55 protein-coding genes, 1 pseudogene and 1 riboswitch (1 of these 57 cut by a window edge) are annotated in these 56,083 nt (G+C 63.8%); of the genes and pseudogenes, 20 read left to right on the forward strand and 36 right to left on the reverse strand.

The annotated features are described in order from the left end of the window. Positions 1-128: pseudogene (locus tag D3242_RS34210) on the forward strand (esterase); the annotation flags it as partial. A gap of 39 nt (positions 129-167) precedes the next feature. On the opposite strand, the gene D3242_RS32050 reads toward D3242_RS34210, so the two are convergent. The 5 genes from D3242_RS32050 to D3242_RS32070 form a co-directional block, all read right to left on the reverse strand. Further along, a complete protein-coding gene (locus D3242_RS32050) occupies positions 168-1,826 on the reverse strand; it encodes an FAD-binding dehydrogenase (RefSeq protein WP_064985151.1) in 1,659 nt (552 codons plus the stop codon). Between the two features lie 84 nt (positions 1,827-1,910). Next, positions 1,911-2,897 (reverse strand): Gfo/Idh/MocA family protein, encoded by a 987-nt coding sequence (locus D3242_RS32055; RefSeq protein ID WP_064985150.1) that lies wholly within the window; start codon positions 2,895-2,897, stop codon positions 1,911-1,913. A gap of 81 nt (positions 2,898-2,978) precedes the next feature. Next, positions 2,979-3,554 carry a YceI family protein gene (locus D3242_RS32060; RefSeq protein WP_064985148.1) on the reverse strand — a complete coding sequence of 192 codons (576 nt, stop codon included), beginning with the start codon at positions 3,552-3,554 and terminating at the stop codon, positions 2,979-2,981. Positions 3,555-3,623: 69 nt separating this feature from the next. Beyond that, on the reverse strand, positions 3,624-4,193 hold the full coding sequence (locus tag D3242_RS32065; protein WP_019862652.1) for a cytochrome b: 570 nt from the start codon (positions 4,191-4,193) through the stop codon (positions 3,624-3,626). Between the two features lie 71 nt (positions 4,194-4,264). Next, positions 4,265-5,155: a LysR family transcriptional regulator gene (locus tag D3242_RS32070; protein WP_019862653.1), complete on the reverse strand. Its 891-nt coding sequence runs from the start codon at positions 5,153-5,155 to the stop codon at positions 4,265-4,267. Positions 5,156-5,336: 181 nt separating this feature from the next. Between D3242_RS32070 and D3242_RS32075 the strand changes: the two genes are divergently transcribed. Continuing rightward, the gene (locus D3242_RS32075) at positions 5,337-6,332 is read left to right on the forward strand and encodes an aldo/keto reductase (RefSeq protein ID WP_064985146.1); all 996 of its coding nucleotides are present in this window, start codon (positions 5,337-5,339) and stop codon (positions 6,330-6,332) included. Positions 6,333-6,590: 258 nt separating this feature from the next. On the opposite strand, the gene D3242_RS32080 is transcribed toward D3242_RS32075, so the two are convergent. The 7 genes from D3242_RS32080 to D3242_RS32110 form a co-directional block, all read right to left on the reverse strand. Then, positions 6,591-7,193, reverse strand: a complete 603-nt coding sequence (locus D3242_RS32080; protein WP_064985145.1) for a nucleotidyltransferase family protein — start codon at positions 7,191-7,193, stop codon at positions 6,591-6,593. Positions 7,194-7,287: 94 nt separating this feature from the next. Next, on the reverse strand, positions 7,288-9,696 hold the full coding sequence (pheT, locus tag D3242_RS32085; protein ID WP_064985143.1) for a phenylalanine--tRNA ligase subunit beta: 2,409 nt from the start codon (positions 9,694-9,696) through the stop codon (positions 7,288-7,290). Next, positions 9,693-10,115, reverse strand: a complete 423-nt coding sequence (locus D3242_RS32090) for a GFA family protein (RefSeq protein ID WP_038651485.1) — start codon at positions 10,113-10,115, stop codon at positions 9,693-9,695. Before D3242_RS32090 ends, pheT begins: the two co-directional genes overlap by 4 nt. Next, a complete protein-coding gene (gene pheS / locus D3242_RS32095; protein ID WP_019862658.1) occupies positions 10,112-11,209 on the reverse strand; it encodes a phenylalanine--tRNA ligase subunit alpha in 1,098 nt (365 codons plus the stop codon). The genes D3242_RS32090 and pheS overlap by 4 nt, the downstream gene beginning before the upstream one ends. 146 nt (positions 11,210-11,355) lie before the next feature. Further along, complete coding sequence (gene rplT / locus D3242_RS32100; RefSeq protein WP_006201247.1) at positions 11,356-11,757, reverse strand: 50S ribosomal protein L20; 402 nt, start codon at positions 11,755-11,757, stop codon at positions 11,356-11,358. A gap of 87 nt (positions 11,758-11,844) precedes the next feature. Next, positions 11,845-12,048 (reverse strand): 50S ribosomal protein L35, encoded by a 204-nt coding sequence (gene rpmI / locus D3242_RS32105; RefSeq protein WP_006201248.1) that lies wholly within the window; start codon positions 12,046-12,048, stop codon positions 11,845-11,847. A gap of 182 nt (positions 12,049-12,230) precedes the next feature. After that, the gene (locus tag D3242_RS32110) at positions 12,231-12,857 is read right to left on the reverse strand and encodes a methyltransferase family protein (RefSeq protein WP_019862659.1); all 627 of its coding nucleotides are present in this window, start codon (positions 12,855-12,857) and stop codon (positions 12,231-12,233) included. Between the two features lie 68 nt (positions 12,858-12,925). On the opposite strand from D3242_RS32110, the gene D3242_RS34320 reads away from it, so the two are divergent. Beyond that, positions 12,926-13,051, forward strand: a complete 126-nt coding sequence (locus tag D3242_RS34320) for a hypothetical protein (RefSeq protein WP_262928143.1) — start codon at positions 12,926-12,928, stop codon at positions 13,049-13,051. Positions 13,052-13,077: 26 nt separating this feature from the next. Here the strand turns inward: D3242_RS34320 and infC are convergent, their stop codons facing one another. Beyond that, the gene (gene infC / locus D3242_RS32115) at positions 13,078-13,614 is read right to left on the reverse strand and encodes a translation initiation factor IF-3 (protein ID WP_010912915.1); all 537 of its coding nucleotides are present in this window, start codon (positions 13,612-13,614) and stop codon (positions 13,078-13,080) included. A 220-nt stretch (positions 13,615-13,834) separates the two neighbouring features. Here infC and D3242_RS32120 point away from each other — a divergent pair, with 220 nt between their 5' ends. From D3242_RS32120 to D3242_RS32135, 4 genes are all read left to right on the forward strand, one after another. Beyond that, on the forward strand, positions 13,835-14,605 hold the full coding sequence (locus D3242_RS32120) for an alpha/beta hydrolase (protein ID WP_064985141.1): 771 nt from the start codon (positions 13,835-13,837) through the stop codon (positions 14,603-14,605). Positions 14,606-14,607: 2 nt separating this feature from the next. Beyond that, on the forward strand, positions 14,608-15,750 hold the full coding sequence (locus tag D3242_RS32125; protein WP_081296163.1) for a benzoate/H(+) symporter BenE family transporter: 1,143 nt from the start codon (positions 14,608-14,610) through the stop codon (positions 15,748-15,750). A 117-nt stretch (positions 15,751-15,867) separates the two neighbouring features. Further along, positions 15,868-16,350, forward strand: coding sequence for a DUF2852 domain-containing protein (locus tag D3242_RS32130; protein WP_027047647.1), 483 nt, complete (start codon positions 15,868-15,870; stop codon positions 16,348-16,350). Positions 16,351-16,448: 98 nt separating this feature from the next. Next, entirely contained in the window at positions 16,449-17,207 is a 759-nt protein-coding gene (locus D3242_RS32135) for a M48 family metallopeptidase (protein ID WP_019862665.1), read from the forward strand. Here D3242_RS32135 and D3242_RS32140 read toward each other — a convergent pair whose 3' ends face one another. Continuing rightward, positions 17,208-17,426, reverse strand: coding sequence for a hypothetical protein (locus D3242_RS32140; RefSeq protein ID WP_027047648.1), 219 nt, complete (start codon positions 17,424-17,426; stop codon positions 17,208-17,210). Positions 17,427-17,546: 120 nt separating this feature from the next. On the opposite strand from D3242_RS32140, the gene D3242_RS32145 reads away from it, so the two are divergent. The 6 genes from D3242_RS32145 (at position 17,547) to D3242_RS32170 (ending at position 23,343) form a co-directional block, all read left to right on the forward strand. After that, positions 17,547-18,206, forward strand: coding sequence for a phosphoribosylanthranilate isomerase (locus D3242_RS32145; protein ID WP_064985140.1), 660 nt, complete (start codon positions 17,547-17,549; stop codon positions 18,204-18,206). Between the two features lie 87 nt (positions 18,207-18,293). After that, a complete protein-coding gene (gene trpB / locus D3242_RS32150) occupies positions 18,294-19,514 on the forward strand; it encodes a tryptophan synthase subunit beta (protein ID WP_019862668.1) in 1,221 nt (406 codons plus the stop codon). A gap of 63 nt (positions 19,515-19,577) precedes the next feature. Then, positions 19,578-20,417 (forward strand): tryptophan synthase subunit alpha, encoded by an 840-nt coding sequence (gene trpA, locus D3242_RS32155; protein WP_019862669.1) that lies wholly within the window; start codon positions 19,578-19,580, stop codon positions 20,415-20,417. 48 nt (positions 20,418-20,465) lie between these two features. Then, positions 20,466-21,392: an acetyl-CoA carboxylase, carboxyltransferase subunit beta gene (accD, locus tag D3242_RS32160; RefSeq protein WP_010912925.1), complete on the forward strand. Its 927-nt coding sequence runs from the start codon at positions 20,466-20,468 to the stop codon at positions 21,390-21,392. A 178-nt stretch (positions 21,393-21,570) separates the two neighbouring features. Beyond that, positions 21,571-22,896 (forward strand): bifunctional folylpolyglutamate synthase/dihydrofolate synthase, encoded by a 1,326-nt coding sequence (locus D3242_RS32165; protein WP_064985138.1) that lies wholly within the window; start codon positions 21,571-21,573, stop codon positions 22,894-22,896. A 27-nt stretch (positions 22,897-22,923) separates the two neighbouring features. Continuing rightward, the gene (locus tag D3242_RS32170) at positions 22,924-23,343 is read left to right on the forward strand and encodes a VOC family protein (protein ID WP_038651495.1); all 420 of its coding nucleotides are present in this window, start codon (positions 22,924-22,926) and stop codon (positions 23,341-23,343) included. 11 nt (positions 23,344-23,354) lie between these two features. Here D3242_RS32170 and D3242_RS32175 read toward each other — a convergent pair whose 3' ends face one another. The 15 genes from D3242_RS32175 to D3242_RS32250 form a co-directional block, all read right to left on the reverse strand. Next, a complete protein-coding gene (locus D3242_RS32175) occupies positions 23,355-23,768 on the reverse strand; it encodes a type II toxin-antitoxin system VapC family toxin (RefSeq protein ID WP_064985136.1) in 414 nt (137 codons plus the stop codon). Next, entirely contained in the window at positions 23,765-24,013 is a 249-nt protein-coding gene (locus D3242_RS32180; RefSeq protein WP_019862675.1) for a type II toxin-antitoxin system VapB family antitoxin, read from the reverse strand. Before D3242_RS32180 ends, D3242_RS32175 begins: the two co-directional genes overlap by 4 nt. A 95-nt stretch (positions 24,014-24,108) precedes the next feature. Continuing rightward, on the reverse strand, positions 24,109-24,390 hold the full coding sequence (locus tag D3242_RS32185; RefSeq protein ID WP_019862676.1) for a cupin domain-containing protein: 282 nt from the start codon (positions 24,388-24,390) through the stop codon (positions 24,109-24,111). 265 nt (positions 24,391-24,655) lie between these two features. Then, complete coding sequence (gene trxA / locus D3242_RS32190) at positions 24,656-24,979, reverse strand: thioredoxin (protein ID WP_010912931.1); 324 nt, start codon at positions 24,977-24,979, stop codon at positions 24,656-24,658. 77 nt (positions 24,980-25,056) lie between these two features. Beyond that, positions 25,057-28,569: a double-strand break repair helicase AddA gene (addA, locus tag D3242_RS32195; RefSeq protein ID WP_064985133.1), complete on the reverse strand. Its 3,513-nt coding sequence runs from the start codon at positions 28,567-28,569 to the stop codon at positions 25,057-25,059. Beyond that, the gene (gene addB / locus D3242_RS32200; RefSeq protein ID WP_064985131.1) at positions 28,566-31,700 is read right to left on the reverse strand and encodes a double-strand break repair protein AddB; all 3,135 of its coding nucleotides are present in this window, start codon (positions 31,698-31,700) and stop codon (positions 28,566-28,568) included. Before addB ends, addA begins: the two co-directional genes overlap by 4 nt. Further along, on the reverse strand, positions 31,697-32,422 hold the full coding sequence (locus D3242_RS32205; protein WP_223217823.1) for a nucleotidyltransferase family protein: 726 nt from the start codon (positions 32,420-32,422) through the stop codon (positions 31,697-31,699). Before D3242_RS32205 ends, addB begins: the two co-directional genes overlap by 4 nt. Beyond that, positions 32,419-33,930, reverse strand: coding sequence for a tRNA (adenosine(37)-N6)-threonylcarbamoyltransferase complex ATPase subunit type 1 TsaE (gene tsaE, locus D3242_RS32210; protein WP_064985128.1), 1,512 nt, complete (start codon positions 33,928-33,930; stop codon positions 32,419-32,421). The genes D3242_RS32205 and tsaE overlap by 4 nt, the downstream gene beginning before the upstream one ends. 8 nt (positions 33,931-33,938) lie before the next feature. Next, positions 33,939-36,494, reverse strand: a complete 2,556-nt coding sequence (locus tag D3242_RS32215; protein WP_064985127.1) for a sensor histidine kinase — start codon at positions 36,492-36,494, stop codon at positions 33,939-33,941. Between the two features lie 199 nt (positions 36,495-36,693). After that, a complete protein-coding gene (gene ahcY, locus D3242_RS32220) occupies positions 36,694-38,094 on the reverse strand; it encodes an adenosylhomocysteinase (protein WP_064985125.1) in 1,401 nt (466 codons plus the stop codon). Between the two features lie 181 nt (positions 38,095-38,275). Then, the gene (locus tag D3242_RS32225; protein ID WP_010912938.1) at positions 38,276-38,572 is read right to left on the reverse strand and encodes an HPr family phosphocarrier protein; all 297 of its coding nucleotides are present in this window, start codon (positions 38,570-38,572) and stop codon (positions 38,276-38,278) included. After that, positions 38,569-38,970 carry a PTS sugar transporter subunit IIA gene (locus D3242_RS32230; protein WP_064985123.1) on the reverse strand — a complete coding sequence of 134 codons (402 nt, stop codon included), beginning with the start codon at positions 38,968-38,970 and terminating at the stop codon, positions 38,569-38,571. The genes D3242_RS32225 and D3242_RS32230 overlap by 4 nt, the downstream gene beginning before the upstream one ends. Before the next feature lie 164 nt (positions 38,971-39,134). Next, on the reverse strand, positions 39,135-39,596 hold the full coding sequence (locus D3242_RS32240; RefSeq protein WP_019862685.1) for an HPr kinase/phosphorylase: 462 nt from the start codon (positions 39,594-39,596) through the stop codon (positions 39,135-39,137). A gap of 90 nt (positions 39,597-39,686) precedes the next feature. Continuing rightward, on the reverse strand, positions 39,687-41,471 hold the full coding sequence (locus D3242_RS32245; RefSeq protein WP_019862686.1) for a sensor histidine kinase: 1,785 nt from the start codon (positions 41,469-41,471) through the stop codon (positions 39,687-39,689). A 99-nt stretch (positions 41,472-41,570) separates the two neighbouring features. Next, entirely contained in the window at positions 41,571-42,272 is a 702-nt protein-coding gene (locus D3242_RS32250) for a response regulator transcription factor (RefSeq protein WP_010912942.1), read from the reverse strand. Between the two features lie 343 nt (positions 42,273-42,615). Here D3242_RS32250 and D3242_RS32255 point away from each other — a divergent pair, with 343 nt between their 5' ends. The 4 genes from D3242_RS32255 to D3242_RS32270 all read left to right on the forward strand — a co-directional run bounded on the left by D3242_RS32255 (position 42,616) and on the right by D3242_RS32270 (position 46,173). After that, positions 42,616-44,226 carry a phosphoenolpyruvate carboxykinase gene (locus tag D3242_RS32255; protein WP_064985122.1) on the forward strand — a complete coding sequence of 537 codons (1,611 nt, stop codon included), beginning with the start codon at positions 42,616-42,618 and terminating at the stop codon, positions 44,224-44,226. A 98-nt stretch (positions 44,227-44,324) separates the two neighbouring features. Beyond that, entirely contained in the window at positions 44,325-44,762 is a 438-nt protein-coding gene (arfB, locus tag D3242_RS32260; RefSeq protein WP_038651522.1) for an alternative ribosome rescue aminoacyl-tRNA hydrolase ArfB, read from the forward strand. 89 nt (positions 44,763-44,851) lie between these two features. Then, the gene (lysM, locus tag D3242_RS32265) at positions 44,852-45,316 is read left to right on the forward strand and encodes a peptidoglycan-binding protein LysM (RefSeq protein ID WP_019862690.1); all 465 of its coding nucleotides are present in this window, start codon (positions 44,852-44,854) and stop codon (positions 45,314-45,316) included. A 227-nt stretch (positions 45,317-45,543) separates the two neighbouring features. Then, positions 45,544-46,173, forward strand: coding sequence for an alpha-ketoglutarate-dependent dioxygenase AlkB family protein (locus D3242_RS32270; RefSeq protein ID WP_064985391.1), 630 nt, complete (start codon positions 45,544-45,546; stop codon positions 46,171-46,173). Positions 46,174-46,248: 75 nt separating this feature from the next. Here D3242_RS32270 and D3242_RS32275 read toward each other — a convergent pair whose 3' ends face one another. Together D3242_RS32275 and D3242_RS32280 are read right to left on the reverse strand one after the other, a co-directional pair. Further along, a complete protein-coding gene (locus tag D3242_RS32275; RefSeq protein WP_081296179.1) occupies positions 46,249-47,346 on the reverse strand; it encodes an FAD-binding oxidoreductase in 1,098 nt (365 codons plus the stop codon). Between the two features lie 20 nt (positions 47,347-47,366). Next, positions 47,367-48,614 carry an aromatic ring-hydroxylating oxygenase subunit alpha gene (locus D3242_RS32280; RefSeq protein WP_019862693.1) on the reverse strand — a complete coding sequence of 416 codons (1,248 nt, stop codon included), beginning with the start codon at positions 48,612-48,614 and terminating at the stop codon, positions 47,367-47,369. A gap of 114 nt (positions 48,615-48,728) precedes the next feature. After that, a riboswitch (cobalamin riboswitch) is annotated at positions 48,729-48,929 on the reverse strand. Between the two features lie 496 nt (positions 48,930-49,425). Here D3242_RS32280 and D3242_RS32285 point away from each other — a divergent pair. The 3 genes from D3242_RS32285 (at position 49,426) to D3242_RS32295 (ending at position 50,203) form a co-directional block, all read left to right on the forward strand. Beyond that, on the forward strand, positions 49,426-49,623 hold the full coding sequence (locus tag D3242_RS32285; RefSeq protein ID WP_019862694.1) for a DUF680 domain-containing protein: 198 nt from the start codon (positions 49,426-49,428) through the stop codon (positions 49,621-49,623). A 72-nt stretch (positions 49,624-49,695) separates the two neighbouring features. Further along, positions 49,696-49,899, forward strand: a complete 204-nt coding sequence (locus tag D3242_RS32290) for a DUF680 domain-containing protein (RefSeq protein WP_019862695.1) — start codon at positions 49,696-49,698, stop codon at positions 49,897-49,899. A 67-nt stretch (positions 49,900-49,966) separates the two neighbouring features. Further along, a complete protein-coding gene (locus D3242_RS32295) occupies positions 49,967-50,203 on the forward strand; it encodes a DUF680 domain-containing protein (protein WP_019862696.1) in 237 nt (78 codons plus the stop codon). Positions 50,204-50,288: 85 nt separating this feature from the next. Here D3242_RS32295 and D3242_RS32300 read toward each other — a convergent pair whose 3' ends face one another. The 5 genes from D3242_RS32300 to D3242_RS32320 all read right to left on the reverse strand — a co-directional run. Then, positions 50,289-51,401 (reverse strand): ABC transporter ATP-binding protein, encoded by a 1,113-nt coding sequence (locus D3242_RS32300; RefSeq protein ID WP_019862697.1) that lies wholly within the window; start codon positions 51,399-51,401, stop codon positions 50,289-50,291. 31 nt (positions 51,402-51,432) lie between these two features. After that, entirely contained in the window at positions 51,433-53,097 is a 1,665-nt protein-coding gene (bglA, locus tag D3242_RS32305) for a beta-galactosidase BglA (protein ID WP_064985119.1), read from the reverse strand. A gap of 4 nt (positions 53,098-53,101) precedes the next feature. Further along, positions 53,102-54,256, reverse strand: coding sequence for a carbohydrate ABC transporter permease (locus tag D3242_RS32310; protein ID WP_019862700.1), 1,155 nt, complete (start codon positions 54,254-54,256; stop codon positions 53,102-53,104). Between the two features lies 1 nt (position 54,257). Next, a complete protein-coding gene (locus D3242_RS32315) occupies positions 54,258-55,271 on the reverse strand; it encodes a carbohydrate ABC transporter permease (protein WP_019862701.1) in 1,014 nt (337 codons plus the stop codon). A 177-nt stretch (positions 55,272-55,448) separates the two neighbouring features. After that, on the reverse strand, positions 55,449-56,083 hold the final stretch of the coding sequence (locus D3242_RS32320) for an ABC transporter substrate-binding protein (protein WP_019862703.1). The gene runs 721 nt beyond the window's last position; the window shows 635 of its 1,356 coding nt (coding positions 722-1,356); its start codon lies off the right edge, out of view; it ends in the stop codon at positions 55,449-55,451.

Here is a 56,083-nt window from a genome sequence, read left to right on the forward strand (position 1 = left end):
GGTTCGAGGAACCGGGTCTGGTGCACGGCTATCTCAGGGCCCGGCACACGGTCGGGCGCGCCCGCGAAAGTTTCACGCGGATCGTCGACGCGGTCGCCGCCCTTGGACGAGGCGCCTGGCTCTGGTAAGCGGTTTCCCGTCTCACCACGGGCCATGGTAACGTCGTTTCACGCCACCGAGCGTCCCGCCGCTCGGCCGGCGCTGCGGCCGGAGAAGATGCAGCCGCCAAGGAACGTGCCTTCCAGTGCGGCATAGCCGTGCACGCCGCCGCCGCCGAAGCCGGCCGCTTCGCCCACCGCATAGAGCCCGGGTACTGGTTGGCCATCGGCGTCCAGCATGCGGCTGTCGAGATCGGTCTGCAGGCCGCCCAGCGTCTTGCGGGTCAGGATGTTGAGACGCACCGCGATCAGCGGGCCGTTTGCCGGATCGAGCATCTTGTGCGGCTTGGCTGTACGGATGAGCTTGTCGCCGAGATAGGCGCGGGCGCCGCGCAGCGCGGTGATCTGCATGTCCTTGGAGAACGGATTGTCGAGTTGGCGATCGCGGGCTCGGATCTCGCGTTCCACCTGGGCGACGTCGAGCAGCGGCTCGCCGCCGGCCAGCGCGTTCATGCGCGTCACCAGATTCGAAAGGTCGGCCTCGACGATGAAATCCTCGCCCTTCTCCATGAACGCTTTCACCGGACCCGGAATGCCCGACGTCGCGCGGCCGAGCACCTGGCGCCAGCTCTTGCCGGTGAGGTCGAGATTTTGCTCGGAGCCCGACAGCGCGAACTCCTTCTGGATGATCTTTTTGGTCAGGATAAACCAGGAATAGTCGAAGCCGGTGCTCATGATGTGGCTGAGCGTGCCCAGCGTGTCGAAACCGGGATAGAGCGGCACCGGCAGGCGCTTGCCGCGCGCGTCGAGCCAGAGCGAGGACGGGCCGGGCAGGATGCGGATCGCATGGTCGGTCCAGATCGGCGCCCAGTTTCTTATGCCCTCGACATAGTGCCACATGCGGTCGCGGTTGATGATCATGCCGCCGGCCGCTTCGGTAATCGCCAGCATGCGGCCGTCGACATGGTCAGGCACGCCGGTGATCATGCGCTTGGGCGCCGTTCCCAGCCGCTTCGGCCAGTTTTCCCGCACCAGCTGGTGGTTGGCGCCGATGCCGCCGGAGGCGACGATCACCGCTTGCGCGTGAAGCTCGAAATCGCTCGATATGTCGCGCGAGCTCTTGTGGCCGCGCTCGACGGTGCTGGGTTCCAGGATGTCGCCGCGCACACCGGTCACGACAGCGCCAGTGCGCGTCAGTTCGTTGACCCGGTGGCGGAACTTGAAGCTGACCAATCCGCGCTTCTGCGCCTCGCGCACGCGCTGGACAAAGGGCTCGAGAACACCGGGGCCGGTGCCCCAGGTGATGTGGAAGCGCGGCACTGAATTGCCGTGGCCGATGGCATTGCCGCCGCCGCGCTCGGCCCAGCCGACGACGGGAAAGAATTTCAGGCCGCGCTGCAGCAGCCAGGAGCGTTTCTCGCCGGCGGCGAAACCGACATAGGCTTCCGCCCATTTGCGCGGCCAGAAATCCTCCGGCCGGTCGAAAGCGGCCGTGCCCATCCAGTCCTCGAGCGCCAGATCATGCGAATCGCGGATGCGCATGCGCCGCTGCTCGGGCGAATCGACGAGGAAGAGCCCGCCGAACGACCAGAACGCCTGTCCGCCCAGCGACTGCTCCGGCTCCTGGTCGACGATGATGATCTTCTTGCCGGCCTCGGCGAGTTCGGCGGCGGCAACCAGCCCGGCAAGGCCGCCGCCGACAATGATAACGTCCGCATCGTCAGCCATCTTTCCTCCCAGAATTAGCCGGCTAGCGCAATTCCAGGAAAAGTGTGAGGCGGTTTTCCATCCAGAATTGCGTCAAAGTAAATGTCAGACGGCCTCCCAGCCATCCTTGCCGCCGGCGCGGAAGATGGCGTCGATGACCTTCTGGTTGAGCACGGATTCCTCCAGCGTGAAGACACGCTCCTTGCCGCCCTGTGCGGCGCGCGCGAAAGTCTCGACCTCCAGCCGGTACTGCTGCGTGCCGGGAAAGCGGAACACTTGCGCTTCGGTATGGTTCTGGTTGTGCAACTCGACGCGGTGATGGTCGTAGAGCCCGGCATTGAAGGGCGAGAAGACCTCGATGAAACCCTTCTCACCGTGGAACACCATCACCTGGCGCGCCGCCATCTGCGTCGACAGATAGAAGGACAGTTCGAAATCGCCGAAATCGGCGCGGATCGAGGAGTAGATGTCGGTGCCGAATTTCTTGTCGCGCTCGATCGTTGCCTGCACACGGCTGGGCTCCTTGCCGGTCGAAAACCGCGTCGACACGGTCGGGTAGACGCCGATGTCGGGCAATGCGCCGCCGCCGAGGTCGAGCTGGTTGCGCATATTGCTGGGGTCGACATTGTAATAGGAGAACGCGCCCTGCACATGGCGCAGCCGGCCGATGGCGCCGCTGGCGATGAGGTCGCGCACCTTGATCCATTGCGGGTGGTAAATGACCATGAAGGCTTCGCAGACCAGCACCTTCTTGGCATCGCGCAGCTTGATCAGCGGCGGGATATCCTTGGCGTCCAGCGCCAGAGGCTTCTCGACCAGCACATGTTTTCCCGCCTCGATGGCCTTGGCCGTCCATTCGACATGCTGCGAGGTCGGCAGCGGGATATAGACGCCGTCAATATCCTTGGAGGCCAGCAGTTCCTCGTACGATCCGAACGCATGGCGCGCGCCGAACCGCTCGGCCAGGGCCTTGGCTTTCGACAGGTCGCGGCTGGCGATCGCCGCCAGCACGCCGTTCTCCGCCTCGACGATTGCCGGCAACAACTGCTCGCGGCCAATCTTGGCCGTCGACAACACACCCCATCGGAACATCACGCTTCTCCATGTCGGTTACATCAGGCGAGGTTTGCCCGAAATCGACGGAAAAGCCAATGACCGAGGCTGACCCCTGGCTCAGCCCCGCTTCCCCGTCAGCGTCATGTCGAAGTCGACGACGTTGGAATAGAGCGGCGTGCCGACATCCATGCCGTAGCGCGACCGCAGCACCTTGCCGGTGACATGGAATTTGATCGTGCCGCCCTTCAACCCATTGAGCTCGGCGGTGAATTTTTCCGCAAACGTCTTGCCGCGCGCCGTCAGCCTGCCGGTGACAAGGGCTGACGTGTCGCCGGTGCGGGTCACGCTGGTCGAGCGGAACTGGATTTCCGGGCTGTTGGCCGCATCGAACACCGCGTCGGAGCGCAGGAAGGCATCGATGCGGCTCTGGCCGGTGCCGACGCTTTCCGGATAGATGGTAAGGTCGACCTTCGAGCGCCCGACATCGCCATTGTCGATGCGGATCGTGCCCTTGAAGTGGGCGAAGGCGCCGTCGAAGCCGCCGCCGCCGGCCTTGCCTATGGTGAAACGGATGCTGGAGCCTGCCGGGCTGATCGTGTAGCTGCCGGCGGCGTCGCTCAATGCCACCGCCGCGGCTGCGGGCACGGCAAGGCATGCGGCAAAAGTCGCGAATCCAAGGATGCGCGCATGCATGGGATTGTTCCTTTCCTGGAGGCAACGCTTGTTCGCGTCCTCACCTCACAAACGCGCGTGCCGCCCGCTCTATTCCCCACCTGACGAAGGTGTGATCATACGCGTGAGCACGCTGTCGCGCAGCAGGAAGTGATGGCGCAGGGCGGCTGCGACATGCAGCGCGACGAGCGCGATGCCGACATAGGCGAGATACCAGTGCGCGGCCGCCCAGAAGCTTTCGGCGGCATCGGATTCGGCGAGCGGCAGATTGGGCATAACGAACAGGTTGAACGGCATGGTCGGAATTTCCAGCGTCGAAACCGAAACCAGCGCCCAGCCGGACAAGGGCAAGGTGATCTGGAAGGCATAGAGCGCCAGATGCGCAAGCGGCGCCGTACGCCGTTCGAGCGCGCCGACCGAAGCCGGCAGAGGCGGCATCGCATTGCCAAGCCGCCAGGCGATGCGCAGGATAATGAGGCCAAGCAGCAGAAAGCCCAACGATTTGTGCAACTGGATCAGCTCGAAAGCGGTGCGCTGGCTGGTCAGCCGCACCATGATGAAGCCGAGGGCGAACTGGCCGATGAAGATGATGCCGATCAGCCAGTGAAGAAGGATCGTCGCCCAGCCGTAGCGGGTCGCGGTGTTGGTGATCGACTGCATTGTGTGTGAACGACACTGGACAGAACTTTCTTCCAACGCCCCTCACCCTCCCTACAAGGTGGAAGGGTAAGCTAACCGCTCACCTTGAAGAAATCCACAAATGCCCTGAGCGCCGGGCGCATCTGCCGGCGGCTGGGGTAATAGACAAAGAACCCGTCGAAGGGTGGGCACCAGTCCTCCAGCACGCGGATCAGCCTTCCGTCGGCGAGCGGGGCATGCACATAAGGCTCAAAGACGAAGGCGAGCCCGGCGCCGTCGATCGCGGCTTGCGCGATCAGATGGTCCTCGTCGAGGATCAGCGGCCCCTGCGCGGCGATCTCCATCTCCTCGCCGTCCTTTTCGAATTCCCAGCGGTAGAGAATGCCGCTGGAGAAGCGGAAGCGGATGCAGCGATGAACGGCAAGGTCGCGCGGATGATGCGGCCTCGGCATGGCCGCGAAATAGGATGGCGCGCCGACCACCGCGCCGCGCATGTCCGGCCCAATGCGCACCGCGATCATGTCGCGCTGCAGGCTCTCGCCGAGCCGCACGCCGGCGTCGAAACCACCTTCCACCACATCGGTGAAACGATCCTCGATGAGGATCTCCAGCACGATATCGGGATAGGCCGCGGCAAAGGCGCCGAGCCGTGGCGTCAGCACCAGATGCGCCGCCGTGCGCGGCACGCTGAGCCGCAGATTCCCGGCCGGCCGGTCGCGCGCCTCGAGTGCCGTCTCCAGCGCCAGGTCGATTTCGGAAAGGGCAGGACGTAACCGCTCCAGCAATTGCGCACCCTCTTCCGTCGGCGCGACGCTGCGGGTGCTGCGCGCCAGGAGCCGCACGCCGAGCCGTGCCTCCAGACTGGACACGGCATGGCTGACCGCCGACGGTGCGATGGCCAATTCCCTGGCCGCGCCGCGAAAGCTGCCACATTGGGCGACGGTCGCCAGCACGGCCAGTTGGGAGAGATGCGCTCGGTTCATTGATCTATTTATTGGAACAGCCCGTGCAAATGAGAGACGATTATCGAACACAAAGCAAGGCGCTATCTCCTCATGCATGTCGCCCAAAAGTGCGCAGCGGTTTTGGGACAACGACATGCACAAAACAAAACTTAAAGCGCGTTGTCGACGCGCTTTAAGCATCACAACAAGGAGATGCCTGATGCAAAGCCGCAAGCTAGGAACTGAATTGAACGTTTATCCCGTCGGCCTCGGCTGCATGGGCATGAGCTTTGCCTATGGCGGTCAGCCGGAGGGCGAGGCGATCGCCACGCTGCACCGCGCCGTCGAGATCGGCGTCAACTTCTTCGACACGGCGGAAGTCTATGGCCCCTACGAGAACGAGATCCTGCTCGGCAAGGCACTGAAGTCGGTTCGCGACAAGGTGACTATCGCCACCAAGTTCGGCTTCAAGATTCTGGAGGAAGGCACCGGCCTCGACCGCATGGCCGGCGTCGACAGCCGCCCCGAGCACGTCAAGGCGGTGGCCGAGGCCTCGCTGAAGCGGTTGGGTACCGATGTCATCGACCTCTATTACCAGCACCGTGTCGACCCCAACGTGCCGATCGAGGATACGGTCGGTGCCATGGCCGAGCTGGTGCGCGAGGGCAAGGTGCGCGCGCTCGGCCTGTCGGAGGCAAGTGCGGCGACCATCCGCCGTGCGCATGCCGTGCACCCGATAGCGGCCGTGCAGAGCGAATATTCGCTGTGGACCCGTGACCCGGAAGAGGATGTGTTCGCCGTCTGCCGCGAACTCGGCATCGGCTTCGTTCCCTACAGCCCACTCGGCCGTGGCCTTTTGACCGGCACCATCGCCAGGCCCGAAACGCTTGACGATGGCGACTGGCGCCGGACCTTGCCGCGCTTCCAGGCCGAGGCCATGGAAGCCAATGCCAAGGTCATCGCCACGCTGGAAACAATGGCGGCGGAAAAGGGCGTAACCTCGGCGCAGCTGGCGCTCGCCTGGGTGCTGCACCAGGGCGATTTCATCGTACCGATCCCGGGTGCACGGAAAATCCGTCATCTGGAGCAGAACACTGCGGCGGCGGAGATCGAGCTGAGTGCAGCCGAGGTCGCGGCGATCGGCGATGCGCTGTCGCCGGACAAGGTGGTCGGCAAGCGCTACACGGAGGAGTTGCTGGCGCTTGTGAATGGGTGAGCAGCGGTCAGCGGAAGAAGGGGCGCTTCGGCGCCTCTTTTTGCAGCGTTGAAAATGGGAGACGTCGGCGGGACAGCGCCCCCCTCTGACCTGCCGGACATTTCCCCCACAAGGGGGGAGATTGGATGTCGTCTAGGCTTTCGCCAATCGCTGACGTTGAGAATGCGCAGGGCGCCGAAGCTGCTGATCTCCCCCCAAGTGGGGGAGATGCCCGGCAGAGGGGGGGCGCCTCGCACGGACATTTCTATGTCTGCACCCCTACCACGGCAGCACCTCAATCTCCGGCCAGCACTCCCGCGCCCGCTTGCCCTTCGCCTCATGCGTGCGCCGGTTATCCATCACTCGGTTTGGCGTGATGCGGAACGAAAAGACATCGTCGAGCCCGAATGGCGCCACCAGATCGAGCTGCCCGTGGGCATCGAACCGCACCCCGACCGCATGCGTCTTCGAGGCGAAATGGCTGATGGGTTCGCGGGAACTCGTATAGCGCGGGCAGGGCTGCCCAAATTTCTGCGGATACCAAAGATGCACCCGCGCCTGGTTGCGCACCTCGACCGGCAGCGCCAGCTCTTCGAAATGCCGCGCTGCCTGACGGATGACATCGTCCTCAGCCTCATAGGACAGGTCGCTGTCGTCGAAATAGAACAGGTCGACATCCTTGATGCCGTAACCTGATGGCTTGCCCGTCAAATGGTTCCAGACGCTGTTGTAAAGTGCGCCGGAGACGACCAGCCAGTCCGGCAGCTCAAGCGTGCGGGCACGTACCAGTGCTTCACGGACGAGCGAGTCCCCCGACACGATCTCGAGAAACGCCCCTCGCTGTGCTTCGAACGGCAGCCCGGAATAGCGCAGATGGTCCATCGCCCTTTGGAGGACGATTCGCCATCTGCCTGCAAGGCGTAGTTCCGGCGCAATTCCTGTAGGAAAACCGCTAGGCACTTTTCCCGAAATTGCTTCAGCCGCGCAGCACGCCGCCCGTCTGTTTGCCGACATTCTCGACGATGCGCTTGGCCAGCGCCTCGAAATCCTCGTCGGTCAGCGTCTTCTCGACCGGCTGGATCGACACTTCGATGGCGATCGATTTTTTGTCAGCGCCGAGCGACGCGCCTTCGAAAATGTCGAAGACCGAGACGGCTGTGATCAGCTTCTTGTCGGCGGCAAGTGCGGCGCGCATCAGCGTACCGGCCTCGATCGCTTTGTCGACGACGAAGGCGAAGTCGCGCTTCACCGCCTGGAAGGCCGAGAGCTCCAGCTTCGGCTTGGTCTTCGTCGGCTTGGCCTTCGGCTCCGGCACGGCGTCGACGAACACTTCGAAGCCGCAGAGTGGGCCGGAGACATCGAGCCCTTCCATCGTCTTGGGATGGAATTCGCCGAACGTGCCGAGCACGGTCTTCGGCCCGAGCTTGATCGTGCCGGACCGGCCGGGATGGTACCAGGCCGGACCGCCCGCCTCGATCTGCAGCCGTTCGACGGGCGCGCCGCAGGCCTCGAGCGCCGCAATCGCATCGGCCTTGGCATCGAACACGCCGACCGGACCGGAATTGCCGGCCCAGCTGCGGCCGGAGCCGTCGAGCTTGGCCGTGCCGCGGCGCACGCCGGCGGCCACGCGCCGCTGCTGGTCGGCGCCGTCGCCCTCATAGGTGCCCGAGACCTCGAACAGCGCGACGTCGCCAATGCCCTTGTCGGCATTGCGCTGCGCGGCGGCGATCAGCCCCGGCAGCAGCGACGGCCGCATGTCGGACATGTCGGCGGCGATCGGGTTCGCGAGCTTCAGCGCCGTCTGGCCGCCGCCGAACAACTCGGCATGCTTGGCCGGAATGAACGACCATGTGACGGCTTCCATCATGCCACGCACGGCAAGCGCGCGCTTGGCTGTGCGGGTGCGGATCTGCAGCGTGGTCAGGATCTTCGAATTGACCGCGTCATGAGCGCCGAGCGGCTGCGGGGCGATGTTGTCGACGCCGTGGATGCGCATCACTTCCTCGACCAGATCGGCCTTGCCATCGACATCGGGACGCCAGGACGGCACCGCCACATCGACGACATCGCCCGAACCCTGCGGCTTGAAGCCGAGTCGTGACAGGATGTCGAGGCTTTCCGCCTTGGGCACCTCGATGCCGGTCAGCCGCGTCACTTCCGACAGCGGAAGGGAGACGATCTTGGGCTTGTGGCCGGCATAGCCGACGACCTCGGTCTCGGCCGGCTCACCGCCGCAGAGATCGAGCACCAGCCTCGTCGCCAGCTCGACGCCGGGGACCATGAATTCAGGGTCGACGCCGCGCTCGAAGCGGTAGCGCGCATCGGTGATGATGCCGAGCGTGCGGCCGGTGCGGGCGGTGGTGATCGGATCCCAAAGCGCGGATTCGATGAGCACGTCGGTCGTGTTCTCGTCGCAGCCGGAATGCTCGCCGCCCATCACGCCGGCGATCGATTCGACGCCGTTGTTGTCCGCGATGGCGCACATGTCTGATGTCAGCGTGTATTCGCGACCGTCGAGCGCCATCACCTTCTCGCCGTCCCTGGCGCGGCGCACGACAAGGTTGCCGGCGACCTTCATGGCGTCGAACACATGCAGCGGCCGGCCGCGATCGAAGGTGACATAGTTGGTGATGTCGACCAGTGCACTGATTGGCCTGAGGCCAATGGCGATCAGCCTCTGCTGCAGCCATTTCGGTGACGGGCCGTTCTTGACGCCCTTCACCAACCGTAAGGCGAAGCCCGGGCAAAGCTCCGGCGCTTCGATCACCACCTTGACCGGCGTCTCGCCCTTGCCGGGAATCTGTTCGACCGCAGCGCTTTTCAGCGTGCCGAGCCCGCTTGCCGCCAGATCCCTGGCAATGCCGTAGACACTGGTGGCATCCGGCCGGTTCGGCGTCAGATTAATCTCGATGACCGGATCGTCGAGATGGGCGTAGGACGCAAAGCTGGTGCCGACCGGCGCGTCGGCCGGCAGGTCGATGATGCCATTGTGCTCGTCGGACAGTTCCAGCTCGCGCTCCGAACACATCATGCCGTGGCTTTCGACGCCCCGGATCTTTCCGACTGTCAGCGTCACGTCGATGCCGGGCACATAGGTGCCGGGCGCTGCGAAAGCGCCGATCAGGCCGGCGCGAGCATTCGGCGCGCCGCAGACAACCTGGACGGGGGGCTTGCCGTCGCCGGTGTCGACGGTCAGCACGCGCAGCCGGTCGGCATCGGGGTGCTGCACCGCCGTCAGCACCTTGGCGATGACGAAGGGTTTCAGGCTCGACTTGTCGTCGACATGCTCGACTTCGAGGCCGATCGACGTCAGCCGCTCGACGATCTCGTCGAGCGAGGCATCGGTCTCGAGGTGATCCTTGAGCCAGGAGAGGGTGAATTTCATGGGGCTGTTCCGTCTGGTCTTTTGACGCTTGATTTCAGATGTCTCGGCAGATCGTCGGACATATGCAGGAAGGGAAGCTGCTCGCTGACATAGGCATGCAGCGTCGGCTTGAAATCCGCCGGCGCGTCCATGGCGCCGAGCATGAAGTAGATGTCGTCTTCCAGCCGCTCGTCGACATAGGCGATGGGCGAGCCGCAGACGCCGCAAAACGAGCGCGTCACCGGGCCGTTCTCGTACATCTTCAGCGCCTTGCCGGTGAACGCCACCTTGCCGGCCAAAAAGCCGACAAAGGCCGAGACCGGCGCGCCGCTGGCCCGCCGGCAATCGCCGCAATGGCAATAGCTGACGTGATGCGGCTCGGCCGAAGCCTCGAACCGCACGGCGCCGCAGCGGCAGCCGCCGATGTGGAGCGCTGTCATGCGCTCAAGCCGCCGAACAGCGTCGGCATATCGAGCGGCCGGAAACCGTAATGCGACAGCCAGCGGACATCCGCGTCGAAGAAGGCGCGCAGATCCGGCATGCCGTATTTGAGCATGGCGATACGATCGATGCCCATGCCCCAGGCAAAACCCTGATATTCGTCCGGATCGAGCCCGCCGGCGCGCAGCACATTGGGATGCACCATGCCGCAGCCGAGAATCTCCATCCAGTCGGAGCCTTCGCCGAAACGCACTTCGCCGGGCCGCGAGCGGTCGCACTGGATGTCGACCTCGAGGCTTGGCTCGGTGAACGGGAAGAAGGACGGCCGGAAGCGCATCTTGACCGAGGGCACCTCGAAGAACGCCTTGCAGAATTCTTCCAGCACCCACTTCATATTGGCGACGTTGGCCGTCTTGTCGATCACCAGTCCCTCGACCTGATGGAACATCGGCGAGTGCGTGGCGTCGGAATCCTGCCGGTACGTCTTGCCCGGAATGACGATGCGGATCGGCGGCTTCTGCTTCTCCATGGTGCGGATCTGCACGGGCGAGGTGTGCGTGCGCAACAGCTTGCGCTCGCCCTTTTCGTCCGGCTGGAAGAAGAAGGTGTCGTGCATCTCGCGCGCCGGATGTCCCTCAGGGAAGTTCAGCGCGGTGAAATTGTAATAGTCGGTCTCGATGTCTGGACCTTCCGCGATGGCGAAGCCGAGATCGCCGAAGATCGCCGCGATCTCGTCGATGACCTGGCTGATCGGATGGATGCGGCCGCGCTCGGCCGGCGACTGCCGCACCGGCAGCGTCACGTCGACCTTCTCGGCGGCCAGACGCGCTGCGATCGCCACGTCTTTCAATTCGGCCTTGCGGGCCGTCAGCGCCTCGGTGACGCGGTTCTTGAGGCCGTTGATGACGGGCCCCTTGAGCTGGCGCTCCTCGGCGGTCATGGCGCCAAGCGTTTTCAGCATCTCGGACACGGTGCCCTTCTTGCCGAAGGCGGCGATGCGCACGGCCTCGATGGCCGGCTCGTCAGCGGCCGATGCGATATCGGCCAGCAGTGAATCTTCCAGGGCTTCAAGATTTCCAGCGGTGGCGTTCACAGTGAAGCTCTCTCGATAGGGCGACCGACACCACTTTGGTTCGTCGTCACCATTTTGGTTGCATCAGGGTCAAAAAAGAACCCGCGCCAGCCGTGCCAGCGCGGGTTCCCCAAATCAGAATTGCGAATGCTTGGGAAGCGCTGGTCTTAGGCGACAGCGCTTTCAAAAGCGTTCGGCGTGGTGTTCTTCAGATATTCGAGCGCGACCTTGGCCTTGGCCACGAGCGCGGCGAAAGCCTGCGGCTCATGGATGGCCATGTCGGACAGGATCTTGCGATCGATCTCGATTCCGGCCTTGTTCAAGCCATCGATGAAGCGGCCATAGGTCAGGCCATGCTCGTGGGTCGCGGCATTGATGCGCTGGATCCACAGCGCGCGGAACGAGCGCTTGCGGTTCTTGCGGTCGCGGTAGGCGTACTGCAGCGACTTTTCCACCGCCTGCTTGGCGATGCGGATGGTGTTCTTGCGACGGCCGTAGAAGCCCTTGGCGGCTTTCAGGACCTTCTTGTGCTTGGCGTGCGAGGTGACGCCTCTCTTTACGCGTGCCATGTCATGATCTCCTTAAAAGCAATTCCAGGTGCCTGCGGCTTTCCGTTCGGAATTGCGTAAAACTACTGCGTGTCCGGACCGAATGCCTTAGAGGCCGTTCGGCAGAAAATTCTTGATGACCTTCTTGCCATCCGGTTCAGCCAGAACCATCGTGCCGCGGGCATTTCGAATGAACTTGTTGGAACGCTTGATCATGCCGTGACGCTTGCCGGCCGCAGCCGACAGGACTTTACCCGTACCTGTGATCTTGAACCGCTTCTTGGCGGCCGACTTGGTCTTCATCTTGGGCATTTTGCTACTCCGTATTGTTGGCGCACTATCGCGCTTCTTGTTCGCTCCGGGCCGACCAAAGCCCGAAAAGCAAATGAAACCGCCACGGCATGCCCTGCCGGGCGGTTTTCTTGAACGGCGGTCCTATACGTCAAAGACGGCCTGTGCGCAACACCTGAAGCCGTGCGACGCTGTGTCCCCGCTCAGGGCAGCGTGAACCACACCGGCAGCATGCCCGACTGCTGCGCGCCGTCGATCAGTTCGAAGGCCGGCAGGGCGATCAGGAACACCAGGCCGTCGAGCAGCGTGGTCAACAGCAGGCGTGGCTTGAAGCTGCCGGTGTCGCCCTCCTGGTAGAGGGAAAGCTTCGGGAAGAAACGCGGCACCTTGTCCAGATAGGCCTGATAGGGCGCACCGAGCGCTTCCCTAAGGAATTTCTCCTCGCGCAGGATGACGATGTGGAAGGCGCCGGCGCACAGCAGTGCGAACAGGATGATGCCCGAGAACGAGCCGATTTGTGCGCCGACCCCGGCCGCGGCCACCGTCGAGAACACGTAGAGCGGGTTGCGGGTGATCGAGTAGGGGCCGCCCGTCACCACCTCGGAGGATTTGCGCCCGCCTATATAGAGCGTCGCCCAAAGGCGGCCGACGATGCCGAGGAAAATCAGGAGCACACCGAACATCTCGATTGTTTCATGCACCGGCGTGTCGGGCGGGAAGGTCGATTGACCGAACAGCAGCGCCAGAAACAGCACCACCACGAGCACGGCAAGCACCAGCCGACGCATCTGCTGGTAATTGCCCAGCCCGTATTTGAGTTCGTTGTCCAAGGGGATATCCGATCGTCGAGGAGCTATTGCATGTCGCCCAAAAGTGGGTCCGGTTTTGGGAGGACGACATGCATAAAAACAAAGCCGGCGATCGCAGCTTTAGCCGAGAAACAGGCGTCCCGCCGATCGCCGGGACGCTCTGCAAGACAATTCAGGCGGATTTGGAGCGCTGGTCACGCCTGACTTTATCGTGATCTCAGGTGTTGATATTCAGCACACCTTAGCGTGGCGCCAGAACCATCATCATCTGGCGGCCTTCGAGCTTCGGCTCCGCCTCGACCTTGGCGATGGTCGCCACTTCCTCGCGCACCTTGTTCAGAAGCTGCATGCCGAGTTCCATATGCGCCATCTCGCGGCCGCGGAAGCGCAGCGTCAGCTTGACCTTGTCGCCCTCCTCGAAGAAGCGGCGAACCGCCTTCATCTTGGTCTCGTAGTCATGGCTGTCGATGTTCGGGCGCATCTTGATCTCCTTGATCTCGATGACCTTCTGATTCTTGCGCGCCTCGGCCGCCTTCTTCTGGTTGGCGTATTTCAACTTGCCGAGATCGAGGATCTTTACGACGGGGGGCACCGCATTGGGCGATATCTCAACGAGATCGAGCCCGGCCTCTTCGGCGAGCAGCAATGCGTCGTTGATGGAAACATCGCCGCGGTTCTGGCCTTCGGCGTCGATAAGCTGGACCCGGGGAACCCGGATGTCACGGTTGGAGCGCGGCCCATCCTTGGTCGGCGCCGCTGCTTTGAAAGGTCTGCGAATGGTCGTGGTCTCCTTGGCCGTTTCGTTCAGGATTGTCAGTCTTGATGCGTGGACGCGCCAATGTGGTGAGCGCGCGGGCGGAGTCAATAGCACAGCATTGATAGAAAATCACCCTGATCACCGCCTGCACCAAACAAAGAAACAGCGCGAGCACTTTTCGCCACGCCCGTGGCTGTGCCACAAGAACCCCGAGCCAGAAGAGGGGCCTGAGGAAAAAGCCATGACCGTCACGCCCCCAACCTTTCTCGATGTCGATGGATCGCGCATCGCGGTGCGCCATAATGCGGGTTCGACGCCCGGTATCGTCTGGCTCGGCGGCTACAAGTCGGACATGCTGGGCACGAAGGCGCAGACCCTGTCGGACTGGGCGGCGAAAGAGGGTCGCGCCTTCCTGCGCCATGACTATTCCGGCCACGGCGAATCCGGCGGCGCCTTTGCCGACGGCACGATTTCGACATGGCTTTCGCAGAGCCTTGCCGTGTTCCGGAAGTTTGCCAAGGGCAATCAGATCCTGGTCGGCTCGTCGATGGGCGCCTGGATCGCGCTGCGCATGGTGCAGGAATTGCGTAAGGCGGGCGACGCAAGCGTCGGCGGCTTGGTGCTGCTGGCACCGGCGCCGGATTTTACCTCCGAGCTGGTCGAGCCCGTGCTGACCAAAGCGCAGAAGCGCGCCCTCGCTGAGAAGGGATTCTTCGCCGAGCCGTCGGACTATTCCACAGAGCCTTACATCTATACCCGCGCTTTGATCGAGGACGGGCGCGCCAACCGGGTGATGACTGGGCCGATCGACACGCATTGCCCGGTCCACATCCTGCAGGGACTGGCCGATCCGGACGTACCGTCGAGCCACGCTCTGAAGCTGGTCAGCCTGCTGCCGGCCGATGATGTCACGCTGTCGCTGATTCCCGACGGCGATCACCGCCTGTCGCGGCCGCAGGACCTCGACATGCTGGTGCGCGCGGTCGGCGACATGGCCGGGCGGGGCAAGTGACGATGCGCCTTTCCATTCCGATCTCGGCCTTCGTCGCGGCAATCGTCGGCTTTGGCGGTACGCTGGCCATCGTCATTGCCGCCGCCCACGCGGTCGGCGCCACGCAAATTCAGACGGCGAGTTGGGTGACGGCCATTTGCCTGGCCATGGCGATCGAGAGCCTGTGGCTGTCCTGGCGCACGAAAATGCCTGTCATTACCGCATGGTCGACGCCAGGCCTGGCGCTGATGGCGGCGTCGACCGGCTTTTCGATCGGCGAGGCCGTCGCCGCCTTCATCGCCACCGCCATCCTGTTGATCGCCACCGGCCTGTTCCGGCCGTTGACGCAATTGATCTCCAGGATACCGCCCTCCGTCGCTTCAGGCATGCTCGCCGGCATCGTCGTCACCTTCGCCCTCAATGCGGTCAAGACCGTTCCCGTCGACCCCTGGCTGATCCTGCCGCTGATCGCGGCCTTCTTCTTGATCCGCGTGTTCCACCCGGCGCTGTCGGTGCTGTCGGTGCTGGTCGGCGGCGGTCTCGCCGCATTTCTCACCGGCCGTGTCGGCGGCCTGCCGACACCCGAACTGTCGACGCTGACGCTGATTTCACCTGATTTCACCGCCAAGGCGATGATCGGCCTGGCGCTTCCGCTCTATCTCGTCACCATGGCCTCGCAGAACCTGTCGGGGCTGGCCGTGCTGCGCGCCGCCGGCTACCACCCGGAGCCCGGCCCGTTGATCGGCGTCACCGGCCTGTTTTCCCTGTTGTCGGCGCCATTCGGTGGCTCGACGACGAATCTGGCGGCGATTTCGGCGGCGATCTGCACCGGGCCGGACGTACATCCCGACCCCGCCGAGCGCTGGAAGACCGGCCCGTTTTATGCGGTCGCCTATCTCATCTTCGCGATTTTCGGCGCCTCGCTGGTGGCGATCTTCGCCGTCCTGCCGCAGAGCCTGATCGTGCTGGTGGCGGGCCTGGCGCTGATGGCCTCGCTGGCCAACGCGCTGGCGATCGCGCTGAAGGACGAAGGCGATCGCATGGCCGCCACCGTCACCTTTGTCGTCACCGCTTCGGGGCTGACCCTGTTCGGTGTTGGCGCGGCATTCTGGGGGCTGATCGCCGGGCTGGTCGTGCTTTTCCTCGACAGGCTCAAAAAGCGATAATCATTTCAGACCCTTGTCCGGTTTTGGCGGACATTGTCTTGAATCGCCGTTTTTGCCTTCCCATTTCGATTCCACGCAGCCGGTCTTGGCTGTCTCCAACCGAAGGAATGGGAGAAAATGAACACATCTGCATTGATCCGCCCGGCCTGGACGCCGGCAACCATCGCGTTGATGGTGATCGGCTTCATGGTGTTCTGGCCGCTCGGCTTCGCCATGCTCGCCTACATCATCTGGGGCGACCGGCTCGACGGCTTCAAGCGTGACGTCAACCGTGCGACGGACGGCATCTTCGCCGGCTGCCGCCGCGGTTCCGACAAGGCCGCGCGCTGGGGCAATGGCTCCGCCCGGACCGGCAACGTCGCTTTCGACGACTGGCGCGAAAAGGAGCTTGAGCGCCTCGCCGAGGAGCGGCGCAAGCTCGACGACATGCTGACCGAGTTCGACGACTATGCCCGCGAACTGCGTCGCGCCAAGGATCAGGACGAGTTCGATCGCTTCATGGCGAAGCGCAACAAGTCGACCGCGCCGGCAAAGACCGATCCGAGCACCGGCACGACCCCGACCAAGCGCGGCAAGGGCTCGAACCTGCTTGACGACTGAGGCTTTGCGACGAGCCAAGGTACGATGACGGCGTCGCGCGAGCGGCGCCGTTTCTTTTTTGTTCTAGTCGTTTTTCTCGAATCGCGTATCGTCCCGCCATGACCATCGGATTCTTCCGCAATCTGACGAAGCCCAAGGCCACGCCAGTCGTGGAGCGCGAATATTGCGTCGCCGGTCGCACGCTGCCGCTCAAGATCGTCGAGAGCGCCCGGGCACGGCGCCTGACGCTGCGCATCGATTCCGGCGGCCAGGGCCTGCGCATCACCGTGCCGCCCGGCCTGCGGCGTGGCGAGGTGGACAGGTTCCTCGACCGCCATCAGGATTGGCTGGAGCAGCGCCTGGCCAAGGTGCCGACGCGCCCGCAAGTGCGGCCGGGCATCAAGATCCCGATCCGGGGCGTGGCGCACCGCATCGTCCATGAACCGTCGAAGCGCGGCACCGTGACGGTATCGCGTGACGAGCGCGGCCCGCTGCTGATCGTGCATGGTGACCGTGTGCACCTGCCGCGCCGCATCGCCGACTTCTTGAAGCGCGAGGCCAAGAAGGAGATCGAGAAGCTGGTGGTCAAACACACCGAGGCGCTCGGCAAGCGCGCCAAGGCGATCCGCTACAAGGACACCTCCAGCCGCTGGGGCTCCTGCACCTCGGAAGGCAATCTCTCCTTCTCCTGGCGCATCATGATGGCGCCGCAGCCTGTGATAAACTACCTCGTGGCGCACGAGGTCGCGCATCTCAAGGAGATGAACCACGGCCCGAAATTCTGGAAATTGTGCGAAAAACTCTGCCCCGACACCGACCGCTGCAAGGACTGGCTGAAGCGCAACGGCGGTGCGCTGCAGGCGATCGTGTTCGAGTAGTCAGTCGTCATTCGCGGCGTTGAGTTCCTCCGGCCGCAGCCCCTCATCGCCATGATGCGGCCACGGTAGGAAATTCCGGTCGAATTCATCGCTGCCGAAATAGTCGAGCGCGCGATGCGCCTCGGCGCCGTTGAAGGCGGCCTTGTCCATCAGATGGGCGATGACTTCGCGCGCCTGCGCGATCTTCTGCTTCAGTTCGGCAACCGTTCTGTCGGCCATGATCGTTCTCCCGCCCGGCATGCTGATAATCCCGTCATCAATAGGTAGCGCCTTTGGCCTTGCCGGCAAACAGTATGCTTTTTCTCGACTCTGGCTCGATTTCATGCCAATTCCCGCGCCATGGCGCTCGACATCAAAATCTGCGGCTTGAAGACCGACCAGGCAATGGCCGCGGCGCTCGCCGGCGGTGCCAGCCATGTCGGCTTTATTTTCTTCGCGAAGAGCCCTCGCTATGTCGAGCCGGCTGAAGCCGGCCGCCTGCGCGAAGCCGCGCGCGGCAAGGCCTTGGCGGTTGCTGTCGCGGTCGACGCCAGCGACGCCTTCCTGGACGCAATCGTCACGGCCATGCAGCCCGACAAGTTGCAGTTGCACGGCTCCGAACACCCCGAACGGGTGGCTGAACTGAAAGCTCGCTATGGCTTGCCGGTGATGAAGGCGTTGCCACTCAGCGAGGCGGCCGATCTCGACCGGATCAAGCCATTCATCGGCGTCGCCGACCGCTTCCTGTTCGACGCCAAGCCGCCAAAGGGCTCCGAGTTGCCGGGCGGCAATGGCGTGGCCTTCGACTGGCGCATCCTCGCCGGCCTTGACGCCGGCGTCGATTACATGCTTTCCGGTGGGCTCAACGCCGCCAACATCGGCGATGCCCTTCGGCTTGCGAACCCGCCCGGAATAGACATTTCCTCAGGCGTCGAAAGCGCGCCGGGCGTCAAGGACCCGGCGTTGATTGAACAGTTTTTCCGGGCCGTCAGGGCAGCGCGCGACAACCGCGCCGCCTGACCGGCTCAAACCTGAGCATGCCCCGGAAAAGTGGTAACCGGTTTTCCGACAAGGACATGCTCCCACATCGAGACCAGGAGATCGGCGATGGACCAGCCGGCGACACCCAATTCCTTCCGCACCGGACCCGACGAGCAGGGCATGTTCGGCATTTTCGGCGGCCGCTTCGTCGCCGAAACGCTGATGCCGCTGATCCTCGACCTGGAGCGGCACTGGAACGAGGTCAAGAACGATCCGGATTTCAGGGCTGAGCTCACCGATCTTTCGACCCACTATGCCGGGCGCCCGTCGAAGCTCTATTTCGCCGAGGGTCTTACGAAGCATCTCGGCGGCGCAAAAGTCTATTTCAAGCGCGAGGACCTGAACCACACCGGGTCGCACAAGATCAACAACTGCCTCGGCCAGATCCTGCTGGCCAAGCGCATGGGCAAGAAGCGCATCATCGCCGAGACCGGTGCCGGCCAGCATGGCGTGGCGTCCGCCACCGTCGCCGCCCGCTTCGGCTATCCCTGCGTCGTCTATATGGGCGCCACCGACGTCGCCCGGCAGAGCCCGAACGTGTTCCGCATGAAGCTGCTCGGCGCCGAAGTGCGGCCGGTCACCGCCGGCCACGGCACGCTGAAGGATGCCATGAACGAAGCCCTTCGTGATTGGGTCACCAATGTCGACGACACCTATTACCTGATCGGCACCGCCGCCGGCCCGCATCCCTATCCGGAACTGGTGCGCGACTTCCAGTCGGTAATCGGCACCGAGGCGCGCGCGCAGATCCTCGAACGGGAAGGCCGGCTGCCCGACACCATCATCGCCGCCGTCGGCGGCGGCTCGAATGCCATCGGCCTGTTCCATCCCTTCCTCGACGACAAGGATGTGCGCATCATCGGCATCGAAGCAGGCGGACGTGGTCTCGACGGCATCGAGCATTGCGCCTCGATGAATGCCGGCTCGCCCGGCGTGCTGCATGGCAACCGCACCTATCTCCTGCAGAACGCCGACGGCCAGATCATGGACGGCCATTCGATCTCGGCCGGTCTCGACTATCCCGGCGTCGGCCCGGAACATTCCTGGCTGCGCGATACCGGCCGCGTCGAATATGTGCCGATCCTCGATGACGAGGCGCTGGAAGCCTTCAAGCTGACGACGCGCGTCGAAGGCATCATCCCGGCGCTGGAATCGGCGCACGCGATCGCGCACGCGGTGCAGATCGTGCCTGCCATGGACAAGGACCAGATCGTCATCGTCAACCTGTCTGGCCGTGGCGACAAGGACGTGCACACGGTGGCCTCGATGCTGGGCATGGAGATCTAGGCCCTTTGAACAAGTTTCTACTTGGGAGTTGATTATGAGCAAAATTCGTCCAAAGGGCCACACATGACGACCCGCATCGACCGCCGCATGGCGAAGCTCAAGACCGAAGGCCGCCCGGCACTCGTCACCTATTTCATGGGCGGCGACCCCGACTACGACACCTCACTTTCGATTATGAAGGCGCTGCCCGGCGCCGGCTCCGACATCATCGAGCTCGGCATGCCGTTTTCCGACCCGATGGCCGACGGTCCGGCGATCCAGGCGGCGGGCCTGCGGGCGCTGAAAGGCGGCCAGACGCTGGTCAAGACGCTGAAGATGGCGTCCGAGTTCCGCGCCGGCGACAATGAAACGCCGATCGTGCTGATGGGCTACTACAACCCGATCTACATCTATGGCGTCGATCGCTTCCTGAAAGACGCGCTGGCCAGCGGCATCGACGGGCTGATCGTCGTCGACCTGCCGCCGGAAATGGACGAGGAACTCTGCATTCCGGCGCTGAAGGCCGGCATCAACTTCATCCGCCTGGCGACGCCGACCACCGACGACAAGCGCCTGCCGAAAGTGCTGCAGAACACCTCCGGCTTCGTCTACTACGTCTCGATGACCGGCATCACCGGTTCGGCGCTGGCCGACACCGGCAAGGTGGCCGCCGCCGTCACGCGCATCAAGGGCCACACAGACCTGCCGGTCTGCGTCGGCTTCGGCGTCAAGACCGCCGAACAGGCGCGTGTCATCGGCGCCAATGCCGATGGCGTCGTCGTTGGCACGGCGATCGTCAATGCGGTCGCCAATGTGCTGGGGCCGAAGGGCGAAAAGACCGCCGACCCGGCCGAGGCCGTCGCCACGCTGGTCAGCGGCCTGGCGCAAGGCGTGCGCTCGGCCCGCCTTGCTGCCGCCGAATAGTTTTCCTACGTCTTTAGCCAACTCTTCGTCAGGACAGGAGCCGAAGCGATGAACTGGATCACCAATTACGTTCGCCCGAAGATCAATTCGATGCTCGGCCGGCGCACCGACATGCCCGAGAATCTCTGGATCAAGGATCCCGAGACCGGCGAAATGGTGTTCCACAAGGATCTGGAATCCAATCAGTTCGTCATCCCGTCTTCCGGCCATCACATGAAGATCTCGGCCAAGGAGCGGCTGAAATACTTCCTCGATGACGGCAGGTACGAGCAGCTCGAAAACCCCAAGGTTGTGCTGGATCCGCTGAAGTTCCGCGACGAGAAGCGCTACACCGACCGGCTGAAGGACGCCAAGGCCAAGACCGGGCTGGAAGACGCCATCGTCAACGCGCTGGGCACCATCGAGGGCCTGCCGGTGGTGGTGACGGTGCAGGATTTCGCCTTCATGGGCGGCTCGCTCGGCATGGCGGCGGGCGACGCCATCGTGCACGCTTTCGAAGTTGCGCTGCAGCGCAAGCGGCCGCTGATCCTGTTCGCCGCTTCTGGCGGCGCCCGCATGCAGGAAGGTATTTTGTCCCTTATGCAATTGCCGCGCACCACGGTCGGCGTCGACAGGCTGAAGGAAGCCGGCCTTCCCTATATCGTCGTGCTGACCAACCCGACCACCGGCGGCGTCACCGCCTCCTATGCCATGCTGGGCGACGTGCATATCGCCGAACCGGGCGCGCTGATTGGCTTTGCCGGGCCGCGCGTCATTGAACAGACGATCCGGGAGAAACTGCCGGACGGCTTCCAGCGCTCCGAATATCTGATGGAGCACGGCATGGTCGACATGGTGGTGTCGCGGCTGGAGATGCGCCAAACGATAGCGCGGCTGTTGAAGATGCTGCTCAAGATGCCAGGCGAGCAGAAGCCGCTGGAGCCGGAAATCCTGCCGCCCGCGGTGGTTGCCGCCGAAGCCAGGCCGCAGGCCTGACACGACACTGTGCATGTCGCCCAAAAGTGACCTCGGTTTTGGGAAACGACATGCATAACGCGGCTTTGGCCGCCGCGAACAGCGATTGCGCCATGTCCATGGCGCGCTGTAGCCTTTTGATTGCCATGGCCATTCCGGGATTGATTCTGGTGCTTGGGCCATGCGTCGGGATTTTGTCATGACAACGCTTGCCGCCGACCGCGAAATCGAAGCCCTGATGGCGCTTCACCCGAAAGGCTTCGACCTTTCGCTCGACCGCATCACGCGGCTCTTGGAGCGGCTTGGCAGTCCGCAGGATCTGCTGCCGCCGGTCATCCACATCGCCGGCACCAACGGCAAGGGTTCCTGCGCCGCCTTTTCTCGCGCGCTGCTTGAAGCCGCCGGCCACCTTGTCCATGTCCACACTTCGCCGCATCTGGTGAACTGGGCCGAGCGCTACCGGCTGGCCGCCGAAGGCGGCGGCAAACTCGTCGACGATGAGACCTTCGCCGAGGCCATTGCCCGCGTCGCCAAGGCCAATGACGGCCAGAAGATCACCGTCTTCGAGATCCTCACCGCCGTCACCTTCATCCTGTTTTCCGAACATCCGGCCGAAGCCGCCATCATCGAGGTCGGCCTCGGTGGCCGCTTCGACGCCACCAATGTTGTCGCCCGGCCCGCCGTGACGGTGATCATGCCGGTGTCGATGGACCATGAAGCCTATCTCGGCGACCGGGTCGAACTGATCGCTGCCGAAAAGGCCGGCATCATGAAGCGCGGCTGCCCGGTGGTGATCGGCGCGCAGGAAAGCGAGACGGCGCTGCAGGTGCTGATCGAGACCGCCGAGCGGCTGGAGTGCCCGACCTTCGTCTATGGCCAGGATTTCCTCGCCTTCGAGGAAAACGGCCGCATGGTCTACCAGGACGAGGACGGCCTGATGGACCTTCCGCCGCCGCGCCTGCCCGGGCGCCACCAGTTCGCCAATGCGGCCGCCGCGATCGCCGCGGTCAAGGCGGCGGGCTTCGAGATCAGCCACCGCGCCGCCGAGAAGGCGATGACCCATGTCGTCTGGCCCGGCCGGATGCAGAAGCTGATGCAAGGCCGGCTGACGGAGCTGGCGCCGAAGGGCACCGACATCTGGCTCGACGGCGGCCACAATCCGGGCGCCGGCGTGGTCGTCGCCGAGGCGCTGGCCGAACAGGAAGAGAAGAACCCGCGGCCGCTGTTCCTCATTTCGGGCATGATCAACACCAAGGACCAGAGCGGCTATTTCCGCGCCTTCAAGGGCCTCGTCCGGCATGTCTACACCGTGCCGGTGAGCCTGAGCGATGCCGGCGTGCCGAACGATGAGCTGGCGATCCGGGCCACGGAAGCCGGGCTGACGGCCGAGCCGGTGAGTTCCGTCGCCAACGCGCTGATGCTGCTGCGCGACACCTGGGACGGCCCGGCGCCGCGCATCCTGATCGGCGGATCACTCTATCTGGCCGGCTTGGTGCTCGCCGAGAATGGCACGCCGCCAACCTGAGAGCCTGGCTTGCACAAGGAGCCCGTGATGATCAAGGTGAAGCAGCTCGCCCATGTCTGCATTTTCGCGCATGATCTGGAAGCAACGCGCAGTTTCTACCGCGACGTGCTCGGCATGGACACAAGGTTCAATTTCCTGCGCGACGGCAAGATTTTCGGCTTCTATCTCGATTGCGGCGGCGGCAGCCACGTCGAGGTGTTCCAGAAGGAAGCCACCACCTATAGCGAACTCAACCAGATCAACCATTTCTGCCTTGAGGTCGAAAACATCGACGCGGCGATCGCCCACATCAAGTCGAAGGGCGTCGACGTCACGGCCAAGAAGCATGCCTGCGACGACACCTTTCAGGCCTGGATACGCGATCCCAACGGCGTGAAGATCGAGCTGTTCGAATACACCGCCAAAAGCGCGCAGTTCGTCGGCGGCGACCGTATCGCCGACTGGTGACTAGACATGCTTCAGAAATTCCATGGTGAGATCAGGTCCAGGCTGGTGGTGCCGAAGTCGTTGAGATTTCGGGTTGCCAGCCGGCCTCCATTCACGCGCGCTATCGCCGCGATCATGCCATCGGGAGCCGACATGCCGCGACCTTGGCGTGTCGCGGCCCCCATGATCTCGCCGTAAGCCAAGGCAGCCTCTTCCGTCAGTCCAAAAATCCGGTCGGCAAATCGATGCCGCCATCGGGAAAGTCCCTGTTCCAGCCGATCCGCACGCTTGTCAGGTCGTATCTTTTGAATACCGAAGGCGACTTCAGCAATCGTCACCGTGGGAAGCGCCAGTTCGGCGTCATTGCGCACAAGCCACGCCAGCACGGCTGGATCCGGCGTCTTCTTCAGAGACTCCGAAATCACGTTGGTATCGACGAAAATCAAAGCTCAATTCCTGAATGAACCTCACGACCTTGGCGAATAACGTTCTCCAGATCGATGTCGACGCCACTGCTTGCGGTCAGGCTGGCATAGAAGATGGAAGCAGGTTCGCGGCCAGCCTCTCGAATCTCGTAGGATTCAAGCGCGCGTTCGACCACGTCGGCTATCGAGCGGTTCTCGCGACGAGCAAGCCTATGAGCCAGGTCACGTGCTTTCGCGCTGCGGACCGAGAGCTGTGGTTCGGCCATTTAAGACTCCCTTTGGAAAAGGGAATATAAGCCTACGCGTCTCTGCCATCAAGATGGCACTTGATGGCGTGCCATCTCATGCGCGATGAGCCTGCTTACTTCAACTCGATCTCGATAAAAGCATATTCGCCGTCATTGGCGCTGATGACGTCGTGTTCCACACCCTCCTTGCGGAAATAGGGCGCGCCTTTCTTCATCTCGGCGAAGGTCTCGCCGTCTTTGGTCACCAACTTCAGCTTGCCGTCCATCAGCGGCACCACGACATAGTCGTGGCCATGGCGATGCCAGCCGGTGTTGTCGCCGGGCTGGAAGCGGTACTCGGTGACGATGACGCGCTCATTGTCGATGAAGACGGTGGCCTTGGCGGATCCGGTCATGTCGCTCTCCCTGTTTCTGGTTCCCAGCAGAAGACATGGCGTGCCCTGATGTGAGGGCCAGAGCCGCCCAGCGCATGACCCAGAGGATGATGAGCCATCCAACTGCTACAGCGTCCTCTGCGCATCCAAGGATGCGCGGCGCTGTAGGTGAAGCCAACAAAAAGCCCGGCGCGATGGCCGGGCTCTTGATATCGGGAATTTCAAAGCAATTCCAAGAAAAGTGTGAAGCGGTTTTCTGTCCGGAATTGCGTCTAAACAGAGAGGATCAGAGGCTGCCATTGATCCAGTGCGACAGCGCGGTCTTGGGCGCTGCACCAACCTTCATGTCGGCCACTTCACCGCCCTTGAAGATCATCAGCGTCGGGATCGAGCGCACGCCAAATTGGGCGGCAAGCTCGGGATTCTCGTCGATGTTGAGCTTGGCGATCTTGATCTTGGCTCCGAGTTCAGTGGCGATGTCTTCGAGCGACGGCGCGATCTGCTTGCAGGGGCCGCACCATTCCGCCCAGAAATCGACCACAACCGGTACGTTGGCGTTGAGCACGTCAGCCTGGAAATTGTTCTTGTCGACCTTGACGGTGGCACCCATGCGGAAAATTCCTTTCGAGAGTTCTTTGTCGCACCAAATGTGGTGGTTATCTGGCCCTTCTTCAAGCAGGTCTTGTGTCACGCTCCTGTGAGTCGGGCAAGGGCGTCATCCATGGTCCGGGCCGGCAGCTCGATCAGCCTTGGCGCTTCGGTGAACAGAAGGGCCGCCTTGACCTCGCGCCCAGGATAAAGCGGCTGCAGCAGGGCGCGATAAAGCGCCAACTGCAAAAGATAGGCCGGCGGGACTTCGGCCAGCGAAGCGGGCGCCGGCCGGTTGGTCTTGTAGTCGACGATCGACACCGTGTCCGCGGTCACCGCCAGCCGGTCGATCTTGCCGGAAATCGAGCGTGTTTTGCCCCTCACTTGCAGGCTGCCCATGACCGCCACCTCGGCGCGCGAGGAGGGCGCGAAAAGTTGGCCGAGGCGTGGATCGTCGAGGATGGCGATGACCGATGCCATGGCCTTTTCCCTCTCCGACGGCGGCCACACGGCACCCGTTCGCGCGAGATAACGCTCGGCCGCGCCCTGGCGTTCACCCTCGGCAATGCCGGGCAGCATCTGCAGCAGCTTGTGCAAGGCGAGACCGCGCAGCACGGCAAAGCCGGGCTCGGCATCGGCGTCCAGCACCGGTGAAGCCTTGTCGACGACCGCTTCCTTGCCTTCGTCGATCAGCGCTGAGGCGCCGGATGGCGACAGCGGCCGCGGCAGGTCCTCGAAGGGCGGCAAGGGCCGGAACAGGGTCCCCGGCAGCGGACCGAAAGCATCGGCCTGCCGCGCCTGTTCATCGGCGCTCGCCGCGACGGGCGGCAGCTTGGTGACGTGGAAACGATGCACCGGCTCGCCGCCGGCGGGATGCGCGCGCTGTTCGCTTTCCGGCGCGCCGGTTAGCGCGCGGCTGACGATCGAATGCCAGGTGCCGGTGTTCGGCGCCCGCTTGCCGTGATAGCCGCAGACGATCAGCCGGTCCTCGGCGCGGGTCATGCCGACATAGAGCAGCCGGCGGTACTCGTCGTCGGCGAGTTCCCTTGCCCTGGCGGCTGCCGCCTTCGAGAAGCCGTTGGCGACGTCGCTGGCCGAGCGCCAGAGATAGCCCTTGCCGTACCAGAAAGTGCCTGAGCCGTCGAAGGGCATCAGCCGCGGCAGATGCTGGTCGCTGAACGGAGCGGAACCGCCATCGACCAGGAACACCACTGGCGCCTCCAGGCCCTTGGCGGCGTGCACGGTCATGACGCGAACCTCGTCGCGCGTCTGGTCCATCTCGCGCTTGATCTCGGGCCCGGCATTTTCCAGCGTCGACAGGAAGGCTTCCAGCCCGGGCAGGCCGGTCCGTTCCTCGGCAAGACAGAAGCTCAGGAATTCGTCGAGAATATCCCCGGCTTCCGGCCCAAGCCTCGCAATCATCCTTTTACGCACGCCATCACGCGCCAGCAGGCCGGCATAGAGTTCGAACACCGGTTTGAAGGCGGCCTCGTCAGCCCAGGCGTCGAGTTGCGCGACAATCTTCGCCAGGCGCTCGTTTTCTTCGGCATGCTGGCGCAGCGACGCGGCCAGCGACAGGCCGGGCGGCCTTTGCGCGGCGAGCGTGAACAGTGCCTCCTCCGGCAGATCGAAGATCGGGCTGCGCAGCACGGCCGCGAGCGACAGGTCGTCCTGCGGTTGGATCAGCAGATGACCGAGCGCGATCAGGTCCTTGACCGCGATGTGGCCGGGTAGGCTCAGCCGGTCGGCGCCGGCAACCGGGATGTCGCGGCGCTTCAAGGCGCGGGTCAGCGCATGGACAAAACTGTCGCGTTTGCGCACCAGCACCAGCACGTCGCCCGGCCGCAGCCGCTTGCCGCGGCCTTCGATGATCTCGCTTTTGCCGATCCAGCCGGCAATGGTCGCCGCGACATTCTCGGCAACGCGCACCGCCGGCGCATGGGCGTGGTCGATGGCTTGCGTCCAGTCGTCGGGCTCGTCGACGACATCGGCGCCGATCGACGGCCAGACCTCGACATAGCCCGGCGCATCGGTGCGGATGGCCTTGTGGCTCAACGGATCGGGATCATGGCTGATGCCGCGCCGCACGACGGGATCGGCAAAGACGCGGTCGACGGCGGCCAGAACGTCGTCGGTCGAACGGAACGACCAGGTCAGCTTGAGGTCGGCGAAGGATGCCTCGGCATCGCGCACCCGGCCGGCGAACAACAGCCGGCTGTCGGCGAACGAGTCGGGCGCGGCTCCCTGGAAGGAATAGATCGACTGCTTCTCGTCACCGACGGCGAAGACCGTGCGGTGGACCCGGTCGCGCGCGCCGAGCCCGGCGAAAAATTCCTCCGCCAGCCGCTTCACCACCTCCCATTGATCCGGGCTGGTGTCCTGCGCCTCGTCGAGCAGAATGTGGTCGATGCCCTGGTCGAGCTTGTATTGCACCCAGGGGCCGGCATCGGGCCGCGCCATAAGGTTGACCGTGCGGGTGATCAGATCGTTGAAGTCGAGAAAGCCGCGGCTGCGCTTCAGCACTTCGTAGCGGGCGATCAGCCAGTCGGCGATGGTCATTGCCGCTCGTGTGCCTTCCAGCATGCGGAACAGCGCCAGCCGGTCGACGGTTTCTATAATGGCGCTTGCCGCCGAGACATAGCGCTCGGCAAGGCCCGGCAGCCGGTCGGTCAGGGCTTTCTTGAAGGCCTTCGCCGGATCGTACGGATCGCCATCGGTCTTGAGAAAGGCTCTGGCGAGCGATTGCAGGCGGCGAACGGGATCGCTCTCGGCAAAAGCCTGGCGCGCATAGGGCAGGATGTTGTTCAGCACCGACCTGGCGTCGGTGGATTCGGCGGCCTGGGCGAAGCCGGTGAAATAGTCGGGCAGGAAGCCGGGCAGCGGCCAGACCGATGCCGCAATCCCTTCGGCGGTCTGGCCAGGGCGGAAATGGAATTCATCGAACAAAGGCTGGAAGCCGTCACGCCCGACCGCATCGAGGAACTGGCGCAACCCGTCGCGCTTGCGCACGATCTCGCCGAGCAAGGCATCGAGACCGGCCTCGCCGCCGCGTTCCAGCACGGTGGCGAAGGCGTCGGCCAGATCCGGGTTGCCGGCAGCCGTGCCGGTGATCATCTCGCGGCGCGCGGCAGCGAACAGCGATGCCTCCATCTGGCCGTCGAGCATCTCGAAATGGGCCGGAATGTTGGCTTCAAGCGGGAACTGGTGGAGCACCGATTCACAGAAGGCGTGGATGGTCTGGATCTTCAGTCCGCCTGGCGTCTCCAGTGCCTCGGCGAACAGGCGCCGCGCCCGGCGCATCGTGTCGCGGTCTGGGCGGCGCCCTTCCAGCGCCTCGATCTTCGCGGCCAGCTCGGTGTCACCGAGCACCGTCCAGTCCGACAGCGTGGAAAAGACCCGGTTCGACATATTGGCGGCGGCGGCGCGCGTATAGGTCAGGCACAGGATCTTCGACGGGTCGGTGCCGTTGAGCAGCAGCCGGATGACGCGCTGGGCCAGCACATGGGTCTTGCCGGAGCCGGCATTGGCCGACACCCAGGCCGAATTCTGCGGATCTGCGGCGCGGGCCTGGCTGTTGGCGGTATCGCTCGGGATGGGATAGGCCTTCTTCATGCCTCCCCTCCCTCGTCGCCGGCATCGCCGCCGGCCGACCATTCGAGCACGCGGGCGAGATGGTCGTAGTCGCCATCGGTCTCGCCCTCGCGAAACGGCAGCGCGCGCGACAGATAGCCGGTCTGCGGGTCGGCATAATGGATCAGCAGCTTTTCCAGCCGCGCCCAGGCCTCTTCCGCAAGGTCGGCGGCGGTCCGTGGCTGGCGGTTGTGCTCGAGGATGGACTCCTCGAACACCTCGCCATTCGGCTTCAACCTGATGAAGGCCAGTTGCGACGGCTCGCGCGCGCCCAGATCCTTGAACGCGCCACGCCGCAGCAGAGCGCCCTCCAGCGCCAGTTGCGGCGCCAGCAGCGTGTGCGCCTGCGCCTTGGAGGGCGAAGAACCCGTCTTGTAGTCCAGAATATCGGCCATGCCGCCGGCCAGCAGATCGACGCGGTCGGCATAGCCGGACAGCGTCACGCCGGATTGGCCGACCGGGGTCTTGCCGGCCCGCTCCTCGGCATGGCGCCGGGTCACGGCATCGGCGCGCGTGCGCTCCCATTTGACGATGTTGGCGGCGAGCTTTTCGAAGCGCGGCCACCACACCGCCTCGACATCGGCCGGAAGGGCGGCTTCGGCAAAGCAGGCGCGGCCGGCGGCAATGAGACCGGCCAGCGCGTCGGCTGCGCGCGGATCGGCCACCTCAGACGAGAACAGGTGGAGGATGGCGTGGAACAGCGTGCCGCGTTCGGCGGCACCGGGATCACGGATGAGCGCATCGAGCGGCATCAGGCCGAGGATGCGTCTGGCATAGACGGCGTAGGGATCCCGGCGCAAGGTCTCGATCTCGGTGACCGAGAAATGCGTTGGGCGCACCGCCAATGGCGGCTTCGGTTGCGGCCGCGGCGCGAAATCCTGTTTTGGGCCGGTGTCGAGCGCGCGTGCCCAGGCGAGCAGCTCGTCGCCACGCCGGCGCAGGGTTGCCGCCTGGTCGTTGCCGATGAAGGTAAGCAGCCGCTGCAGCCAACGCGACGGCACGGCGGGGGCGTCGCCGGAACGCGCCGAGCGGGCCAGAACGACGCGTCTCGCGCCCATCGCCATCTGGAAATCATGCGCGGCAAGGCCGATGCGCCGCTCCGGCGGTTCGAGATCGATGCCGGTCTTCATCAGCCGCGACATGAAGCGGTCGCTCTCCGGCTTGCGCGGCCAGACACCTTCGTTGAGCCCGCCGATGACCAGCGTGTCGACGTCCTGCAGCCGCGCTTCCAGCGCACCCCAGATGGCGATGTTCCTGTCGGTGCCTTGCGCCGGCTTGACCGTCTCGGGCGCGATCAGCGCGTCCATCACATCGGGCCATTCGCTCGCCGCGAATGACAGCGAGGCCGAAGCAGCGACCAGCCCGCGCAGCAATTCGGCAAGCTTTTCACCGGCATCGCCGGCATAGAGGTCGCCCAGGCCGCCATCAGCGGAACGGCCGAGACTTTCCAAAGCCACGACGCTGGCCTGGACCAGCGCGGCAAGATCGGCATTCGCCTGGCCGCGAAAGGCCGAAAGCGGCGCCAGCGCTTCCGTCAGTCGCGCGAGCAAACTCCGCGCATCCTCGATGGAGCGCACGGTGAGACGGGAAAACCAGAAAGGCGGCCGGCTGTCATCGCCGAGGCCGGTAAGACGGTTTTCGAACAATTTCGGCAGCGAAACGATGTCGGGGCGGCCGGTACCGCCGCGCAGCGCCACCAGTTCGAGCAGTTCTGCCGCATGGCGCACGGCAGCACGCTCGAGGCCGAGGCCAAGCAGTGGGTGCTTGAGCAGGGACAAGAGGCCGACGGGATCGCCCGGCCGGAACACCGCTTCCAGCGCCAGGCGGAGCAGGCTGGCCGCCGGGCTGTTGGCGAGCGGCGTGCCGCCGGAATCGTCGGCGACGACACCGAAGCGCTTGAGTTCGACCGAGACGCGTCGCGCCAGCGCGCGGTCACCGGTGACGAGCGCGGCCCTTTGGCCGGGGGCTTCCACGGCCTGCTTCAGCGCAACGGCGATGGCGACGGCTTCGTCACGCTCGCTGGCGGCTTCCAGCAGCGTCACCTCGGCAAAGGCGCCGGCAATATCGGATGCCGAAAACCCGCTGCGTGTTTCGGCCCACAATTCGGTGGTCTCGGCCGGCCGCAGCGCTTCGCCGACAAGCGCGGCGCGAAGCGCAAGGTGCGGTTCGGCCGTGCCGAGTTCTTCGACGTCGGAGCGCAGCACGCCGATCTTGCCGATCAGCCTGGCCAGGCCATATTGCGGGTGGCCAAGTACGGCTGGGCGCGCGCCGGGGGCGACAAGCGCCTGGAAGGACGCTTCGTCCAGCGTCCGGTCGAGACCGGGCAGCACGATGGCGCCGCCGGGCAGGCGGGAGATCGCGGCAAGCAGTTCGGCCGTGGCGGGTATCGAGCCGGTCGAGCCGGCGGCGATGACCGGTCCGGCCGGCGGATTGCGCCGCAGCCGGGCCGCCTCGGAGCGGATCAGCGCGCTGCGATGCGCGGCCGGATTGGAGCGGTCGCTCTCGCTCAGGAATTTCGGCCAGGCGTCAGTGACGATGCCGAGGAATTCGAGCGTCACCTGCCACCAGCCGGCAAGGTTGCCGGTCACCAGATCGGCGAGCTTGGTCCAGTCGGTGCCTTCCGTCTCGATCTCGTCCATCAGCCCCGCAAGATCGCGCGCCAGCCAGATCGCGTCGGCGGTGGACGCGGGGATGACGATTTCCTCGGCGAAAAGCTTCGCCACATGTTCCGGCAGCCGGCGCTTCCAGGCCCGCACCAGCGGCGTCAGCAGCAACAGGCGTTCGGTCGCCGAGATCGGCGGCGCGAGATCGATCGCCGCCGAAGGCTCGGCCTCGAACAGGGCTTCGTCCTCGTCGAATTCGCCGAGCGGGCGGATGACCGGCAGGATCGCCGAACCGCCGCCGCCGCGTGCCCTCAAACTGTCGACGAACACACCGCGCAAGGCGCGCGCGGCACGACGCGTCGGCAGATAGATGGTGACATCGGCGAGCGCGAGCGGATCGCCGTCGAAACGAAATCCCGGAACCAGGCGGCCGGCAAGCAGCGCCTCGGCCAGCGTCGGCAGGAACGGCGCTCCGGGGGGGATCGAGAAAACGCGGCTCGAGCCGCTCATTGCGACTCGGTTAGCGCGCCGGCGACGGCTTCTTCCGCCAGCGGAATGGCATCGGGCGTGCCGACGGTGATCCAGTGGCCGTGCATCGGCATGCCGAACAGCCGGCCGGCGGAGATGGCGGTATCGAAATAGGCGTTGAGCGAATGCGGTTCGGCCGATGCATCCTTGAACAGGCGCGGATGGACGATCGCCGCGCCGGCATAGATCAAGCCCGCCGGATCGCCTTTTGAACGCCGCAGGGCACCGTCCGGCGCCACCAGGAAATCGGTGCTGCCACAGTGTCCTGTCGCCTGATGGAGATCCGCCAGCATCAGCAGAATATCCATTTTCGCGGCGTCCCACGCAAGGGCAAGCCGCCCGAGATTGAGCGGACCGTGGTCGATCCAGAACGTGTCGGCATTGAGGATATAGAAGGGTTGTTGGCCGAGTTCCGGCAGCGCCTTGACGATGCCCCCGGCCGAATCGAGCAGCCGATCGCTCTCATCGGAAATGATGATCTGCGGAGCGCTGCGCGCCGCGACATGGGCGACGATCTGCTCGGGAAGATAGTGGACGTTGACCACCGCCTTGGCGACGCCGGCGGCGGCGAGGCTGTCGAGCCCCCAGTCGAGCAAGGTCTTGCCGGCGATCCTGACCAGCGGCTTGGGGATCGTATCGGTGATCGGCCGCATGCGCTTGCCGAGCCCGGCGGCAAGGACGATGGCAGTGTCCGGTCTTGTCACAGTGTTCGTTCCTCGAGCAGCCCGTGCGTATTGTAGAATTCCCGCAGGCTGGCAAGCGCCGGATGGGACAGCGCCCGGCGCAGATAGTCGCGGATGCGCGGCAGGTGCTTCAGATAATAAGGTTTGCCGTCGCGCTTTTCGAGACGCACGAAAATGCCGAGGATCTTGGAATTGCGCTGCGCGGCCATGATTGCATAGGCTTCCAGAAAACTTGCTTCGTCGAAGGCGCCTGCCGCATGGCGCGCTGCGACATAGGCATCGAGCGTCTTCTTCTCGATTTCGGGCGATAGGGTGACACGGGCATCCATGGCCAGCGAGGCGACGTCATAGGCTGAAGGCCCGATCAGCGCATCCTGGAAGTCGACGATGCCCAGCCGGTCATGGCCGGCGCGGTCGTCGCGCCAGATGATGTTGGGCGAATGAAAGTCGCGCAGCATCAGCGTGTATTCGCTGCCCTGCAGCCGGTCGAAAAGCGCGTTCCATTCCCTGGCGTAGCCCGAGCGCAGATCGTCGCTTGGCGGGCCGCCCGATATCGCCGGCACATACCAGTCGACCAAAAGATCGGCTTCGATCATCATCGCGTCGCGGTCGAAGGGCGGCACCTCGTGGAAGCTGCCGGGTCCGGCCTGCAGGCGCTGCGGCCAGGTCCTGCCATGCATCATGGCCAACAACTCGGCTGCCGCCGCATAGCGTTCCGCTATGGGCTCGCCGTCCTTGCCCAGAAACCCTTCGGAACCGAGATGTTCGAGCAGCAAGAAACCCTGGTCCTGGTCCTCGGCATGGATTTGCGGAACGCTGACGCCGCCGGCCTTCAAGGCGCGGTCGATGGCGACGAAAGCGGAGACCGACTGGGCGGTGTGGGCGATCACCGCATAGGGTTTGCCGTCGCGCACGGCGGGGCCGAGCACCAGCCGCGGCGAGTTCATCAGCACGCGCGGCTCCTGGCCGGCGAGCGTCACGATCTCATAGGAGCGGGCGGAGGCGTCGCCGATGAAATGGCGTCGCCGCGCGTCGCCCCAGCCGGCCCTCTCCAGAAAATCGCGCATGGCCAGCGATCGCGCCGCGCGGTCGAAGGCGGCGCCTTGCCCCGACAGCCGCGCCAGCCGGCCCTCGCCATGCTGGACGAGTTCGATCGAGAGCGTCGTCTTCGGCAGATAGCCTTCCGCCCGCTCGGGCCATTCGACCAGGGCAGCCCCTTGCGTCAGCGCTTCGTCGAAGCCGAGTTCGTCGAGCTCGGCTGCCGAGGCCAGGCGATAGAGGTCGAAATGGTGCACCGGAATGCGCGTGTCGTAGCTCTGCACCAAGGTGAAGGTCGGGCTCGGCACATCCAGGCTGCCATCATCGGCCAGCGCCCGGATCAGCGCCCGCGCCAGTGTCGATTTGCCGGCGCCGAGATCGCCTTTGAGCGCCAGCACGTCGCCGGCGCGCAGGGACAGGGCCAGATCTTCGCCCAGCCGCGCTGTCTGTGTCTCATCGGCGAGCAAACGCTCCAGCACAGGTCCCGTCATCGAGCGCGCTACTCGGCCGCGGCGCGGATGCCCGGCATGTCGGGGAAGGTGCAGATGACGGTGGTGCCCTTGTCCTTGCCGGTTTCGATGCGAACATTGCCGCCATGCAGTTCGACAAAGCTCTTGACGATCGACAGGCCGAGGCCGGCGCCTCGCCGGCGGCCGCCATTGGTGCGCGGTTCGAAGCGGCGGAACACCGAGTCCAAAACGTCAGGCGGCATGCCGGGCCCATCGTCGTGAACGGAAAATTCCACCCCATCCGCCAGATGCCGACAGGCGAGCCGGATGGTGCTGGCTTCCGGCGCGTAATTGGCGGCGTTGCTTAGCAGATTGTAGAGGATCTGGCGGATGCGGGTCTCGTCGCCGTGGAACGTCTTCGGCGCGGCAGCGGCATCGACTTCGAGCCGGATCGAATGCTCCTGCAGCCGGTCGGCAACCAGTTCCGCGGCCGCCGCGATGGTGCGGTCGACATGCACCTCGGAAATGTCGAGCTGCATGATGCCGGCATCGACGGTCGCAAGGTCGAGTATGTCGTTGACGATGGTCAGCAGCACCGAGGAGGACGAACTGACGTGCTCGACATATTCGCGCTGCTTTTGATTCAGCGGTCCGGTGGTGGGCAGTGAAAGCAGTTCGGTGAAGCCGATGATGTTGGTCAGCGGCGAACGCAGTTCGTAGGACACGTGCTGGACGAAGTCGTTCTTGAGCTGATCGGACTTCTCCAATGCCTCGTTCTTGTCCTTCAGCGCACGTTCGACATGCACGCTGTCGGTGACGTCGACGAAGGTCATCATCACTTGCCCATTGGGTAGCGGGATCACGGCGTAACGCAGCACGGTGCCGTTGTTGAGCTCGCTCTGGCCGTGCCGGTCGCGGCGTTCGTCGTCGAAACCGGTGATGGCGGCGACGAAACCGGGCCAGGGGCTGTCGACCGCCTGGCGGTCGCAAAGGTCGCGTATCGTGGAGACGTGAACATTGGGCTTGGCGGCGTCGCCGCTCAATCCCCAGAGCGTCGCAAAGGCCGGGTTCGACAGGCGCAGCCGGCCATCGGGTCCGAACACCGCGACGCCTTCGGCGAGATTGTCGAGCGTTTCGCCCTGGACGCGCACCGCGGTGCGGTAGCGGCTTTCCAGGTCCATCTTCTCGGTCAGGTTCTCGAATACCCAGGTGACGCCGCCCTTGGGCTGCGGATTGGCGACGACGCGGATGGTCTTGCCGTCGGGCAGATGCCACCAATGTTCCTGCGATTCCACTGCGCGATAGGCGCCGAGCAGGCCTTCCTTCCAGCGGCGCCATTCGGGCTGCTCGGCGATCTTGCCTTCGCTGCGTAACCGGTCGAGCAAAAGCGCATTGTCGGGCGCGCTGTGCAGGAAGCCGCTGTCCAGGCCCCAAAGTTTCTGGAAGGCCTGGTTGAAGAAGCGTAGCTTCTCGTCTGTGTCGAAGATGGCGACGGCGGTGTTGAGCTGGTCGAGCGTGTCGGCGTGGCTGCGCACCGTCCGCTCATATTCGCCGCGAATGGTCTCGATGGCGCTGGTGTCGGCGGCAAGGCCGGCCGAACCGTCGGCGCCGGCGAAGTCGGTCACCGCGAAGACGCGGCGGTCGCCTTCGATCACGGTGGAGAGCGACTGCTCGAAGACCGGATGCGTCTTGTGCTGGGCGTCGATTGCCTCGCGTGCCTGGCCGCCGAGGAATTCCTTGGCGTCACGGACGGCGGCTTCCGCGCTTTCGGCTTCGACCGCGTCGGCATAGGCCCGGTTGACCCATTTCAGGCGTCCGTGCTCGTCGCGCAACCATGCCGGCATCTTTAGCGCTTCGAGCAGGCCGATCATCGTGTCATGGTCGGCGGCCAGCCGCTGGTTGTCGATCTTCAGCCGGGCTTGGCTGCGCTGTGTCTCGGAAAGCGAGACAAACCGCACGAGGATATGCGCGGCGCTCTTGCGGCCATGCACTTCAAGCGGGGCGCCGGCTTGCGATTCGATGACGAGGTCGAAGGGCCTGGCCTTTTCGCGCAAGCCCGCGATGGCGTGCTCGAGCGCCGCCGCCGAGCGCGGCATCAGCCAGCGGCCAAAAGCGAGGAAAGCCGCCCGTTCCTCTGGCGCGCCGCTTTCGACAGGCAACGTGCCGATGAGTTCGGGCTTCTTGTTCTCCGAGGCCCAGACCACCACGCGCTGGTCGCGCAGATTGAGCAGCGCTTCCGAACGGCGCAGTGCCGCATTGATGTCGGCGACGCGGCTTCTCAGTTCGACATTCTCCGCCGAAGTGCGGGCCCGTTCGCGGATGAGAACGATGGCCGACAGGAATGCCGCGCCCGTCACGCCGACGAACACGGCAAGCTGCATGACTTCGACCGTGTTGATCGACAGGCCGGCGGTGGTCGCGGCGGCGTTCTCGGCATGCGCCACGGCGCTGGCCAAGGGTCCGGCCAGCGCGGAACTGGTCAGGAACAGACCGATGCGGGCACGCCATGAAAGGCGCCCGCCCTGAATGGTCGAGCCTATGGTCCCCGAATCGTCGTGGCCGCCGGAAACGGCCGATCCCGCTCCGTGCGGGTTTTGCCCCGGCATGTCTTGGTCCTCTCCGCCGCCTGAATGCAAGACCGCCCTGATACGCGCCTCTCTGATCCCCTCTCGGGCCGGAAGCGTCGCGAATCACCTGACAATAAACCCTCGCCGAATCGCCGTGAAGGCTGATCGCGCGCAAAAATAAGGCCGGGCGAAAAGTCAATCGCCCGGCCTCAATATATGGTAGTAAATTTAGCTTTGGTTAATAGCGGTAGTGTTCCGGCTTGAACGGACCCTGCGGCGTGACGCCGATATAAGCGGCCTGTTCACCCGACAGTTCGGTCAGCCGTGCGCCGAGCTTGTCGAGGTGCAGGCGTGCGACCTTCTCGTCGAGATGCTTGGGCAGGACATAGACCTGGTTCTGGTACTGCTCGCCCTTGGTGAACAGCTCGATCTGGGCCAGCACCTGGTTGGTGAAGGACGCCGACATGACGAAGCTCGGATGGCCGGTGGCGTTGCCGAGATTGAGCAGGCGGCCTTCCGACAAGAGGATCATCCGCTTGCCGTCCGGGAAGGTGATCATGTCGACCTGCGGCTTGACGTTGGTCCATTTCAGATTGCGCAGCGAGGCGACCTGGATCTCGTTGTCGAAGTGACCGATATTGCCGACGATCACCATGTCCTTCATCGACCGCATATGGTCGAGGGTGACGACATCCTTGTTGCCGGTGGTGGTGATGACGATGTCGGCGGTCGGCGCCGCGTCTTCCAGCGTCACCACTTCAAAGCCGTCCATCGCCGCCTGCAGGGCGCAGATCGGATCGACCTCGGTGACCTTGACGCGGGCGCCGGCGCCCTTGAGCGAAGCCGACGAGCCCTTGCCGACGTCGCCATAGCCGCAGACGACCGCGACCTTGCCGGCCATCATCGTGTCGGTGCCGCGGCGGATGCCGTCGACCAGCGATTCCTTGCAGCCATACTTGTTGTCGAACTTCGACTTGGTGACGGAATCGTTGACGTTGATGGCGGGGAAGGGCAGCAGGCCCTTCTTCTGCAGCTGGTAGAGCCGGTTGACGCCGGTGGTCGTCTCTTCAGTGACGCCGCGGATCGCAGCCTTCTGCTTGGTGAAGAAGCCGGGCGAAGCCTTCAGGCGCTTCTTGACCTGGGCGTAGAAATATTCCTCTTCCTCGCTCTGCGGGTTGGACAGCACGTCCTCGCCGGCTTCGGCGCGGGCGCCGATCAGGATGTACATGGTGGCGTCGCCGCCATCGTCGAGGATCATGTTGGAGAGGCCGCCGTCGGTCCACTGGAAGATCCGGTCGGTGTAGTCCCAATACTGTTCGAGGCTCTCGCCCTTGACGGCGAAGACCGGGATGCCGGCCTCGGCGATGGCCGCGGCGGCATGGTCCTGGGTCGAGAAGATGTTGCAGGAGGCCCAGCGGATGTCGGCGCCGAGCGCCTTCAGCGTCTCGATCAGCACCGCGGTCTGGATGGTCATGTGCAGCGAGCCGGTGATGCGCGCGCCCTTCAGCGGCTTCTTGGCGCCGAATTCCTCGCGGCAGGCCATCAGGCCCGGCATTTCGGTTTCGGCGATATCGAGTTCCTTGCGGCCCCAGCCGGCAAGCGAGATGTCGGCGACCACATAATCCTTGCTACCCGTCATGGCAGTACTCCGATGCGAATTGTTATGCTGCGAATTGGTTGCGGATGCGCCCGCGCCGGTCGGCGCGTCGAAGGACGCGAATTGCCGGCCTGACTAGCAGATCAGGCTCAAGACGACAATGGGATATAAAGAAATCTTTATCCCTGCATGTCTCTCGAACATGCTAGGGGAGCGCCCGGGATCAGCATTCCTCGCCGAAGCGAGAGGCGACAAGCTGCTCTAGCGCGTCCATGACCTCGAGCGCCTCTGGCCCGCTGGCGGTGACGCGGATCGAGTAGCCCGGGCTGGCGGCCAGCATCATCAGGCCCATGATCGACGTGCCGCCCACCTTGACGCCATCCTTCTCGACATGGACCGCGGCGTCGAAGCCGCTGGCGAGCTGGACGAATTTCGCCGAGGCGCGTGCATGCAGGCCGCGCTGGTTGACGATCGGAAACTCCCGGACGATGTGGTCTTTCTCCGGGGATAGCGCGTTCATTTGCTGCTCAGAAGCTGGCTGGCGACATTGATGTATTTGCGCCCGGCGGCCTGCGACTCGTCGAGCGCGGCGGCCATATTGTCGCCCTTGCGGATCGAGGATAGCTTGATCAGCATCGGCAGATTCATGCCGGCGATCACCTCGGTGCGGCCGGACTCCATCACCGAAATGGCGAGATTCGACGGCGTGCCGCCGAACATGTCGGTCAGCACGATGACGCCCGCCCCGGTATCGACACGGGCGACGGCGTCGACGATGTCGCGGCGACGCTGTTCCATATCGTCGTCGGCACCGATCGCCACGGTTTCGAAATTGTCTTGTGGCCCGACGACATGTTCGACGGCATGTCGGAACTCGGTGGCCAGTTGACCGTGCGTTACAAGCACGAGTCCGATCATTCTTTGGTGGCTCCCGTCATCGCCGCTTCACAGGCGCATTTTATGCTCGCCAGCCATTCCAGGCGGCGGGAGCGCTATCTTGTCGACGCGCGGCCCGTTGACAAGCCCAAAATTGCGCCGGCCCATGCCATTTTGACGCATTGCAGCAAAAAATCGGGAGCAGATCATAGAAAAGGCGCGATCGACAGCCGCGCGATCACGGCCGGCAGGGCCGTGGCGGCGTTACGCTCGGCAAGGTCGATACGCGGCACCGGGCAGCCTGCGACCGGCCCGCTGATTTCCTCCTGGAAACGGGCCATCTCTGCCTTTGGCACCAGCCTCACATGCAGGTCGATCACCCCGCCCGGCTCGAACGGCAGCCGGCGCGGCATGAATCCAGGCACTTCGGCGAGACCGGCGATAGGCGCCGGCACGCGACAGACCAGCCGCCCGGCGCGGGCCGCGGCGAGCAGCCTGTCGTCGCCGATCAGCCGCGAGAACAGCCCGCGCGCGCGGCAATGGTCCAGGAGTGTCAGCGCCAGCGTCGTCTTGCCGGCGCCGGACGCCCCGGTGATAAGGACGCCGCGCTCGCCGATCAGGATCGCGGTTCCGTGAATGTTTTCTGGCTGCGCAACTGGATCAGGCACGATGCTGCCCGATCATGCCTTTTGCGTGAAGCATGATCTCTGGACGAACGGAACCGTTCGTCCGAGAAAACCGGTTCCCACTTTTCGGGATCATGCTTCGGCCGGCAACGTCACGACGAAGCGCGCGCCCTTGATCTCGCCGGGCTTGGTGCCGGGGATGTTCTCGGCGGTCAGCGTGCCGCCATGGGCTTCGACGATCTGCCTCGAAATCGACAGGCCAAGGCCCGAATTCTGGCCGAACGCTTCGCCGGCCGGCCGGTCGGTGTAGAAGCGTTCGAAGATGCGGTCGATATTGTCGGCGCGGATGCCGGGACCGTTGTCGTCGACGGTCAGGATGTTGAATTTGCCGGCGCGCGCCAGTGACAGGCTGATGTGGCCATGGTCCTCGGGAACGAAGGAGCGCGCATTCTCGATCAGGTTGGTGACGACCTGGCCGATGCGCAGATCGTGGCCGGCGACGAAATAGCCTTTGACGCCCTGCGGCAGCTTGGCGACCTTGAGCTCGATCTCGACCGCCTTCTTGTTGCGCGTGGTCTCGCGCGACACGGCGACGAGGTCGGTGATGAATTTCTTCAGGTCCACCGTCCCGGCATCCTCACGCGCCAGCTCGGCGTCGAGACGGGAAGCGTCGGAAATATCGGTGATCAGCCGGTCCAGCCGGCGCACGTCATGCTGGATGATGTCCATCAGCCGGCTGCGCGAATTGTCGTTCTTGGCCAGCGGCAGGGTTTCCACGGCGCTGCGCAGCGAGGTCAGCGGGTTCTTCAATTCATGCGACACGTCGGCGGCGAAGCTTTCGATCGCCTCGATGCGCGCATAGAGCGCGTTGGTCATGTCGCGCACCGCGACCGATAGATTGCCGATCTCGTCCTGCCGGTCGGAAAAGTCGGGGATTTCCTCACGGCTCTTGACGCCGCGCCGGACCCTGACCGCCGCCGCCGACAGCCGGCGCAGCGGATTGGCGATGGTCGAGGCCAGAAGCATCGACAGGATGGCGGTGACCAGTGCCGCGATGCCGAAGACGCGCAGGATCGCCTTGCGCTCGGCGGCGACGATCTTGTCGATGTCGCCGCCTTCGGTCGACAGCATCAGCACGCCGAGAACGGCACGGAAGCGCTGGATCGGCACCGCCACCGACACGATCTGCTCGCCCTGCTCGGAGACGCGCACGATGGTCGAGGGGCTGCCGGTCAGCGCCTTGACCACTTCCGGGAAGGCGGCGCCATTGCCGCCGGGCTGCTCGCGATAGACCGGCAGGTCGGTGTTGCGGAAGAAGTCGAAGATGAACTTCTGGACGCGCTCGACAAGGTCGGGCTGTTCCTCCTCGACCGGCGGCAGATCGTAGCGCAGGATCTGGCCGCGCGAATAGAGATGGCGCGAATCGAGCAGTAGATTGGCGTCGCGGTCATAGATGCGGGCCCGTGTGCGGGTCGGCGAAATCAGCCGCCGCAGCACCGGCGCGACACGCTCGGGATTGATTGGGAAATCGAGATTGTCGAGCTGGTCGGAGCCTGGCCCCAGGCTTTCGCCGGCCTGCAGCTCAAGCAGCTTCTCCGGGTCGATGCTGATCGAATCGGTCTCGACCGTCGCCGATGCCGCGATCGCGCCGGCGATGATCTCGCCCTGCGTCATCAGGCTTTCGACGCGGGCATCGATCAGCCCGTCGCGGAAGGTGTTGAGGTAGAGGATGCCGGTGACCAGGACAGCCAGGCCGGCAAGGTTGAGGAACAGGATGCGCCGCGTCAGGCTGGAAAAGATGTGGTGGCCGAGGAAGCGGCGCATCGGCACCGTGATCTTCGAGACGAAGGACGGCATGATGCGCGACGGCCGCCTGGCGGCGCCCGTCGGTCTTGTTCGCTGTGCTTCCACTGCCATCGAATAGCAGGCCCTGTTTAGTGAGTAGGCAGTAGGCGGTAGGGAATAGAGAAATGGCTGAGATTCCCTACTGCCTAACCCCTACTGCCTATTCCCTATTCACGCTTCTCGGAACCGATATCCCACGCCGTAAAGGGTTTCGATCATTTCGAAGTCGTCGTCGACAGCCTTGAACTTCTTGCGCAGCCGCTTGATGTGGCTGTCGATCGTGCGGTCATCGACATAGACCTGCTCATCATAGGCCGAATCCATCAGCGCATCACGGCTTTTTACCACACCGGGACGCTGCGCCAGCGAATGCAGGATCAGAAATTCGGTGACGGTGAGCGTCACCGGTTCGCCCTTCCAGGTGCAGGTGTGGCGCTCCTGGTCCATGACGAGCTGGCCGCGCTCGAGCGAGCGGGCCTGCTGGCTGGGCGCCTTTGCCGCAGCTTCGCGGGCGCTGGCACGGCGCAGCACGGCGCGCACCCGCTCGACCAGCAGGCGCTGCGAGAACGGTTTGCGGATGAAATCGTCGGCGCCCATCTTGAGGCCGAACAATTCATCGATCTCGTCGTCCTTGGAAGTCAGGAAGATCACCGGCAGGTCGGACTTCTGGCGCATCCGGCGCAAGAGCTCCATGCCGTCCATGCGCGGCATCTTGATGTCGAGGATGGCAAGATTCGGCGGACGCGCCGCCAGGCCTTCCAGCGCGGACGCACCATCCGTGTAGGTCTCGACGCGATATCCCTCGGATTCGAGGGCGATCGACACCGACGTCAGAATGTTGCGGTCGTCATCGACAAGCGCGATTGTTGCCATTTCAAGCGGCTCCCTCATGAGCTGTCCCTTCTTTCGTAGAGAAGGGGCTTTTGCAGGACAAATTAGGTACAAAATGTGGCATAGGCCTTGTCCGCTGTCACGCGCGGGGTGCCGCAGGCCACAATCCTACCTCGACATGGATTGGACGAACGTACATCGCCAATCCTTTGGGCAACCGTGAAACTTTTCGCATATATAAACGATTTAAACAACTTTCAAAATTTTTAAATCGATTAATGATTTGATATCATTTGGCTTTTCTGGTTTTGACCATCTCAGCCTGCACAACGGGCGTGCCGGAAATGTGCCGGCAAAGATGCGGCAAATCGTAGAAGGGACACCAATGTCGGAAGTCGGCAAACGCAATCCTGCTTGCCCGATCGATCGTATCGGCCTGAAAACCACCGGTATGGTGCGCTATAATTTTGGCGCGGCCGCCCTTTATGAGGAGGCGATCCGGCGCGGCGAGGCCCGGCTGACCGCGCATGGCGCGCTGGTCGCCAAGACCGGCCAGCACACGGGCCGTTCGCCCAAGGACAAGTTCGTCGTCCGCGACGCCGCCACCGAGGCGCATGTCTGGTGGGACAACAACAAGGCGATCTCGCCGGCCCAGTTCGAAACGCTGTTCGCCGATTTCCTTGCCCACGCAGCGGACAAGGATCTCTATGTTCAGGACCTCGTCGGCGGCGCCGATGCCGAGCTGAAACTGCCGACGCGCGTAGTCACCGAGTTTGCCTGGCACTCGCTGTTCATCCGCAATCTTCTCATCCGTCCGGACAAGGCCGAGCTCGAACAATTCGTGCCCGAGATGACGATCATCGACCTGCCGTCCTTCCGCGCCGACCCCGCCCGCCACGGCAGCCGCACGGAAACGATGATCGCCGTCGACCTCACCCGCAAGATCGTGCTGATCGGTGGCACCTCCTATGCCGGCGAGATGAAGAAGTCGGTGTTCACCATGCTCAACTATCTGCTGCCGCAGAAGGGCGTGATGCCGATGCACTGCTCGGCCAATGAGGGGCCGGCGGGCGACGCGGCCGTCTTCTTCGGGCTTTCCGGCACCGGCAAGACGACACTGTCGGCCGATCCGTCGCGCACGCTGATCGGCGACGACGAGCATGGCTGGGGTCCGCACGGTATCTTCAATTTCGAAGGTGGCTGCTACGCCAAGACGATCAAGCTGTCGGCCGAAGCCGAGCCGGAGATCTTCGCCACCACGCAGCGCTTCGGCACGGTGCTGGAAAATGTCGTGCTCGACGCCGACGGCGTGCCGGACTTCAACGATGGTCGCCTTACCGAAAACACCCGTTGCGCCTACCCGCTCGACTTCATCCCCAATGCATCGAAGACCGGGCGCGCCAGTCATCCCAAAAACATCATCATGCTGACCGCCGACGCTTTCGGCGTGATGCCGCCGATCGCGCGGCTGACCCCGGCGCAGGCGATGTACCATTTCCTCTCCGGCTATACGGCCAAGGTGGCCGGAACCGAAAAGGGCGTCACCGAACCCGAAGCGACGTTTTCGACCTGCTTCGGCGCCCCGTTCATGCCGCGCCACCCCTCGGAATATGGCAATCTGCTGCGCGAGCTCATTGCCAGCCACGGCGCCGATTGCTGGCTGGTCAACACCGGCTGGACCGGTGGCGCCTACGGCACCGGCAAGCGCATGCCGATCAAGGCGACGCGCGCTCTGCTGACCGCCGCGCTCGACGGCTCGCTGAAGACAGCCGAATTCCGCACTGACGCCAATTTCGGCTTCGAGGTGCCGGTAGCGGTGCCTGGCGTCGACGGCGCCATTCTCGATCCGCGCTCGACCTGGGTCGACAAGCCTGCCTATGACCGCCAGGCGGCAAGACTGGTCGGCATGTTCGCCGTCAACTTCGAGAAATTCGAGCCGCATGTCGATGCAACCGTGATGGGGGCGGCGCCTCGCATGCAGGAAGCGGCGGAGTAATAGCCCGAATCGCTTGGCATCGTAGCCGCGCAGTACCATCGAAGGCCCGGTTTCGATCGGGCCTTTTCTTTTGTCCGCCGCCGAGCCATGACTGCGGCATGCCGATCGATGACAACATCATCATATCAGACGAAGCCGTGATCCATCCCGGTGACCTGCACGAGGATTTCATCCGCTCGTCGGGGCCGGGTGGCCAGAACGTCAACAAGGTGGCAACCGCCGTGCAACTGCGCTTCGACGCGGCCAGCGCGGCCGGCCTGTCGGAACGCGTGCGTGCCCGCACGATCAAGCTTGCCGGCCAGCGCGCCACCAAGGACGGCGTCATCGTCATCGAGGCCGGGCGCTTCCGCACCCAGGAGCAGAACCGGGCGGATGCCAGAGCGAGGCTCACGGCGCTTGTCGCCAAGGCCGCCGAACCGCCGCCGCCACCCCGCAAGAAGACGCGCCCCTCGAAAGGCGCGGTGGAGCGGCGGCTGAAGAGCAAGGCTGGACGCGGCACGATCAAGAAGCTGCGCGGCCGGGTGGAAAACGACTAAGCACCACACCAGCCGCGTGCATAAAACGGCTTTCCATTTCGCACCGCAGATGCGAGGTTTCGCCATTGCCACAGCAAGGGAGACCAGAGATGGGCATGTTCGATTTCGTCAAGAGCGTCGGCAAGAAACTGGGCATCGGCGGCGACGAGGAAGCCGCACCCACGGCCGACACGCTCAAGAAGGAGCTCGATTCACACAAGCTCGGCACCGATGGCGTGCAGGTCGTCGTGCAGGGCGACACGGCGGTGCTGAAGGGCGTGGTCAAGGACCAGTCGATCTTTGAAAAGGCGGTCATCGCCGTCGGCAACACGCTGGGCGTCTCCAAGGTGCAGGCCGACGAATTGCAGGTCGCGCCGGACGCCGGCAAGGCAGCTGCCCCGGCCAAGGAACCGACCTTCTACACTGTCCAGAAGGGCGATAACCTCTGGAAGATCGCCGAGAAAAGCTACGGCAAGGGCCAGGGAGCCAAGAACACCGCCATCTTCGAGGCCAACAGGCCGATGCTGACCCACCCGGACAAAATCTATCCGGGCCAGGTGCTGCGCATCCCCTGATTCGGCTGCCAGGCAGTCTCGAAACGGCTTAATCAAGCGCCGCGCATCCGAAAGGACGCGCGGCGTTTTCGATTTTTGCCAGTTGCGCTTCAGCGAGGCCGTGATGTTGCGGCCCTGACCCAGATAGCAATAGCCGCAGCAGTGCAATCGGCGACGGCTTTCGGGTCGCTGTTTTCCGTTGATGGTGGCATCTTGCGGGCTCGAACCATCTCAAGGTGCGCTATTCCATGCTCGTTCTGCCCAACGGCGTCCGCCACATGCCGGCCTATCTCTCCCGCGCTGTTCAGGAGGCGCTGGTCGAAGAGGTGAGAGGCATCATCCGGCAGGCGCCGCTGTTCGTCCCTGCCATGCCGCGCACCGGCAAGGAGATGAGCGTGCGCATGACCAATTGCGGCCCGCTCGGCTGGGTCACCGACAAGGAGCGCGGCTATCGCTACCAGCCGACGCATCCGCTGACAGGAGAGCCATGGCCGCCGATCCCGGAGGGCCTGCTCGAGCTGTGGCGGCAGGTGTCGGGCTATCCGAATCCGCCGGAGGCCTGTCTTATCAATTTCTACACGGCCGATGCGAAGATGGGCCCGCACCAGGACCGCGACGAGGCCGATTTCTCGGCGCCAGTCGTCTCCGTCTCGCTGGGCGACGATTGCCTGTTCCGGGTCGGCCAGACGACGCGCGACGGCGCCACCAAATCGTTCAGGCTGAAGAGTGGCGACGTCGTCGTGCTTGGCGGCGAGGGCCGTCTCGCCTTCCACGGCGTCGACCGCATCTATCCCTCGACCTCGGCGCTGCTCAAGAACGGCGGCAGGATCAATCTGACGCTGCGGCGGGTAACGAAGCCGCACGAGAACGCCTTATAAGCCGCTCCCGAGGCACGTCCCTATCAAGGCCGCAAGGGTCCTGGAAACAACAGCCGCAACTGCCTGGCAAGGCTGTCACGCCTCGATTTCGAGAGCCGAAAGCGGCTTCGAGCAGCAGGCGAGGATGAAGCCGTCATCGATCTCGTGATCGAGGATGCCCCCGTTGTGGCTCATCTCGACGGCGCCGGAGACTTTCTTCACCTTGCAGGTTCCGCACAGGCCGAATTCGCAGGCCGCGGGGATCCGCACGCCCGAGGAGCGCGCCGTCTGCAGCACGGTCTGGCCGGCGACGCACTCGGCATCGACATCCGAAAGCGCGAAGCGGATCGGTGTGGCCTCGACGGGAACGGCAATGCCGTCTTGCCCGGGCGACGCGAACGGCGCCGGGACTTCCTCCACCGCGGGGGCGGCAAAGCTCTCCTGGTGGTATTTCGTCATGTCGAAGCCGGCGGCCTCCAGCATCCCGCGCACGGCGCGCATGAAAGGATCCGGACCGCAGCAGAAGATCTCGCGTTCGCGGAAATCGGGCGCCAGCAGCGGCAGCCGGATCGCGTCGATGCGGCCCATATGGCCGTACCAGCCCTCGCGGCTCGACCGCTCCTCGATCATGAAGCCGAGCGACAGGCCCGGCATATGGCCGCCGAGCAGTTCGAGCTCCTTGCGGAAGATGATCTCTTCCGGGCGACGCGCGCAGTTGACGAAGCCGACATCGGTCCATGGCGCGCAATCGTTCAGCCAGCGCAGCATCGACATCATCGGCGTCACGCCGGAGCCGGCCGAGATGAACAGATATTTGGCCGCCGGATGGCTGTGCAGCGAAAAATCGCCGCTCGGCCCATAGGCCTTGACGTGCGAACCGGGCACCAGGTGATCGAACATCCAGCGTGTGCCGATGCTGCCGGCCTGCGCCTTCACCGTCACCGCGATCGAGAACGGCCGCGACGGCGACGACGACAGCGTATAGGTGCGCATCAGCGGTCCGTCCGGCGTCGGCAGTTCCAGCGTCACGAACTGGCCCGGCTTGTAGCGGAACCAGGTCTGGTTGTCGGAGCGGAAGGTGAAGGTCTTGACGTCAGGCGCCTCGTCGCTGACGCCGATCACTTCCAGCACCTGCAGCCTGTCGTTCCAGGGCGCCATCTGGTCGAGATGGCGATAGAGGCCAAGATCCGTCATCGCGTTCATCCCCAAACCCCTCAGGCGACACTGCGCAGCGCCGGCCGGCCATCGTCGGCAAGGCGCGGACCGATGAAGCGGGCGTACCAGTCGACAAACTGGATCACGCCGCCCTCATGCAGCTCCGAATAGGGGCCGGGTTCATAGGCCGGCGACTGGATGCCGAAGGCGTTTTCCTCGACGATGCGGCGATCCTGGTCGTTGGTCTCGGTCCAGACATGGGTGAGTTCGGCAAGATCGTAGTCGACACCCTCGACCGCATCCTTGTGAACCAGCCATTTGGTCGTCACCGCGGTTTCCGTGGCGCTGATCGGCAGCACGCGGAAGGTGACGGCGTGGTCGCCCAGAATGTGGTTCCACGTCGTCGGATAGTGATAGAGCAGCAAGGAACCGATGCGGTCGGCGGAGACGCTGTCGGACAGGTTCTTCTTCACCGCCCGCTTGCCGGTCATCGTGTAGCTGACCGCATCGCGCAGCAGCGGCGCGCGGGTGGCGCGGTATTGCCCGGCCGGATCTATGCGGAACTTGCTCGGCAGGCCGGCCGCTTCGCATTTGGCCCAGTGTGCCAGCATCTCCGGATCGCTGTCGGCGCCTTGCACGCCGGTCACCGTCGGGGCTTCCGGGAAGGTTTTGCACAGCTCCGGGTGATTGCCGGCGCAGTGGTAGCACTCGCGGTTGTTTTCCCAGACGAGCTTCCAGTTGCCCTTCTCGACGATCGTGCTCTCGAAGGCGATCTTGGCTTCGCTGAGCCGGTGCGGCTTGAGATAGGGTTCGATCATCGCCCGCATCGGCGAGAAGTCGGCGGGTTCCTTGGCCAGGCAGATGAAGATATAGCCGGCCACGCTTTCGCAGGCGACCGGCTTCAGGCCGAACTGGCTCTTGTCGAAACCGTCGGCCATCTGGCGGGCAAACAGCAGCCTTCCGTCCAGCTCATAGGTCCATTGGTGATAGGGGCAGACCAGCTTGGCGGCCATGCCCTTGTCAGTGTTGCAGACGCGGCTACCGCGGTGGCGGCAGGAATTGTGGAAAGCGTTGATCTTGCCCTGCTGATCGCGCACCAGCACGACCGGATAGTCGCCGATCTGCACGGTGATGAAGCTGCCGGGCTTGGGCAGTTCGCAATCATGGCCGACGAACAGCCAGTCGCGATACCAGATCAGCTCCATGTCGAGCTTGAAGAAATCGGGATCGGTATAGAAGGGCTGCTCGAGCGAGAAGCCCTCTCTGCGGCTGTTCAAGAGCCTCAACATATCGTTGCGCGCATCCATGTCCTGTCCTCATACTTCAAGGACTGAACTGGTGGTGATTGAGGAAGGATGAGACGCAGGCCGGCGAAAGCCGGGCGCGCGCCATCCGCCTCTTGACCGCCCACCGCGATCAGTCGAGTTCAAAAATCTCGGGCTGGTTTCCGGGCTCTGGAGTGTCCTTGCGGACGGTCGCGACACCTTCCCAGGCTTTCGCCCAGTGGTCTCCCGTTGCGACTTGAACTCCACCACCGTTGCGGGGGCAGCGCCGGATTTTGACCGGCTTCCCAATTCTCCGCCCCGTCGTCACGAAGCGGCACCTGAGATGACATGATCTAATCACGACGGCGTTTGCGACGTCGGCATGAAAGCGACATCGCATCCATGCGGCGCGACACGCATGCGCAACGATCTGGGCGGGGACAGCGGTCACGAAAATCGTCTTCGCCGATAGCTGTACCTGGCTGTCAAAATCGACCCGGAACAGGGGCAAAAAAGGTTAACGGTTTCGAAAAGTGACTATTAGCGGATTCTAAAATCGAACCGAACGGTTCGTTTCTGTTGACGGTGCGTGCAGGACGGTGTGAACACTGGACCTCCGATACAGTCTGTGATCTTGCGGCTGGCTTTTATTAAGTGATTGATATCAAGAAGAAAAATTTATGGCGAGGAAACCTCTGGCACAATTTCAAGTGGTGGATTCTTGGTCCACACGGAACAACTTCGTGATTGGAAACGGCGATCTGGCTTTCCCACATCGGGGCTGTCCGAACGACGCGATTTCAATCCCAAGACACGCCGCTAGACGGACGGAAAAAATACTGGAGTACTAAAAATGAAAAAGATTGTTCTCACTGCCGCCGCCCTTCTGGCCATTTCCGGCAGCGCCTTCGCTGGTAGCGACCACTACGGTTCGAATGCCGCCGCAGCCACGACTGTCGACAGCTCGTACACCGCTTCGACCAAGAAGTCGGAACCGGCTGCTCAGACGCCTGCCCAGGGCGCAGATCACAACCTCTTCGGTAATAACTAACAACGGGTCCCGGCTAATGGCGGGCTTTCCGCCCGCCGCTCTGGCCGATCTTGAGAAACTCAGGAGACTAACATGAACAAGCTCATCCTTGCTGCCGCCGCCGTCCTGGCCATTTCCGGCAGTGCCTTCGCTGGCAGCGATAACTACGGTTCCAACGGTGCCAACCAGCCGGCCGCTGCGGTCGACCATTCCTACACGGCTTCGGTCGACAAGTCGGCTCCGGCCACCCAGGTGCCTGCTCAGCAGGGCGCTGACCGCAACCTCTTCGGCAAGTAATGCCGGTTCACGGAAATGGCGGCGATGCCGGCCATTCCCGTGAAATCCAGAAATTCAGGAGACTAACATGAACAAGCTCATCCTTGCTGCCGCCGCCGTTCTGGCCATCTCCGGCAGCGCTTTCGCGGGCAGCGACAACTATGGCTCCAATGGCGCCAACCAGCCCGCCGCAACTTCGGTCGACAACTCGCGTACGGCTTCGATCCGCGAGAGCGGCTCGCCCGTCTACAAGCTGCTCAATTCGTCGGGCGACGTGCAGAAGTCCGCTCCTCAGGGCAGCGACCGGAACCTCTTCGGCCGTTAACAGCCGAAGCTGATCTCCAAAAAAAGAGCGGCGGGCCTGGCCCGCCGCTCTTTTTTGTTGCCTTGACCCAGCAGGACCGGCGGCCTCAAGCCGCTTTTGCTTCCGGCTTTTGCAGCGCGAAGGAATGTCCGTCCGCATCGAAGATATGCAGGTCCTCGGCATTGGCGCTCAGCCGCAATGTCGAACCGCGCTTGACCTCGACATTGCCGGGCAGCTTGGTCACCAGCGGCAGGTCGGCGCGGCCGATATCGACATAGACCAGCTGGACCTCGCCGAGCTGCTCGACATAGTCGACCGTTCCCTCGAACAGATAGTCCGCGCCGCTGGCAATCATCAGGTCTTCCGGCCGCACGCCGAAACTGACCGCCGCGCCCTTTGCCGAGGCCGGCGTCGTGATCGGCACCGTCGCCTTGCGGCCGCCGACATGGTTGACGACGGTCGGGTTGCCGGTCTTGTCGATGGTTGCCGGCAGGATGTTCATGGCCGGCGAGCCGATGAACTGCGCGACGAACAGATTGCCGGGTTTCTTGTAAAGGTCCATCGGCGTGCCGACCTGTTCGACATGGCCGTCCTTCAGCACCACGATGCGGTCGGCCAGCGTCATCGCTTCGACCTGGTCGTGGGTGACGTAGATCATCGTCGTGTTGGGCATCGATTCCTTGAGCTTGGCGATCTCGATGCGCGTGGCGACGCGTAGCGCCGCGTCAAGGTTCGACAGCGGCTCGTCGAACAGGAACACTTTCGGATTGCGCACGATGGCGCGGCCGATGGCGACACGCTGGCGCTGGCCGCCCGACATCGCCTTGGGCAGCCGGTCGAGATATTTGGTCAATTGCAGGATTTCCGCCGCCTGCCGCACGCGGCGGTCGATCTCGGCCTTGTTCTCCTTGCCGATCTTCATCGAGAACGCCATGTTGTCGTAGACTGTCATATGCGGATAGAGCGCGTAGGACTGGAACACCATGGCGATGCCGCGCTTGGACGGCGGCACGTCGTTGACCACGTCGCCATCGATCTTGAGTTCGCCCGACGTGATTTCCTCGAGCCCGGCGATCGAGCGCAGCAAGGTCGACTTGCCGCAGCCCGACGGACCGACGAAGACGATGAACTCGCCCGATTTGATATCGAGGTCGATGCCGTGGAGAATGTTGAGATTGCCGTAGGACTTCTTCACTTGTCTCAAATTGACATCGGCCATTGGTGTCCTCCCAGTGATTTCCTCAAAGATTTCAGTCTATGCGTCCGAACCAGGCGGCGTAGCCGCCAAGCTCGACCGAACCGGTGCTCGCCTGCCCGGAAAACCCATGTCCCGGCAAAGGTTGCAGTGATCGGCCGCCAAGGTCAACCTTGGCCGGCTTGGCGCCGAGGTTAAAGACGCAGACAACCTGCTCATTGCCGGCGCGGCGCGTGAAGGCGACGGTGTCGCCCTCGCTTTCGATGAAGGTGATGTCGCCCTTGGCCAGCGCCGGATGGGCGCGGCGGAAGGTCAGGAAGCGCCGGTAGTGCTCGAGCAGCGAAGCCTGGTCGCCTTGCTGGACATTGACCGCCTGCGCCAGATGCTTGGCCGGCACCGGCAGCCAGGGCTTGGCCAGGGAGAAGCCGCCATTCTTGGCGCCGCCATCCCACACCATGGGCGTGCGGCAGCCGTCGCGGCCCTTGAATTCCGGCCAGAAGCGGATGCCATAGGGGTCCTGCAGATCCTCGAAGCGCAGTTCGGCCTCGCCCAGCCCGAGTTCTTCGCCCTGGTAGATGCAGACCGAGCCGCGCAGCGACATCAGCAAGGCCGAGATGACCTTGAGATAGGCGACAGGGTCGGCTTCGCCGGCGGCCCAGCGCGAGGCCGGGCGCATCACGTCATGGTTGGAAAACGCCCAGCACGACCAGCCGTCGCTGGCGACCTTGCCGAAAGCCTCCAGCACCGAACGCACCTTGGCGGCGCTGATCTTTTCCGGCGCCAGGAAGTCGAAGGAATAGCACATGTGCACGCGCTTGCCGCCGGCCGTATAGGCGGCCACGACTTCAAGCCCGCGCTGCGAATCGCCGACCTCGCCGACGGCCGCCGTCGCCGGATATTCGTCGAGCAGGGCGCGGAAGCGTTCCAGGAAGCCGAGGTTTTCCGGACGGCTCTTGTCGTAGAGATGGTCCTGGTAATTGTAGGGATTGACCGCCGGCGCGGTCTGGTCGTTGCGTTCTTCCGGCGGCAGCGGCGGATTGTTTTCCAGGCCCTGGCTGTGGAAGTAGAAATTGATCGTGTCGAGGCGGAAGCCGTCGACGCCGCGTTCCAGCCAGAAGCGGGTGACGTCGAGCAGCGCATCCTGGACTTCGCGGTTGTGGAAGTTGAGGTCGGGCTGCTCGGCCAGGAAATTGTGCAGGTAATATTGCTGGCGGCTGGTGTCCCACTGCCAGGCCGACCCGCCGAAGATCGACAGCCAGTTGTTGGGCGGCGTGCCGTCGGGCCTGGCGTCCGCCCAGACATACCAGTCGGCCTTGGGATTGCTGCGGCTCGACCGGCTTTCCTTGAACCAGGGGTGGATGTCGGCCGTGTGCGACAGCACTTCGTCGATCATCACCTTGAGACCCAGCCGGTGCGCCTCCGCCGTCAGTGCGTCGAAATCGGCCAGCGTGCCGAACATCGGGTCGACGTCGCAATAGTCCGAGACGTCGTAGCCGAAATCCTTCATCGGCGATTTGAAGAAGGGCGAGATCCAGATGGCGTCCGCGCCGAGCGCGGCGATGTAGGGCAGCCGTCCGATGATGCCCTTGAGGTCGCCGATGCCGTCGCCGTTCGAATCCTGGTAGCTGCGCGGATAGATCTGGTAGATCACCGCGCCTCGCCACCAGTCGCGATCGACGGCGAGGTCAGGGTTCGAACTGGCTTTCAAAGCGGATTGCATGGTTTCAGCCTCCTTTCACCGAGCCGGCGAGCAGCCCGCGGACGAAATAGCGCTGCAGCGAGAAGAAGACGATCAGCGGCACGATGATGGTGATGAAGGCCGATGTCGTCAGAATCTCCCAGTTGCCGCCGCGAGAGCCGAGCAGCGCGTTGAGCTTGGCCGTCAACACGATCTGGTCGGGTGCCGTACCAAGGAAAACCATCGCCACCAGGAGATCGTTCCATACCCACAGGAATTGGAAGATGGCGAAGGAGGCCAGCACCGGGAAGGACAGCGGCAGCACGATCTTGACGAAGATCTCGAAATCGCTGGCGCCGTCGATGCGGGCCGATTCCATGATCTCGCGCGGCAGGCCGGCGATATAGCTCCTCAGCAGGTAGATGGCGAAAGGCAGGCCGAAGCCGGTATGCGCCAGCCATATGCCGAGATAGGTCTTCGACGGCACGCCGAAGAAAGTACCGACGCCGTTATAGAGCTTGAGCAGCGGGATCAGCGACATCTGCAGCGGCACCACCAGCAGGCCGATGATGACCGCGATCAGCAGCGCTCGACCGGGAAACCGCATCCAGGCCAGCGCATAGGCGGCAAAGGCGGCGATCAGGATCGGGATGACGGTCGCCGGTATGGTGACGGTCAGCGAATTCATGAACGAGCGGCCGATGCCTTCCGAGAACAGCACGGTCTGATAGTTGTCGGTGGTGAATTTCGGCGGCGCCGACGAGGCATAGTAGAGGCGCTGGCCGCGGTCGCCTTCGAACGCCTTGGGCGAGGTCATGACGAAGCTACCGTCGGCGTTGACCTGCAGGGTTACGCCGTCACCCAGGTCGGCCGATGAGCCGGCCGGATATTGCGTCGGTGCCGCGGCCTTGACACCGAAGGCACTGATGTTGCGCTTGGCGCCATCGCCGAAGATGTTGCCCTCGAGGACGAACTTGCCGTCCTTTTGGGTCTGCGCCGTGGCGGGCGGCAGCCGCCCGGCCTCGGTCTGGCTGGAACTGGCGAACGAATTCCACCAGCCCGAGGCGACGATCTGGTCCTTGTCGCGCAGCGACGAGACCAGGATGCCGAGTGTGGGAATGGTCCAGATGGCAACGAAGACCAGCACCGCTATGTGGACGCCGAAACGGCTGACGAAGGATTTTCCAGTCGCGACGGCCATCTCAGTGTCCTCCCGTCTCTTTGTTCGCCTGGCGGATGTTCCAGACCATGATCGGGATGACCGCGATCATGATGATGATGGCAATCGTCGCGCCACGGCCGAAATCGCCGCCGCCGCGGAACATCCAGTCGAACATCAGATTGGCCAGCACCTGGCTGTTCCACTGGCCGTTGGTCATGGTCAGCACGATGTCGAACACTTTGAGCACGAGGATGGTGATGGTGGTCCACACGACGGCGATGGTGCCCCAGATCTGCGGCACCATGATCTTCCAGAAGATCTGGAACGGATTGGCGCCGTCGATGACGGCGGCTTCCAGCGTTTCTTCCGGAATGCCGCGCAGCGCCGAGGACAGGATGACCATGGCGAAGCCGGTCTGGATCCAGATCAGGATGATCATCAGGAAGAAATTGTTCCAGAACGGCAGCGATATCCACACCTGCGGCTGGCCGCCGAAATGCTGGATGATGGCGTTGAGCAGGCCGATCTGCACCTGGCCCTCGCCGCGATACTCGTAAATGAACTTCCAGATCACGCTGGCGCCGACAAAGGAGATGGCCAGCGGCAGGAAGATCAGGCTCTTGGCGATCGTGCCCCACCAGATCTTGTCGGTGAGCACGGCAATGATCAGGCCGAGGAAGGTGCAGGCCGCCGGCACCACCGCCAGCCACAGCAGGTTGTTCAGGATCGAGTGTCGGAGGTCGGGATCGCGAAGCGCCCACTCATAGTTGGCCAGCCCCACGAAACTGGTGCCGCCGCGGTCGAGGAAGGAAAGCCACAGTGTCGCGATCACCGGGTAGATCAGGTAGATGGTGAGAATGATCAGCGCCGGGCCGACAAACAGCCATGGCCGCACAAGGCCCTGCCGGCGTAGATTGTTGACGGCAGCCGTGCCGGTGACCCCACGCGAGGGGAAGGTCAGGTCCAGCAGTTTGTTGGCGCCCCAGAAGTAGGCGACACAGCCGCCGACGCCGATGATGATGACGAAAATGGCCGAGAAGATCTGAGCCGCCATGGGTCCCTCTCCCTGCGCATGACCAGCCAGGCAAGCTGGCGGTCGGATGCACCGACTTTGTGAGTCATTCGGAACAATCGAAACGCGAAGGCTTCCGGCGTATGCCGCCGGTCGGACCCGGGCCGTGGCCCGGATCCTGCAGGAGGATCAGTAAGGTTTTAGCTTGCCTGTAGCGACCTACTTGATTGCGTCCCAGCTCTTCTGGATGTCGGCGGCCACGTCCTGGGCAGATTTGCCGCCGACCAGATCGATCATGCCCGTCCAGAACGAGCCCGCGCCGACCTTGCCGGGCATCAGGTCGGAGCCGTCGAAGCGGACAGTCGTCGCTCCGACCAGGATCTCGCCCTGCTTCTTCAGCGCATCGCTGCCATAGGCATCCTTGTTGGCGCCCTTGAAGGGGGTGACGAAGCTCTTCTGCGCCATCCACAATTCATGTGCGAGCGGCATTTCGAGGAACTTGATGAACTCGCGCGATGCCTTGGAATCCTTGGTGATCATCACCAGCGTTCCGGCGACCTCCAGGGGTGTGCCGAGTTCCGGCTTGGAGGCGTAGGGCGGGTAGGGGAAGAAGTCCGCGTCCTGGCCGAGCTTCACGCCCTCCGGGAAGAAGGAGGGGATGAACGATGCCTGATGGTGCATGTAGCACTTCGGCGGCACGGTAAAGAGGCCCTTCGGGCTGTCGCGGAAGTCGGTCGCGGCCACCGCCTTGGCGCCGCCATCGACCATCTTGTCGTCGGTGGCGATCTTGCCGAAGATGTCGATGGCGTTGACCACCGCCGGATCGGTGAACGGGATCTCGTTCTTGACCCACT

The organism is Mesorhizobium jarvisii (assembly GCF_003601985.1).
GTDB classification, from domain to species: Bacteria; Pseudomonadota; Alphaproteobacteria; order Rhizobiales; family Rhizobiaceae; genus Mesorhizobium; species Mesorhizobium jarvisii.

Excerpts from the sequence above, each read along its gene's own strand:
- D3242_RS32050 (WP_064985151.1), bottom strand. The coding sequence starts at position 1,826 with ATGGCTGACGATGCGGACGTTATCATTGTCGGCGGCGGCCTTGCCGGG.
- D3242_RS32055 (WP_064985150.1), bottom strand. The coding sequence starts at position 2,897 with ATGTTCCGATGGGGTGTGTTGTCGACGGCCAAGATTGGCCGCGAGCAG.
- D3242_RS32060 (WP_064985148.1), bottom strand. The coding sequence starts at position 3,554 with ATGCATGCGCGCATCCTTGGATTCGCGACTTTTGCCGCATGCCTTGCC.
- D3242_RS32065 (WP_019862652.1), bottom strand. The coding sequence starts at position 4,193 with ATGCAGTCGATCACCAACACCGCGACCCGCTACGGCTGGGCGACGATC.
- D3242_RS32070 (WP_019862653.1), bottom strand. The coding sequence starts at position 5,155 with ATGAACCGAGCGCATCTCTCCCAACTGGCCGTGCTGGCGACCGTCGCC.
- D3242_RS32075 (WP_064985146.1), top strand. The coding sequence starts at position 5,337 with ATGCAAAGCCGCAAGCTAGGAACTGAATTGAACGTTTATCCCGTCGGC.
- D3242_RS32080 (WP_064985145.1), bottom strand. The coding sequence starts at position 7,193 with ATGGACCATCTGCGCTATTCCGGGCTGCCGTTCGAAGCACAGCGAGGG.
- pheT (WP_064985143.1), bottom strand. The coding sequence starts at position 9,696 with ATGAAATTCACCCTCTCCTGGCTCAAGGATCACCTCGAGACCGATGCC.
- D3242_RS32090 (WP_038651485.1), bottom strand. The coding sequence starts at position 10,115 with ATGACAGCGCTCCACATCGGCGGCTGCCGCTGCGGCGCCGTGCGGTTC.
- rplT (WP_006201247.1), bottom strand. The coding sequence starts at position 11,757 with ATGGCACGCGTAAAGAGAGGCGTCACCTCGCACGCCAAGCACAAGAAG.
- rpmI (WP_006201248.1), bottom strand. The coding sequence starts at position 12,048 with ATGCCCAAGATGAAGACCAAGTCGGCCGCCAAGAAGCGGTTCAAGATC.
- D3242_RS34320 (WP_262928143.1), top strand. The coding sequence starts at position 12,926 with ATGCATAAAAACAAAGCCGGCGATCGCAGCTTTAGCCGAGAAACAGGC.
- D3242_RS32120 (WP_064985141.1), top strand. The coding sequence starts at position 13,835 with ATGACCGTCACGCCCCCAACCTTTCTCGATGTCGATGGATCGCGCATC.
- D3242_RS32125 (WP_081296163.1), top strand. The coding sequence starts at position 14,608 with ATGCGCCTTTCCATTCCGATCTCGGCCTTCGTCGCGGCAATCGTCGGC.
- D3242_RS32130 (WP_027047647.1), top strand. The coding sequence starts at position 15,868 with ATGAACACATCTGCATTGATCCGCCCGGCCTGGACGCCGGCAACCATC.
- D3242_RS32135 (WP_019862665.1), top strand. The coding sequence starts at position 16,449 with ATGACCATCGGATTCTTCCGCAATCTGACGAAGCCCAAGGCCACGCCA.
- D3242_RS32140 (WP_027047648.1), bottom strand. The coding sequence starts at position 17,426 with ATGGCCGACAGAACGGTTGCCGAACTGAAGCAGAAGATCGCGCAGGCG.
- D3242_RS32145 (WP_064985140.1), top strand. The coding sequence starts at position 17,547 with ATGGCGCTCGACATCAAAATCTGCGGCTTGAAGACCGACCAGGCAATG.
- trpB (WP_019862668.1), top strand. The coding sequence starts at position 18,294 with ATGGACCAGCCGGCGACACCCAATTCCTTCCGCACCGGACCCGACGAG.
- trpA (WP_019862669.1), top strand. The coding sequence starts at position 19,578 with ATGACGACCCGCATCGACCGCCGCATGGCGAAGCTCAAGACCGAAGGC.
- accD (WP_010912925.1), top strand. The coding sequence starts at position 20,466 with ATGAACTGGATCACCAATTACGTTCGCCCGAAGATCAATTCGATGCTC.
- D3242_RS32165 (WP_064985138.1), top strand. The coding sequence starts at position 21,571 with ATGACAACGCTTGCCGCCGACCGCGAAATCGAAGCCCTGATGGCGCTT.
- D3242_RS32170 (WP_038651495.1), top strand. The coding sequence starts at position 22,924 with ATGATCAAGGTGAAGCAGCTCGCCCATGTCTGCATTTTCGCGCATGAT.
- D3242_RS32180 (WP_019862675.1), bottom strand. The coding sequence starts at position 24,013 with ATGGCCGAACCACAGCTCTCGGTCCGCAGCGCGAAAGCACGTGACCTG.
- D3242_RS32185 (WP_019862676.1), bottom strand. The coding sequence starts at position 24,390 with ATGACCGGATCCGCCAAGGCCACCGTCTTCATCGACAATGAGCGCGTC.
- trxA (WP_010912931.1), bottom strand. The coding sequence starts at position 24,979 with ATGGGTGCCACCGTCAAGGTCGACAAGAACAATTTCCAGGCTGACGTG.
- addA (WP_064985133.1), bottom strand. The coding sequence starts at position 28,569 with ATGAAGAAGGCCTATCCCATCCCGAGCGATACCGCCAACAGCCAGGCC.
- addB (WP_064985131.1), bottom strand. The coding sequence starts at position 31,700 with ATGAGCGGCTCGAGCCGCGTTTTCTCGATCCCCCCCGGAGCGCCGTTC.
- tsaE (WP_064985128.1), bottom strand. The coding sequence starts at position 33,930 with ATGACGGGACCTGTGCTGGAGCGTTTGCTCGCCGATGAGACACAGACA.
- D3242_RS32215 (WP_064985127.1), bottom strand. The coding sequence starts at position 36,494 with ATGCCGGGGCAAAACCCGCACGGAGCGGGATCGGCCGTTTCCGGCGGC.
- ahcY (WP_064985125.1), bottom strand. The coding sequence starts at position 38,094 with ATGACGGGTAGCAAGGATTATGTGGTCGCCGACATCTCGCTTGCCGGC.
- D3242_RS32225 (WP_010912938.1), bottom strand. The coding sequence starts at position 38,572 with ATGAACGCGCTATCCCCGGAGAAAGACCACATCGTCCGGGAGTTTCCG.
- D3242_RS32230 (WP_064985123.1), bottom strand. The coding sequence starts at position 38,970 with ATGATCGGACTCGTGCTTGTAACGCACGGTCAACTGGCCACCGAGTTC.
- D3242_RS32245 (WP_019862686.1), bottom strand. The coding sequence starts at position 41,471 with ATGGCAGTGGAAGCACAGCGAACAAGACCGACGGGCGCCGCCAGGCGG.
- D3242_RS32250 (WP_010912942.1), bottom strand. The coding sequence starts at position 42,272 with ATGGCAACAATCGCGCTTGTCGATGACGACCGCAACATTCTGACGTCG.
- D3242_RS32255 (WP_064985122.1), top strand. The coding sequence starts at position 42,616 with ATGTCGGAAGTCGGCAAACGCAATCCTGCTTGCCCGATCGATCGTATC.
- arfB (WP_038651522.1), top strand. The coding sequence starts at position 44,325 with ATGCCGATCGATGACAACATCATCATATCAGACGAAGCCGTGATCCAT.
- lysM (WP_019862690.1), top strand. The coding sequence starts at position 44,852 with ATGGGCATGTTCGATTTCGTCAAGAGCGTCGGCAAGAAACTGGGCATC.
- D3242_RS32270 (WP_064985391.1), top strand. The coding sequence starts at position 45,544 with ATGCTCGTTCTGCCCAACGGCGTCCGCCACATGCCGGCCTATCTCTCC.
- D3242_RS32275 (WP_081296179.1), bottom strand. The coding sequence starts at position 47,346 with ATGACGGATCTTGGCCTCTATCGCCATCTCGACCAGATGGCGCCCTGG.
- D3242_RS32280 (WP_019862693.1), bottom strand. The coding sequence starts at position 48,614 with ATGGATGCGCGCAACGATATGTTGAGGCTCTTGAACAGCCGCAGAGAG.
- D3242_RS32285 (WP_019862694.1), top strand. The coding sequence starts at position 49,426 with ATGAAAAAGATTGTTCTCACTGCCGCCGCCCTTCTGGCCATTTCCGGC.
- D3242_RS32290 (WP_019862695.1), top strand. The coding sequence starts at position 49,696 with ATGAACAAGCTCATCCTTGCTGCCGCCGCCGTCCTGGCCATTTCCGGC.
- D3242_RS32295 (WP_019862696.1), top strand. The coding sequence starts at position 49,967 with ATGAACAAGCTCATCCTTGCTGCCGCCGCCGTTCTGGCCATCTCCGGC.
- D3242_RS32300 (WP_019862697.1), bottom strand. The coding sequence starts at position 51,401 with ATGGCCGATGTCAATTTGAGACAAGTGAAGAAGTCCTACGGCAATCTC.
- bglA (WP_064985119.1), bottom strand. The coding sequence starts at position 53,097 with ATGCAATCCGCTTTGAAAGCCAGTTCGAACCCTGACCTCGCCGTCGAT.
- D3242_RS32310 (WP_019862700.1), bottom strand. The coding sequence starts at position 54,256 with ATGGCCGTCGCGACTGGAAAATCCTTCGTCAGCCGTTTCGGCGTCCAC.
- D3242_RS32315 (WP_019862701.1), bottom strand. The coding sequence starts at position 55,271 with ATGGCGGCTCAGATCTTCTCGGCCATTTTCGTCATCATCATCGGCGTC.